This is a genomic window from Rhodospirillum rubrum ATCC 11170, from assembly GCF_000013085.1.
In the GTDB taxonomy this organism is placed as follows: domain Bacteria; phylum Pseudomonadota; class Alphaproteobacteria; order Rhodospirillales; family Rhodospirillaceae; genus Rhodospirillum; species Rhodospirillum rubrum.
In genome coordinates this window covers 2,572,390-2,627,920 of record NC_007643.1, presented here as the reverse complement: position 1 = coordinate 2,627,920, position 55,531 = coordinate 2,572,390, and the positions used below count along the sequence as shown (strand labels likewise).

General features: G+C 65.5%; 55 protein-coding genes (2 of these 55 running past the window's edge). 32 read left to right on the top strand and 23 right to left on the bottom strand.

What is annotated here, in order from left to right; genetic code table 11:
* The 6 genes from RRU_RS11735 to RRU_RS11710 form a co-directional block, all read left to right on the top strand.
* On the top strand, nt 1-257 hold the 3' portion of the coding sequence (locus RRU_RS11735; RefSeq protein WP_011389922.1) for an electron transfer flavoprotein subunit beta/FixA family protein. Its footprint begins 595 nt before the window's first position; 257 of the gene's 852 nt are visible here — the last part of the coding sequence; its start codon lies beyond the left edge, outside the window; the stop codon is at nt 255-257.
* A 16-nt stretch (nt 258-273) separates the two neighbouring features.
* Nucleotides 274-1,371 (top strand): electron transfer flavoprotein subunit alpha/FixB family protein, encoded by a 1,098-nt coding sequence (locus RRU_RS11730; RefSeq protein WP_011389921.1) that lies wholly within the window; start codon nt 274-276, stop codon nt 1,369-1,371.
* Between the two features lie 18 nt (nt 1,372-1,389).
* Complete coding sequence (locus RRU_RS11725) at nt 1,390-2,691, top strand: FAD-dependent oxidoreductase (protein ID WP_011389920.1); 1,302 nt, start codon at nt 1,390-1,392, stop codon at nt 2,689-2,691.
* Nucleotides 2,682-2,972, top strand: a complete 291-nt coding sequence (locus RRU_RS11720; protein WP_011389919.1) for a ferredoxin family protein — start codon at nt 2,682-2,684, stop codon at nt 2,970-2,972. The genes RRU_RS11725 and RRU_RS11720 overlap by 10 nt, the downstream gene beginning before the upstream one ends.
* A gap of 287 nt (nt 2,973-3,259) precedes the next feature.
* Nucleotides 3,260-5,800 (top strand): plasma-membrane proton-efflux P-type ATPase, encoded by a 2,541-nt coding sequence (locus tag RRU_RS11715; RefSeq protein ID WP_237703759.1) that lies wholly within the window; start codon nt 3,260-3,262, stop codon nt 5,798-5,800.
* Nucleotides 5,801-5,840: 40 nt separating this feature from the next.
* Nucleotides 5,841-6,269 (top strand): DUF1489 family protein, encoded by a 429-nt coding sequence (locus RRU_RS11710; RefSeq protein WP_011389917.1) that lies wholly within the window; start codon nt 5,841-5,843, stop codon nt 6,267-6,269.
* Between the two features lie 22 nt (nt 6,270-6,291).
* Here RRU_RS11710 and RRU_RS11705 read toward each other — a convergent pair whose 3' ends face one another.
* The gene (locus tag RRU_RS11705) at nt 6,292-6,486 is read right to left on the bottom strand and encodes a hypothetical protein (protein WP_011389916.1); all 195 of its coding nucleotides are present in this window, start codon (nt 6,484-6,486) and stop codon (nt 6,292-6,294) included.
* A gap of 321 nt (nt 6,487-6,807) precedes the next feature.
* Between RRU_RS11705 and RRU_RS11700 the strand changes: the two genes are divergently transcribed.
* The 3 genes from RRU_RS11700 to RRU_RS11690 all read left to right on the top strand — a co-directional run bounded on the left by RRU_RS11700 (nt 6,808) and on the right by RRU_RS11690 (nt 8,670).
* Entirely contained in the window at nt 6,808-7,227 is a 420-nt protein-coding gene (locus RRU_RS11700) for a hypothetical protein (protein ID WP_014626339.1), read from the top strand.
* Between the two features lie 82 nt (nt 7,228-7,309).
* Nucleotides 7,310-7,789, top strand: a complete 480-nt coding sequence (locus RRU_RS11695) for a phage holin family protein (RefSeq protein WP_011389914.1) — start codon at nt 7,310-7,312, stop codon at nt 7,787-7,789.
* 53 nt (nt 7,790-7,842) lie between these two features.
* Nucleotides 7,843-8,670 (top strand): DUF883 family protein, encoded by an 828-nt coding sequence (locus RRU_RS11690; RefSeq protein WP_011389913.1) that lies wholly within the window; start codon nt 7,843-7,845, stop codon nt 8,668-8,670.
* A 63-nt stretch (nt 8,671-8,733) separates the two neighbouring features.
* Here the strand turns inward: RRU_RS11690 and RRU_RS11685 are convergent, their stop codons facing one another.
* A complete protein-coding gene (locus tag RRU_RS11685) occupies nt 8,734-9,648 on the bottom strand; it encodes a LysR family transcriptional regulator (protein ID WP_011389912.1) in 915 nt (304 codons plus the stop codon).
* Between the two features lie 297 nt (nt 9,649-9,945).
* Nucleotides 9,946-10,389 (bottom strand): cytochrome c, encoded by a 444-nt coding sequence (locus RRU_RS11680; protein WP_011389911.1) that lies wholly within the window; start codon nt 10,387-10,389, stop codon nt 9,946-9,948.
* A 242-nt stretch (nt 10,390-10,631) separates the two neighbouring features.
* Between RRU_RS11680 and upp the strand changes: the two genes are divergently transcribed.
* Nucleotides 10,632-11,288 (top strand): uracil phosphoribosyltransferase, encoded by a 657-nt coding sequence (gene upp, locus RRU_RS11675; protein ID WP_011389910.1) that lies wholly within the window; start codon nt 10,632-10,634, stop codon nt 11,286-11,288.
* 146 nt (nt 11,289-11,434) lie between these two features.
* On the opposite strand, the gene RRU_RS11670 is transcribed toward upp, so the two are convergent.
* The 5 genes from RRU_RS11670 to RRU_RS11650 all read right to left on the bottom strand — a co-directional run bounded on the left by RRU_RS11670 (nt 11,435) and on the right by RRU_RS11650 (nt 15,218).
* Nucleotides 11,435-11,980 (bottom strand): hypothetical protein, encoded by a 546-nt coding sequence (locus tag RRU_RS11670; RefSeq protein WP_011389909.1) that lies wholly within the window; start codon nt 11,978-11,980, stop codon nt 11,435-11,437.
* A 12-nt stretch (nt 11,981-11,992) separates the two neighbouring features.
* Complete coding sequence (locus RRU_RS11665; RefSeq protein WP_011389908.1) at nt 11,993-12,712, bottom strand: ABC transporter permease; 720 nt, start codon at nt 12,710-12,712, stop codon at nt 11,993-11,995.
* Nucleotides 12,713-12,724: 12 nt separating this feature from the next.
* Nucleotides 12,725-13,423: an ABC transporter permease gene (locus RRU_RS11660; RefSeq protein WP_011389907.1), complete on the bottom strand. Its 699-nt coding sequence runs from the start codon at nt 13,421-13,423 to the stop codon at nt 12,725-12,727.
* A 127-nt stretch (nt 13,424-13,550) separates the two neighbouring features.
* Entirely contained in the window at nt 13,551-14,342 is a 792-nt protein-coding gene (locus tag RRU_RS11655) for an ABC transporter substrate-binding protein (RefSeq protein WP_011389906.1), read from the bottom strand.
* A gap of 99 nt (nt 14,343-14,441) precedes the next feature.
* Complete coding sequence (locus RRU_RS11650; RefSeq protein WP_011389905.1) at nt 14,442-15,218, bottom strand: ABC transporter ATP-binding protein; 777 nt, start codon at nt 15,216-15,218, stop codon at nt 14,442-14,444.
* Nucleotides 15,219-15,464: 246 nt separating this feature from the next.
* Here RRU_RS11650 and RRU_RS11645 point away from each other — a divergent pair, with 246 nt between their 5' ends.
* The 3 genes from RRU_RS11645 (at nt 15,465) to RRU_RS11635 (ending at nt 18,323) form a co-directional block, all read left to right on the top strand.
* Nucleotides 15,465-16,514, top strand: coding sequence for a threonine aldolase family protein (locus tag RRU_RS11645; RefSeq protein WP_011389904.1), 1,050 nt, complete (start codon nt 15,465-15,467; stop codon nt 16,512-16,514).
* A 325-nt stretch (nt 16,515-16,839) separates the two neighbouring features.
* Nucleotides 16,840-17,397, top strand: coding sequence for a hypothetical protein (locus RRU_RS11640; RefSeq protein WP_011389903.1), 558 nt, complete (start codon nt 16,840-16,842; stop codon nt 17,395-17,397).
* Between the two features lie 2 nt (nt 17,398-17,399).
* Entirely contained in the window at nt 17,400-18,323 is a 924-nt protein-coding gene (locus tag RRU_RS11635) for a hypothetical protein (RefSeq protein WP_014626336.1), read from the top strand.
* 191 nt (nt 18,324-18,514) lie between these two features.
* Here the strand turns inward: RRU_RS11635 and glgC are convergent, their stop codons facing one another.
* Nucleotides 18,515-19,786 carry a glucose-1-phosphate adenylyltransferase gene (glgC, locus tag RRU_RS11630; protein ID WP_011389901.1) on the bottom strand — a complete coding sequence of 424 codons (1,272 nt, stop codon included), beginning with the start codon at nt 19,784-19,786 and terminating at the stop codon, nt 18,515-18,517.
* 303 nt (nt 19,787-20,089) lie between these two features.
* Between glgC and glgA the strand changes: the two genes are divergently transcribed.
* From glgA to RRU_RS11585, 9 genes are all read left to right on the top strand, one after another.
* Nucleotides 20,090-21,547, top strand: coding sequence for a glycogen synthase GlgA (glgA, locus tag RRU_RS11625; protein ID WP_011389900.1), 1,458 nt, complete (start codon nt 20,090-20,092; stop codon nt 21,545-21,547).
* Nucleotides 21,548-21,723: 176 nt separating this feature from the next.
* Entirely contained in the window at nt 21,724-24,204 is a 2,481-nt protein-coding gene (locus RRU_RS11620) for a glycogen/starch/alpha-glucan phosphorylase (RefSeq protein WP_011389899.1), read from the top strand.
* A 77-nt stretch (nt 24,205-24,281) separates the two neighbouring features.
* Nucleotides 24,282-25,445: an alpha/beta fold hydrolase gene (locus tag RRU_RS11615; protein WP_011389898.1), complete on the top strand. Its 1,164-nt coding sequence runs from the start codon at nt 24,282-24,284 to the stop codon at nt 25,443-25,445.
* 45 nt (nt 25,446-25,490) lie between these two features.
* Nucleotides 25,491-25,976, top strand: coding sequence for a GFA family protein (locus tag RRU_RS11610; protein ID WP_011389897.1), 486 nt, complete (start codon nt 25,491-25,493; stop codon nt 25,974-25,976).
* Nucleotides 25,977-26,045: 69 nt separating this feature from the next.
* Nucleotides 26,046-26,351: a DUF3253 domain-containing protein gene (locus RRU_RS11605; protein ID WP_011389896.1), complete on the top strand. Its 306-nt coding sequence runs from the start codon at nt 26,046-26,048 to the stop codon at nt 26,349-26,351.
* A gap of 91 nt (nt 26,352-26,442) precedes the next feature.
* Nucleotides 26,443-27,261, top strand: a complete 819-nt coding sequence (locus RRU_RS11600) for an oxepin-CoA hydrolase, alternative type (protein WP_011389895.1) — start codon at nt 26,443-26,445, stop codon at nt 27,259-27,261.
* 84 nt (nt 27,262-27,345) lie between these two features.
* Nucleotides 27,346-28,374, top strand: coding sequence for a TRAP transporter substrate-binding protein DctP (gene dctP, locus RRU_RS11595; protein ID WP_011389894.1), 1,029 nt, complete (start codon nt 27,346-27,348; stop codon nt 28,372-28,374).
* A 61-nt stretch (nt 28,375-28,435) separates the two neighbouring features.
* Entirely contained in the window at nt 28,436-28,939 is a 504-nt protein-coding gene (locus tag RRU_RS11590) for a TRAP transporter small permease (protein WP_011389893.1), read from the top strand.
* Nucleotides 28,939-30,222, top strand: coding sequence for a TRAP transporter large permease (locus RRU_RS11585; protein ID WP_011389892.1), 1,284 nt, complete (start codon nt 28,939-28,941; stop codon nt 30,220-30,222). The genes RRU_RS11590 and RRU_RS11585 overlap by 1 nt, the downstream gene beginning before the upstream one ends.
* A gap of 53 nt (nt 30,223-30,275) precedes the next feature.
* On the opposite strand, the gene RRU_RS11580 is transcribed toward RRU_RS11585, so the two are convergent.
* Entirely contained in the window at nt 30,276-31,097 is an 822-nt protein-coding gene (locus tag RRU_RS11580; RefSeq protein ID WP_011389891.1) for a universal stress protein, read from the bottom strand.
* Between the two features lie 403 nt (nt 31,098-31,500).
* Between RRU_RS11580 and RRU_RS11575 the strand changes: the two genes are divergently transcribed.
* Together RRU_RS11575 and RRU_RS11570 are read left to right on the top strand one after the other, a co-directional pair.
* Nucleotides 31,501-34,071, top strand: coding sequence for an ATP-binding protein (locus RRU_RS11575; RefSeq protein ID WP_162470619.1), 2,571 nt, complete (start codon nt 31,501-31,503; stop codon nt 34,069-34,071).
* A gap of 16 nt (nt 34,072-34,087) precedes the next feature.
* A complete protein-coding gene (locus tag RRU_RS11570) occupies nt 34,088-34,480 on the top strand; it encodes a response regulator (protein ID WP_011389889.1) in 393 nt (130 codons plus the stop codon).
* A 226-nt stretch (nt 34,481-34,706) separates the two neighbouring features.
* Here the strand turns inward: RRU_RS11570 and RRU_RS11565 are convergent, their stop codons facing one another.
* Nucleotides 34,707-35,135, bottom strand: coding sequence for a MarR family winged helix-turn-helix transcriptional regulator (locus tag RRU_RS11565; RefSeq protein WP_164922583.1), 429 nt, complete (start codon nt 35,133-35,135; stop codon nt 34,707-34,709).
* A gap of 639 nt (nt 35,136-35,774) precedes the next feature.
* On the opposite strand from RRU_RS11565, the gene RRU_RS11560 reads away from it, so the two are divergent.
* Both RRU_RS11560 and RRU_RS11555 read left to right on the top strand, forming a co-directional pair.
* The gene (locus RRU_RS11560) at nt 35,775-36,413 is read left to right on the top strand and encodes a response regulator (protein WP_011389887.1); all 639 of its coding nucleotides are present in this window, start codon (nt 35,775-35,777) and stop codon (nt 36,411-36,413) included.
* Nucleotides 36,414-36,699: 286 nt separating this feature from the next.
* The gene (locus tag RRU_RS11555; RefSeq protein WP_011389886.1) at nt 36,700-37,467 is read left to right on the top strand and encodes a glycosyltransferase family 25 protein; all 768 of its coding nucleotides are present in this window, start codon (nt 36,700-36,702) and stop codon (nt 37,465-37,467) included.
* Here the strand turns inward: RRU_RS11555 and RRU_RS11550 are convergent.
* Nucleotides 37,458-38,450 carry a glycosyltransferase family 9 protein gene (locus RRU_RS11550; RefSeq protein ID WP_011389885.1) on the bottom strand — a complete coding sequence of 331 codons (993 nt, stop codon included), beginning with the start codon at nt 38,448-38,450 and terminating at the stop codon, nt 37,458-37,460. The genes RRU_RS11555 and RRU_RS11550 overlap by 10 nt on opposite strands.
* A 378-nt stretch (nt 38,451-38,828) precedes the next feature.
* On the opposite strand from RRU_RS11550, the gene RRU_RS11545 reads away from it, so the two are divergent.
* Together RRU_RS11545 and RRU_RS11540 are read left to right on the top strand one after the other, a co-directional pair.
* Entirely contained in the window at nt 38,829-39,218 is a 390-nt protein-coding gene (locus tag RRU_RS11545) for a response regulator (RefSeq protein ID WP_011389884.1), read from the top strand.
* Nucleotides 39,215-40,867 carry a diguanylate cyclase gene (locus RRU_RS11540; protein WP_011389883.1) on the top strand — a complete coding sequence of 551 codons (1,653 nt, stop codon included), beginning with the start codon at nt 39,215-39,217 and terminating at the stop codon, nt 40,865-40,867. The genes RRU_RS11545 and RRU_RS11540 overlap by 4 nt, the downstream gene beginning before the upstream one ends.
* 29 nt (nt 40,868-40,896) lie before the next feature.
* On the opposite strand, the gene RRU_RS11535 is transcribed toward RRU_RS11540, so the two are convergent.
* The 4 genes from RRU_RS11535 to RRU_RS11520 form a co-directional block, all read right to left on the bottom strand.
* The gene (locus RRU_RS11535; protein WP_011389882.1) at nt 40,897-41,427 is read right to left on the bottom strand and encodes a GNAT family N-acetyltransferase; all 531 of its coding nucleotides are present in this window, start codon (nt 41,425-41,427) and stop codon (nt 40,897-40,899) included.
* Between the two features lie 150 nt (nt 41,428-41,577).
* On the bottom strand, nt 41,578-42,984 hold the full coding sequence (locus tag RRU_RS11530; RefSeq protein ID WP_011389881.1) for an ATP-binding protein: 1,407 nt from the start codon (nt 42,982-42,984) through the stop codon (nt 41,578-41,580).
* A gap of 56 nt (nt 42,985-43,040) precedes the next feature.
* The gene (locus RRU_RS11525; RefSeq protein ID WP_011389880.1) at nt 43,041-43,781 is read right to left on the bottom strand and encodes a response regulator; all 741 of its coding nucleotides are present in this window, start codon (nt 43,779-43,781) and stop codon (nt 43,041-43,043) included.
* Nucleotides 43,778-44,317, bottom strand: a complete 540-nt coding sequence (locus RRU_RS11520) for a MarR family winged helix-turn-helix transcriptional regulator (protein WP_011389879.1) — start codon at nt 44,315-44,317, stop codon at nt 43,778-43,780. Before RRU_RS11520 ends, RRU_RS11525 begins: the two co-directional genes overlap by 4 nt.
* 210 nt (nt 44,318-44,527) lie before the next feature.
* Between RRU_RS11520 and RRU_RS11515 the strand changes: the two genes are divergently transcribed.
* Nucleotides 44,528-45,439 carry a branched-chain amino acid aminotransferase gene (locus RRU_RS11515; protein WP_011389878.1) on the top strand — a complete coding sequence of 304 codons (912 nt, stop codon included), beginning with the start codon at nt 44,528-44,530 and terminating at the stop codon, nt 45,437-45,439.
* 47 nt (nt 45,440-45,486) lie between these two features.
* On the opposite strand, the gene glp is transcribed toward RRU_RS11515, so the two are convergent.
* From glp to RRU_RS11480, 7 genes are all read right to left on the bottom strand, one after another.
* Nucleotides 45,487-46,773 carry a molybdopterin molybdotransferase MoeA gene (gene glp / locus RRU_RS11510; protein WP_011389877.1) on the bottom strand — a complete coding sequence of 429 codons (1,287 nt, stop codon included), beginning with the start codon at nt 46,771-46,773 and terminating at the stop codon, nt 45,487-45,489.
* 43 nt (nt 46,774-46,816) lie between these two features.
* A complete protein-coding gene (gene pgsA, locus RRU_RS11505) occupies nt 46,817-47,410 on the bottom strand; it encodes a CDP-diacylglycerol--glycerol-3-phosphate 3-phosphatidyltransferase (protein WP_011389876.1) in 594 nt (197 codons plus the stop codon).
* Nucleotides 47,411-47,481: 71 nt separating this feature from the next.
* Nucleotides 47,482-49,401 (bottom strand): excinuclease ABC subunit UvrC, encoded by a 1,920-nt coding sequence (gene uvrC / locus RRU_RS11500; protein ID WP_011389875.1) that lies wholly within the window; start codon nt 49,399-49,401, stop codon nt 47,482-47,484.
* A 368-nt stretch (nt 49,402-49,769) separates the two neighbouring features.
* The gene (locus RRU_RS11495) at nt 49,770-50,189 is read right to left on the bottom strand and encodes a dihydroneopterin aldolase (protein WP_011389874.1); all 420 of its coding nucleotides are present in this window, start codon (nt 50,187-50,189) and stop codon (nt 49,770-49,772) included.
* 169 nt (nt 50,190-50,358) lie between these two features.
* On the bottom strand, nt 50,359-51,165 hold the full coding sequence (locus RRU_RS11490) for an SDR family oxidoreductase (RefSeq protein WP_011389873.1): 807 nt from the start codon (nt 51,163-51,165) through the stop codon (nt 50,359-50,361).
* Nucleotides 51,166-51,324: 159 nt separating this feature from the next.
* Complete coding sequence (locus RRU_RS11485) at nt 51,325-52,077, bottom strand: hypothetical protein (RefSeq protein WP_011389872.1); 753 nt, start codon at nt 52,075-52,077, stop codon at nt 51,325-51,327.
* 129 nt (nt 52,078-52,206) lie between these two features.
* The gene (locus RRU_RS11480; RefSeq protein WP_011389871.1) at nt 52,207-52,557 is read right to left on the bottom strand and encodes a DUF1127 domain-containing protein; all 351 of its coding nucleotides are present in this window, start codon (nt 52,555-52,557) and stop codon (nt 52,207-52,209) included.
* 145 nt (nt 52,558-52,702) lie between these two features.
* On the opposite strand from RRU_RS11480, the gene gcvA (RRU_RS11475) reads away from it, so the two are divergent.
* From gcvA (RRU_RS11475) to RRU_RS11465, 3 genes are all read left to right on the top strand, one after another.
* Nucleotides 52,703-53,656, top strand: coding sequence for a transcriptional regulator GcvA (gcvA, locus tag RRU_RS11475; protein ID WP_011389870.1), 954 nt, complete (start codon nt 52,703-52,705; stop codon nt 53,654-53,656).
* On the top strand, nt 53,653-54,579 hold the full coding sequence (gene gcvA / locus RRU_RS11470) for a transcriptional regulator GcvA (RefSeq protein WP_011389869.1): 927 nt from the start codon (nt 53,653-53,655) through the stop codon (nt 54,577-54,579). Before gcvA (RRU_RS11475) ends, gcvA (RRU_RS11470) begins: the two co-directional genes overlap by 4 nt.
* 69 nt (nt 54,580-54,648) lie before the next feature.
* Nucleotides 54,649-55,531, top strand: partial view of a tetratricopeptide repeat-containing sulfotransferase family protein gene (locus tag RRU_RS11465; protein ID WP_011389868.1) — the beginning only. Its footprint extends 1,088 nt past the window's final position; the window shows 883 of its 1,971 coding nt (coding positions 1-883); its start codon is at nt 54,649-54,651; its stop codon lies beyond the right edge, outside the window.

Here is a 55,531-nt window from a genome sequence, read left to right as displayed (position 1 = left end):
TCCGCGCCTCGCGCGCCACCATCGCCACCTGGTCGGCCCAACAGGCCGGCGTCGATGATATCGCGCTGTGCGGTTTGCGTGGCTCGCCGACGGTGGTGAAGAAGGTCTTCGCGCCGCAACCGCGCAAGGAAAAGGCCAAGATGGTCGAGACCGCCGGCAAGTCCGATGCCGAGATCGCCCAGGCCACCCTGGATACCCTGTTTTCCGCCAATCCGAAGCTGGAGACCGACCTCCGTAAGCTGGCCGCGGCGTCGTAATACGGAGGAGCGAGAGATGAGCGAAGAGAAGAAGCCCGCCCCGGCGGCGGCCGGCCGTGGCGCCGCCAAAAAAGAGCTGTCCGAGCATTTCAAGACCTATAAGGACGTCTGGGTTTTCATCGAGATGGAGCGTGGCAAGGTCCACACCGTGTCGTGGGAACTGCTGGGCGAGGGCCGCAAGCTGGCCGACAAGCTGGGCGTGCAACTGGCCGCGGTGATCCTGGGCCCGCCCGGCAATGATCTTAAGCAGGCGATCAGCGACGCCTGGAGCTATGGCGCCGATCTCGCCTATGTGGTGTCCGAGCCGCTGCTCAAGGATTATCGCAACGAGCCCTATTCGAAGGCGCTGACCGATCTGGTCAACACCCATAAGCCCGAGATCTTGTTGCTGGGGGCGAGCACGCTCGGCCGCGATCTGGCCGGCTCGGTGGCGACCACCCTCAAGACCGGTCTGACCGCCGATTGCACCGAACTGGCCATCGACGACGACCGTTGTCTGGCGGCGACCCGTCCGACCTTCGGCGGCACCTTGCTTTGTACCATCTTCACCCTGAACTTCCGCCCGCAGATGGCGACCATCCGCCCGCGCGTGATGGCGATGCCCGAACGCAGGGACGCCAAGCCCGGCCGGGTCATCGAGTTCAAGTTGTCGATGGTCGAAGACGACATCGTGACCAAGATCCTTGATTTCGTGCCCGATACCTCGACCGAGGAAGCCCATCTGGCCTATGCCGACATCGTTGTCGCCGGCGGTCTGGGCATGGGCAATCCGGGGAACTTCCGCCTGATCACCGATCTCGCGGCGGTTCTCGGCGCCGAATACGGCGGCTCGCGGCCGACCATTCAAAAGGGCTGGATCTCGGCCGATCGCCAGATCGGCCAGACCGGCAAGACCATCCGGCCCAAGCTGTATATCGCCGCGGGCATTTCGGGGGCCATTCAGCATCGGGTGGGCGTCGAGGGGGCGGATATGATCCTGGCGATCAATACCGACGCCAACGCGCCGATCTTCGAATTCGCCCACTACGGCTTGGTCGGCGACGCGACCCGTATTCTTCCGGCCCTGACCAAGGCGTTCGAAGCGCGCCTCGCGGTCCGGCGGATGGCGAGCTGATCGAAAGGATCAACGATCATGGCAGAGCATTTCGATGTAATCATCGTCGGTGCGGGCATGGCGGGCAACGCCGCCTCCTACACCCTGGCCAAGGCCGGCCTCAACGTCTTGCAGATCGAGCGCGGCGAATATCCCGGGTCGAAGAACGTTCAGGGCGCCATTCTGTACGCCAATGCGGTCGAGCAGATCATTCCCGGCTTCCGCGATGACGCGCCGCTGGAACGCCACGTCATCGAACAGCGCATGTGGATGCTCGATGACCGCTCCTATGTGGGCAGCCATTTCCGCAGCGAGAACTTCAACGAGGAAAAGCCCAACCGCTACACCATCATCCGCGCCCAGTTCGACAAGTGGTTCAACCGTCAGGCCCGCGACGCCGGGGCGATGGTGATCTGCGAGACCACCGTGCTCGATCTGATCCGCAACGATGCCGGCAAGGTGGTGGGCGTGCGCTGCGACCGCGAGGGCGGCGAGGTCTATGCCGAGGTGGTCATCCTCTGCGACGGCGTCAACGCCCTGGTCGGCCAGCGCTCGGGCATCCGCTCCGAGATCAGCCCCGAGCACGCCGCCCTGGCGGTCAAGGAGATGCACTTCCTGCCGCGCGAGGTCATCAACGAGCGCTTCAACGTGCGCGATGACGAAGGCGTGGTCATCGAGGCCCTGGGCACCGTGACCTCGGGCATGTTGGGCACCGGCTTCCTCTATACCAATGGCGAGAGCATCTCGCTGGGCATCGGCTGCATCGTGTCCGATTTCGTCGAGACCAAGATCGGTCCGGCCAAGCTGCTTGAACGCTTCAAGGCCCATCCCTCGATCGCTCCGCTGATCAGGGGCTCCGAGGTCAAGGAATACGCCGCCCATCTGATCCCCGAAGGCGGCTATAACGCGGTGCCCCAGCTTTACGGCGCCGGCTGGCTGATCTGCGGCGATGCCGCCCACTTCCTCAACGCCGCCCACCGCGAGGGCTCCAATCTGGCGCTCACCTCCGGGCGGCTGGCGGCGGAAACGATCATCGCGCTGAAGTCCGAAGGCAAGGCGATGACCGAGGCCAATCTGGCGCTCTATCGCCAGAAGCTTGAGGAAAGCTTCGTGCTGAAGGACCTGAAGAAGTATAAGGACCTTCCCCACACCCTGTGGCGCAACAAGCAGTTCGTGACGACCTATCCCGAATTGATGGCCAAGGCGGCGGAGAATTTCTTCCGCGTCGATGGTGTCGATAAGCTGACCAAGGAAAAAGACATCGTGCGGAGCTTCCGCAAGGCCCGGGGTGTTCTCGGTCTGGTGGGCGACGCCGTCAAGGTGGCGAGGGCATGGCGATGAGCGACAAAATCGAAGAAAAGCTGTATCAGAACCGCTATCGGGTTGACGAGGGCTGTCCCCACGTCCGTATCGATGCGTCCAAGGTCCCCTCCGAGCAGTTGAAGGCGATGGTCGACATCTGCCCCGCCGGCTGCTACGTGGAAGGGGAGAACGGCAAGGTCGAAGTTGTTCCCGATGGTTGCATGGAGTGCGGGACCTGTCGCATTGTGTGTCAGGAAACCGGTGAACTGGAATGGGCCTATCCGCGTGGCGGCTATGGCATTCTGTTCAAGTTTGGCTGAGTATTCGCTTTAAGGAATTGGACGGGGGGCTGGCAGGCTTGTCCCCCGTCCGATACGAGGGGATCGGTTCGGGGGAGCCGGTCCCCTCACAGTCTTCCAGATGAGAAAGAAGGGGCTTTCCGGCCCTTGAAGGCGCTTTCGCGTGACAGCGCGAGGGACGGGGCGGGGGCAGCAAACGATCTTCGTCGCCCCGCCCGCCATCCTGGGGGCGACGGCTTGGGGGAGCCGCCACACCAAAGGGCTTCGTATCCGTTTCCCCGCCTCCGTTCGGGGGCGACGGATCGCCCGTGGAACCGGTCTTGATGGATGCCTTGCCGTTTTCCCCGATCGGGGACCCCGCCGCCCACCGCCCGCCCTCGCCGGAGTATCCCGATGTCGATTGCGACCACGGCCTAAGCTCGGGTCAGGCCGCCGACCTGCTGGCCGAATGGGGCGCCAATCGTCTTGACGACGGCAATCCCGGCCGCTTGCGGCGGCTTGCCAATAGTCTGTCGGGGCCCGTCGCCTGGATGCTGCAGGCCGCGGCCCTGCTGGCCTTGGCGGCCGGACGCTGGGCCGACGGCGCCCTTATCCTGACCTTGCTGCTGGTCAATGCCGGGGTCTCCCTGGTCGAACAGCGTCACGCCGGGCGGGCGCTGAGCCGCCTTGGCCGCCGTTTGGCGCCGATGGCCCGGGTGTTGCGCGATGGCGTCTGGGCCGACCGTCCGGCCGACGAGGTCGTGCCCGGCGATGTGATCTTTCTGAAACTCGGGCGGGTCGTTCCCGCCGATGCGGTGTTGCTGGGCGAGGGGGCTTTGAGCATCGACGCTTCGATGCTGACCGGCGATCGCCGGGTGATCGCCAAGACCGGCGGTGACGAGGTGCACGCCGGATCGATGGTGCGCGGCGGCGAGATGAAGGCGGTGGTCACCGCCACCGGTCCGACCACGCTGTTTGGCCGCAGCCCGCCGGTGACGGCGCGGCGCAAGCCGTCCGCCCTGCGCGCGGCGATGCTTGGCATCGGCAATACCCTGGTCGCCCTGACGCTGGTCATGATGGTGACGGTGATGATCCTGGCGCTTTATCGCCAGGATCCGCCCTTGGAGACCGTGCTGTTCGTGCTGGTTCTGAGTGCTGCGTCGATTCCCCTGGCGCTGCCCGCCGTTTTGTCGATGACGCTGTCGGCGGGGGCGCTGCGGCTGGAGCGGATGAAGGCCGTCGTCGCCCGGATGGCGGCGATCGAGGATCTGGCCGGCCTGGACGTGCTGTGCGCCGACCAAAGCGGCACCTTGAGCGAGCCGCGCCTGGTGATGGGCGAACCGGTGTTGTTGCAGGCTTCGGGACGGGGAGAATTGTTGCGGACCGCCGCCCTGGCCTGTCCGGCCGAAGGGGCCAATGCCGTCGATCTGGCGATCCTGGCCGGCCAGCCGGCCCTGACTCCCGGCGATGGGTACTGCCTGTTTCTGCAGCCGCTAACCGAGGATGCAGGGGAGGGGGGCTGCCTGCGCGCCGAGGTCGAGCGACCGCTTGAAAGCGGCGCCGTCGCCCGCTTTTCGGTGCTCAAGGGCGAGCCGCTGGCCGTCGCCCAAGCGACGGGGCTGGAGCCCGCCCTGGTGCGGCGGATCAGCGAGGCGACCGATGATCTGGCCGAACGCGGCTTTCGCGCCGTCGGCATTGCCCGGGCCGAGGAGGGGGGAGAGGTCGAGCATTGGCGGTATCTGGGGCTGATCGCCCTGGTCGAGCCATCGCGCGGCGATTCCCCGGGCAGCCTGGATGCCGCCCGGGTCCTGGGACTGCGCGTGCTGATGATCACCCCCGAGCGCGCCGCCATCGGCGGCCGGGTGGCGCGCGGCATGGGGCTTGGCGACCGGGTGGTCTGCGCCAGACGGATGGTGGATGGTCTGGGCGAAGACGGCGGCACCGGCCGCGCCGAGTGCGGCGCCGACCGCGACGACGATCTGGAAGACGCCCATGTCATCGCCGAGGTCCACCCCGAGCACCGCCTGCGCTTGGTGCGCGCCCTTCAGCGCGCCGGCCACCGGGTTGGCATAACCGGCGCGGCAGGCGAAGACGCCGCCGCCCTGGACCATGCCGAGGTCGGGATCGCCGTCAAGGGCGCCTCCGACGCCGCCCGTCAGGCGGCCGATGTCGTGCTCGGCGCCTCGGGGCTGGCGATCATCACCCGCGCCGTCAGCGAATCCCGGCGGATCCTCGGGCGGATGAGCGGCTATGCGGCCTATCGCATCGCCGAAACCCTGCGCCTGCCGGTCTTTGTCGCCCTGGCTTACCTGATGCTGGGGTCTTTTCCGATCAGTCTGGCCATGATCGCCCTGCTGAGCATCCTGGCCAGCCTGCCGGCCCTGTTCGTGGCCGGGGATACGGCGCCGCCCCCGCCCCGTCCTGTGCGCTGGGACATGCTGAAGGTGGTGCGGGTGAGCGGGGTGCTCGGCGTCTCGGGGGTGGCGAGTTCGTTCCTGCTGCTCTGGCTGCTCGACCATCGCCTGGATCTGCCCGCCGCCCAGGAGCAGACCATCCTTTTCTTGAAACTGCTGATCGGCGGCAATATGACCATCGCCCTGACCCGCAGGGACGGCTGGGTCTGGCGGCGGCCCTTTCCCGCCCACCGGCTTCTTGTCGCCATCGTCCTGACCCAGGGGCTTGGCACCCTGGCGGCGGTTGGCGGGCTGTTCATGGCGCCGATCGGCTGGCCGATGGCCGGGGCGGTCTGGGCTTTCGCGCTGGTCTGCTTCGCCTTTGACAATCTGGCGCTGGTGGCGACCGAGCGTTTGAACCGCGACGGCTTGCCGGGAATGGGGCTCGGGTTTTCAAAATTGCTGGGAGGGAACTGAGGCGGTCGGCCGGTCCTTCCCCAAACGAAGGACAAGGCACATGACGGACGGGCCCCTGCATCTGATCAAGCTGTCGGTGGGCAGCCAGAGCGTGGAAGGTCTGGCGCGCTGGCAGGCCGGACAATTGGCGGCGCGGGGCGAGGTGATCCATCCCACCCGCCGCGCTCCCCGGCGGGCCAGCGAAATCCTGGCCGGCGGCAGCATCTATTGGGTGTTTGACAAGGCCATCCGCGCCCGCCAGCCGATCCTTGATCTGCGCATCCAGCCCGATGAGGAGGGCCGGGAGTATTGCGCCATCGTTCTCGATCCGGCGCTGGTGGCGACCGAAACATGGCCCCACCGCCCGTTTCAGGGCTGGCGCTATCTTGGCCCCGACAAGGCCCCACCCGATCGCGGCGGTCCCGGCATCGCCGATCCGGAGATGCCGGCCGCCATGGCCAGTGCGCTCAAAGATCTGGGGTTTCTTTAAGCCACCGGCGCCGGAAGGGGGATTATTCGGTGGTCTTCACTTCGGGCAGGCCGCCCTCCGTCTTGGGTTCCAGCACCTTGATGCCGGTGCCATCCCCGGTCTTGGCCTCGAACAGCGTCTTGCGAGTTTCGAGAAGGTCGGGATTGGCGATAACGGCGGCCACCGCGGCGACCACGCAAACGGCGACAATCGCGGCGATGCCTTTCGTGAGAGTCATCTTGCTTTCTCCAGTGACGGGTGGCCGAGCGCCCCCCAGATAGGAACGGATAGGGGCACCGTTCGGATACAGAACGCCCGCCTGCCGCCAAAGGTTCATCGCGCTTTGGCGAAAGGAGCGGGAACCCTGAACGGGTGATGGCGTTTATCGGGTCAAGGCTTCCCAAGGGCGGCTTCCCTGGATTTGACCCCGCACATTTTGCCGAAGTGAGAACCGGAGATGACTGTTCATAGGCCGATAGACGAGACTTTCTCTGCTGATCCGCAAACCGAGCGCCGTGCGGACGCGTTTTCCGAGCGGGTCGGAGCGGGCACCGGGGGCTTGATCGATGAGGCCAAGACCATGGCAATCGGCTTGGCCGAGCGTGAAAAGCGCCGACTGGCCGATAACATCGCCCTGCGGGCCCGGGCTATCCGTCAGGCGGCCCAACCCTTTCGGGTGACCGATCCGGTCCTGGCCGAGGGCATCGAATCCGTGGCCGAAACCCTTGACGCCACCGCCGACCACATCGGTCTGGAGGATATGGACGATCTGGTCGAAGAGGTCAGCGATGTGGTGCGCCGCCAACCGGTTCTGGTGATCGGCGCCGCCGCCTTGCTTGGTCTTGCCGCCGGACGTTTCCTGCGCGCCGCCTTCGATGATCCCGAAACGCCCCGGCGCCCGGCCAAGGCGTCGGCCACCACGCCTCCGCCGCCGCCGGGCGGCTACGCCGATTGGGACGATGAAGGCACCTTGCCATGACCGATGATCCCCACGTTCCCCCGGTTGTCCGGCCCCCGGTTGTCCGGGCGGGCGCCAAGCTCGAGCGCGGGGGGAGACGACGGTGAGAGACGCCTCCTCTTCCGAGGGTGGGACCGCCCGGCAAGGCGCCGAGCCCGGGTCCGCGCCGGCCCGAGGTCTTAGTCGCCTGCTCAACACCCTGGGCGCCCAGGTCGCCGGTGTGGCGACCGAGGCCCTGAAATCGGTGGGCGGTGACGCCCTCGCCGCGGCCCGGCGCTCGGGTCAAGGTGTCGGCTGGATGGCAGCGGCCCTTGGCCTGACGATCCTAACCCTTGGTTTCCTCGGGGCGGGGTTGGCGGTCTGGCTGCGCGAGGTGTTGCCGGCCTGGGCGGGGTTCGTCGCCGTTGGCGGCGGCTTTGGGGTTCTCGCCATGATCTGCGCCCTGATCGGGCGCCATCATTTCGCCGAGGTCCGCCGGGCTCCCCAGCGGACGAAGGACGCGGCGAAGCGATTAATGAAAGACGCAAGCGCTCCGCCGCCGGTCGAGCCGACGAAACCGTCGCGCTTTGATCGCCGGACCTGATCGATCCGTGGGCTGAGACGGTCCCGGACACTCTTTTTTCCATGGAGGACGACATGCGTAGCACGCGAGAGGTTTCCAAAGACCTTGGCAATGCCGCGGGACGGAATTGGGTGCCTTTGACCCTGCTGGGGGCCGGCGTGGCTTGGCTCGTCGCCCGTCAGGTGACATCAAGCCGCAACGACGCCGCCGACGGCGAGGAGGGTCCCTGGGAGGACGCCCTGCAGCCCGGGGCCATGGGCGAGGCCTATTATCCCGATGTCGGCGAAAGCCGGAGCTATAACGCCCATCCCGGCCAGAGCGACGGCCCCTCCGGCAATGGCTCGGGCCACGCCGAGGATTTCGCCAAATCGGCCGCCGAACGCATGGGCGCCGACTCTGACGGTCGCGAGAGCCTGCGCGAGCGGGCCCAGGGCCTGCGTCACGAAGCCGGGGCCCGGGTTGGCGAGGCCAAGCACCGGGTTGACGAGGCGCTTCAGCACACCCGCGAGCGTTTGAGCGAAACCGGCGCCCATCTGCGCGAGGAGGCCGAGGCCCAATACGAGACGGTGCGCCGCCGCACCGGCGAGGTCGCCGAGCGCGCCCGCGTCGAAGCCGGGCGGGCGGTCGAGACCGCCGATCGCTCGTTGCACGAACGGCCGCTGCTGTATGTCGGGCTGGGGGTTCTGGCCGGCGTTCTGCTCGGCGCCATGGTTCCGACTTCGAAAGCCGAGCGCCGGGCTTTCGGCCGCAAGGCCCATCGCGCCAGGGTGGTCGCCGAATCCGAACTGCGTCACGGCGTCGAACGCGCCCGCAACGCCGTGGAAAGCGGTCTGCATGAAGCCGGCGAAGGGGTTCGCCGGGGCATGAAGGCCGCGACCAAGATGGAACGCGACCTGCACTGAGTTTACGCCCATAGCCTTACGCGAAGGCCCCCCGGTTTGCCGACCGGGGGGCCTTCGTGGGTTTTAGCGCTCCCAATAGGGGGGCTTGCCGATGTGGTCGGCCATGAAATCGATGAAGGCGCGGACCTTGGCCGACAGGTGGCGGCTTTCGGGATAGACGACGTGAATGGCGCTTTCCAGGCTGGTCGGCGACATCGTCCAATCACCGAGCAAGGGCACCAGCAGGCCGCTTTTGACATCGCTATAGGCCATCCAGGTCGGCAGCATCGCCAGACCCGAGCCCCCCAAAATCATCTTATGCAGGCTTTCCGAGTTGTTGGCGGTCAAAGGCCCGGTGACGGTGATGTCAAGGCGGATGCCGTCGCGCTCGAACAGCCAGCCCTGGGGACCGGGGCGGTAGCGATAGGCGATGCAGCGGTGGGCGGTCAGATCATGGGGGGTCTCGGGGGTACCCATGCGTCGCAGGTAATCGGGGCTGCCATAAACCATCCGTCGATTATCGGCCAGCCGGCGGGCGACCAGACTGGAATCGCGCAGGGCGCCGATGCGCACGGCGACATCGACGCCTTCCTCGATCAGATCGATGAAGTGGTCGGAAAGCGTCAGATCGACGGTCAGATCCGGGTAGCGGGCGAGAAACAGCGGCAGGGCGGGGGCGACGTGGTAATTGCCAAAGCCCACCGGCACATTGAGCTTCAAGGTACCGCGCGGCGCCGATTCCAGCGAGGAGACCACCCGGGTCGCGTCTTCGACATCGGCCAGGATGCGCAGGGCCCGGTCGTGAAACAGGCCGCCGGCCTCGGTCAGGCTGAGCCGACGGGTGGTGCGGTTGAGCAACTGGGTGCCAAGGGTGTCTTCCAGGGCGCTGACTTGGCGTGACACCGACGAGGGCGCCATGCCCAACAGGCGGCCGGCTTCGGAAAAACTCCCCGCCTCGACCACCCGGCTCAGCAGGCGCATACCGCTCAGGATATCCATGATGTCCGAGACCCTTTTCGTTTTTGCGCAAGACGCAAAAGAGACTGTCCCATCCTGTGGCTTTTCCGCAGGGGCCGAGGGTTATATCCTACTCCGTTAATCTTGTCGGTTAAAAAGGCGAGGTCTTTTCAAGGCGCCCCATGAAAAAAGGGGGAAGATCCTTCCCCCTTATCAACCGATGCGCAGGTGAGCGCTTGGAGCGGCGCGCCTGACATCCGGGTCCGGTGCGCCGCTCCAAGAGGCTGATCGTAAAGCAAATCCCGAGCGATCTGGAGAGGATCGCGACGACGATCAGCTTTAGTCGGCCTTGAATTCCTTATGGCAGGCCTTGCAGGTGCCGCCCAGGGCCTGAAGCTTGGCGCCGATGGCCGCCTTGTCGCCGGTCTCGGCGGCCGAGGCCAGTTCAAGAGCGGCATCCTGAGACTTCTTGGAGGCGACCTTGAAAGCCTCGAAATCCTTCCAGATGGCGGCCTTGGCTTCGGTCTTGGCGATGCCGGCCGTGCCTTCGGGGAAGGCGGCGGGAAGGGTTTCCATGATCGAGGCGATCGCCTTGGCGTGATCGGCGGTCTGATTGGGAACCGCGAGGTCCTCCTTCAGGGTGATGCCGATCGCCTTCATGTAGTTGCTGGTGGCCGACAGAACGCTTTTGCGGTACTCGACGTAGGCGGCGGGGTCGGCGGCCTGGGCCACGGTGGTGGTGGTCAAAGCGGCCAGGGCGGCCACGATCATCATGCGTTTCATTGAAAATGTCCCCATCGAAAAAAGAACTCATACGGTGCAAGACCGCATTCCAAGCATGGGCAAGGCGAGTCGGTATTTCAAGTTACCCTTATGTAATCCAGCCATGCCCTTAGCGGGTGGCGAGGGGCCTCTCGCCCGGATTTCCACCGGCGAAGGGGTTTCTTGCCGATGACACCGGTTTACGGGCCGCGCCGCCTTGCCTATAACCGGCGCCATTCAAACCATAAGGGGGAGCCCACCCGATGTCCGCCACCGCCCATCCCGACTTCCCCAATCTGTTCGTGCTCGATCACCCGCTGATCCAGCACAAGCTGACCCATATGCGCCGCCGCGAGACCTCGACGCGCACCTTCCGCATGTTGCTGCGCGAAATCGCCCTGCTGATGGGCTATGAGGTGACCCGCTCGCTGCCGCTGACCACCGAATCCATCGAGACGCCCCTGGAGGCCATGGAGGCGCCGGTGATCGGCGGCAAGAAGCTGGTGGTGGTGCCGATCCTGCGCGCCGGCCAGGGCATGGCCGATGGCCTGCTTGAACTGGTTCCCAGCGCCCGCGTCGGCCATATCGGCCTCTATCGCGACGAGGTGACCCGCCAGCCGGTCGAATATCTGGTGAAGCTGCCCGAAACCACCGAGCGCACCTTCATTTTGGTCGATCCGATGCTGGCCACCGGCCATTCGGGCGCCCATGCCGCCACCGTTTTGCTGCGCCATGGCGTGCCAGCCGAGCGCATCCGCTTCATGGCCTTGGTCGCCGCCCCCGAGGGCGTGCGCACCTTCCACGCCGCCCATCCCGATGTGCCGGTCTATGTGGCGGCGCTCGATCGCCAGTTGAACGATCAGGCCTTCATCTGCCCGGGCTTGGGCGATGCCGGCGACCGGCTGTTTGGCACGAAGTAACCGCTTCGCATCGGTCGACAGGGCGAAGGGCCGCGCGATCGGCGCTTAGGGTCTGTCCGCTTGATGCTGAAGCGGACAGACCCTGGATCCCTTTGTTTGAGTTTGTCTTTTCGGGAAAAGCGGTGCCCACTTTTCCCTGACAAACTCTAGCGGCCGCCCGGGGCGAAGGGCTCGCCGCTGTCGACCGCGTGGTTCGAGGCGACGGCGACCAGTTCGGCGATATCAAGCATCTGCGCCCCGATCAGCCCCAGCCCCAGGGTGACGCTTTGGCCCTTGGCCCGGACGATCAGCCGGTGAGAGGGGGCGCCCGGGCGGGAGATGGCCTCGTGGCAGGCTCCGCGCGCCCCCTCGATCAGGGTGACGGCCTCGACCTCGCTCCAGGTGAAGCGTAGATCGGACAGCGGCGGCAGCAGCAGGCCGAAGCGCTGGTCGGGAACGCGCAGGCGCATCCCGACCTGACCGACCTCGATGCGCAGCATGCCATGCCCCCAGGCCATCAGCGCCAGCCACGCCACCGGCGCTAGAACCAGCAGGCCGCCCAATCCCGCCCGCCCCAGAAGCAGCGGCGGCAAGACCGCCGTCACACCAAGACCCGTCGCCAAGGTGCCATAGGCCCACATCGCCCGTCGTCGCCCATAGATGACCAGGGGCTCGAGCCGGCCGAGCCGGGCGGGGGGAGGGGGGACGGCCACCGTCAGCGGCCCCTAGCGGTCTTCGGCAAGCTCGGTTTCCGGCGGGCCGAGCAGGTGGCGCGACAGCCGGCGTTCGATCAGCCGCAGGCCGCGGGTCAGCAGGTAAACCAGGATCAGATAGATCACCCCGGCGGTGACGAAGGCCTCAACCGGCGTGTAATAGCGGGCATAGAGAAGGCGGGCGACCCCGGTGATATCGAGCAAGGTGATGCTTGAGGCCAGGGCGCTGCCCTTGAGGATCAGGATGATCTCGTTGCCATAGGCCGGCAGGCCGATCTGGAAGGCGCGCGGCAGGATGATCCGCCGCACGATCAGCAGGCCGCGCATGCCATAGGCCCGCGCCGCCTCGACCTCGCCGCGCGGAATGGCCTGGATGGCGCCGCGCAGGATCTCGGCCGAATAGGCGCCGGTATTCAGGGCGAAAGCGATCAGCGCGCACCAGAACGGCTCGCGCAGGATCGGCCACAGCACCTCGTTCTCACGGATCCACGGCAGGGTGGACAGGCCGTAATAGACCAGGGCGATCTGGATCAGCAGCGGCGTGCCGCGGAAAAAGAAGATGAAGGCGTAAGGGAAGGCGCGGACCAGCGGGCTGGGGTGAACGCGCAGCAACGCCGTTGGGATGGCGATGAAAACGCCGATGGCGACGGCCAGGGTCACCAGCTTGAGGGTGACGGGAAGCCCTTCGAACAGCAGCTTGGGCAGGAAGGTGGCGACCAGATCCAGGTTCATCGATCGCGTTCCTCAGTGCCCGGCCGCGCCGACATGGCCGCGATTGGCCCGGCGTTCAAGAAGGGCGATAACGGCCATGCTGACCATTGTCATCGCCAGATACAAAAAGGCGGCGGCCAGCAGGAAGGTGAAATAATCCCGGGTCGATCGCCCGGCGATATTGGCCGAGCGCATCAGCTCGTTCAAGCCGATCGCCGAGACCAGGGCGGTATCCTTGAGCGAGACCAGGAACAGATTACCCAGGCCGGGCAGGGCGACCCGCCACACCTGGGGCAGGATGATCCGCCGGTAGGTGAGGACCGGGCCCATGCCGAAGGCGCGGGCGGCTTCGACATGGCCGCGCGGGATGGCGAGGATGGCGCCGCGAAACACCTCGCTGGCATAGGCGCCGAAGATCAGCCCGAGCGACAGCACGCCGCCGACATAGGGGCTGATCGAGACGGCGACATCAAGGGCCAGCACGTCGTTGACCAGCCAGCGCACCAGGGCCTCGGCGCCGTAATACATGATCAGCACGACCAGCAGTTCGGGCAGCCCGCGGAACAGGTCGGTATAGGCGTTGCCGACGGCCCGGGCCAGGGCGTTGCGCGACAGCTTGAGCGTGGTTCCGATCAGGCCGAGAACCAGCCCGAAGCTCACCGCGCCCAGTACCAGCTTGATGGTCATCGCGGCGCCCGTGATCAGCAGGTCGCCGTAGCCTTGGAAATCCATCCTATCCCCCGCAAGCTTTGGGGGCGCTCCCCGGGCCGGTTCAGGGCGCGATCCCCAAGCCTTACGCCCGGATCACACCCACCGTCTTCCCGGGGAGCGCCCCCCGAAAGGTCTTCTACCCCTAACCCTAGTTCAGCAGGCTGAAGGGGAAGTACTTCTCGTTGATCTTGGCATAGGTGCCATTGGCGATGATTTCCTTGAGCGCGCCATTGAGCTTGGCGGCCAGGGCGGTGTCGTCCTTGCGCAAGGCGATGCCGACGACGTCGTCCTTGATCACCGATTCGCCCTTGAGTTCATAGGCTTGGCCGGCCGGGCTGTTGAGCCAGTCGTAGGTGGGATAGGTGTCGTTGAGCAGCAAATCGACGCGGCCGGCTTCGAGGTCGAGATAGGCCTCTTCGGCGGTGTCATAAAGGTTGAGGCTGACGGTGTCGCCAAGGGTGTCCTCGATCCACTGCGAGGAGACGGTGGCGCGCTGGGCGCCGATGGCCTTGCCCTTCAGGCCGGCCTTGCTCAGATCGAAATCCTTGCCCTTCGGGCCGACGAAATGGAACTGGTTGTTATAATAGGCGTCGGTGAACAAGACGCTCTGCTGACGCTCGGGGGTGATCGACATCGAGGCGATGATGGCGTCGTACTTCTTGGCCAGCAGTCCGGGAATGATGCCATCCCAATCCTGGGTGACCATGCTGCACTCGGCCTTCAACTGGGCGCACAGCGCATTGGCGATGTCGATATCGAAGCCCTGGGGCTTGCCGGCGGCATCGGTGAAGTTGAACGGCGGGAAGGCGCCTTCGGTGGCGAAGCGGATGGTTTCCGCCCGGGCGTCGGCAACGCCCAGGGCCATGGTGACGGCCTGGCCGCCCAGGAGGATCCCGGCGGCGGCGAACAACGCGGTCGCTGTCTTCTTCATGCTGATCATGGTCGTCGTTTTCCTGTGCCTGTCTGGTGGAGCCCGGGACGGCGGACCCCTTTGGACGGGAGCCGGGGTGTTTCCCCGTCCCCCGACGGGATGCCCGGCCTAGTGGAGGTGGTTCGTCAGGAACTGACGAACCCGGTCCGATCTGGGCTGGGAGAACATCTGGGCGGGCGGACCCTGTTCCTCGATGTGGCCCTGGTGGAGAAACACCACCTCGGAGGATACGTCGCGGGCGAAGGTCATTTCATGGGTGACGATCAGCATGGTCCGCCCTTCTTCGGCCAGGGCGCGGATGACGCCAAGCACCTCGGCCACCAGTTCGGGATCGAGCGCGCTGGTCGGCTCGTCGAACAAGATGACCTCGGGCTCCATGGCCAGGGCGCGGGCGATGGCGGCGCGCTGCTGCTGGCCACCCGACAAATGCGCGGGATAATGGTCGCGCTTTTCGGCGATGCCGACCTTGGCCAGCAGGGCCATCGCCTTCTCGCGGGCCTGGGCCTTGGGCAGTCCCTTGACGTGGACCGGCGCCTCCATGACGTTTTCAAGGATGGTCAGATGGGGCCACAGGTTGAAGCTTTGGAAAACGAAGCCGATGCGGGCGCGGAAGGCGGCCAACTGCCGGGCGTCGCGGGCGGTCAGCCCGCCGCCGCGATCGGGGCGCAGGGCCAGATCCTGCCCGCGCAGGCTGATCTCGCCGCGATCGGGGGCCTCAAGCAGGTTGATGCAGCGCAGGAAGGTGCTTTTCCCTGAGCCCGACGAGCCGAGGATCGAGATCACGTCTCCGTCGCGGGCGGTCAGGGAAATACCCTTCAAGACCTCCAGTCGGCCGAAGGTCTTGTGAATATCCTTGACCTGCAAGGCGATTGTTCCGCCGGCCATCCGGATCGGGCTCCTTTGACTATACACGGTCGCCGGGCGAAAATGCCCGGTCTGTGGGCAGGGCCGCGATGGTTGCACACCCCTTGTCTCTTTGTGAGCCTAACGAGGCTTTCCCGCGTGGCGCAAGGGCTTTTCACCATCGCCTAACAGGTTGTTTCTCCTTTGAGGTCGTGGAAGGATCGGCGAAGGCGGATGGCGTGCCATCCCTTTTGCTCCAGGCCCTCCCCAGAAGGACAGCGTCCCCCGATGGTCAATCTTTGCAGTGACAATGTCGCCGGCGCCCTGCCGGCGGTGCTCGATGCCCTGGTCGAAGCCGGGCGCGGCGCGGCCATGCCCTATGGCGCCGATCCGTGGAGCGCCCGGCTCGATGCCCTGGTGGCCGAGATTTTCGAGCGCCCGGCGATGGTTTTTCCCGTCGCCACCGGCACGGCGGCCAATTCCCTGGCCCTGGCCTGTCTGACCCCGCCCTGGGGCGCGGTCTATTGTCACGACGAAGCCCATGTGATGGTCGATGAATGCGGCGCGCCGGAGTTTTTCACCGGCGGGGCCAAGCTGATCGGGATTGGCGGGCGCGACAGCCGCCTCGATCCCCAGGCCCTGCGCGCGGCGGTCACCCAGGCCGCCGGGTCGGATCATCCCGTCCATGTCGCCCGGCCCAGCGCGGTGACGATCACCACCGTCAGCGAGGGCGGCACCCTGTACGCTCCGGCCGATGTCGCGGCCATCGCCGATGTCTGCCGGACGTTTTCGCTGGGGCTGCATATGGATGGCGCCCGCTTCGCCGGCACCCTGGCCGCCCTCGGCTGCTCGCCGGCCGACCTGACCTGGAAAGCCGGGGTCGATATCCTGTCGTTGGGGGCGACCAAGGGCGGTGCCCTGGCCGCCGAGGCGGTGGTGGTCTTCGATCCCGCCCTGGCCGAAACCCTGGCCTATCGGCGCAAGAAATCCGGCCATCTGGTTTCAAAAATGCGGTTTCTGTCGGCCCAGTTGGTCGCCTGGCTGTCCGAGGGGCGCTGGCTGAGCGCCGCCCGCCACGCCAATGGTCTGGCGCAACGGCTGGGCGCCGGCCTCGATACGGTTCCGGGCGCCAGACTGGTCGCCCCGGTCGAGGCCAATATGGCCTTTGTCGCCTTCGACCAGCCGTTGAGCGACGGCCTGCGCGGACGCGGCCATGCCTTCTATCCGTGGCCGGCCCATGGCCCGCAGGCGGTGCGGCTGGTGACCAGCTTTGAAACCACCGACGAGGATGTCGAAGCCTTCCTCGCCGACGCCCGGGCCATCGCCGCCGGGCGTTGAAAAAGCGGGGGCCGGGGGGCGTCCCCCCGGACTGATATTTTTAAGGCGGCGTGCGGGGCGCTTGGTCCCCGCACGCCGTCCTAAGGTCTTGATAGTCAAGCAGATAATCGTCGCATTCTGATGCGGATTGATCCAGGCGGCATCCGGTAGTTTGGGTGGCGCAGCATTGTTTTGTGTTCATGAGTGCGTCTGGTCTTTCCTATGATCCAGTGACGTGAGGCGAGACTGCGGCTTCCTCCTCGCCGCTGCGCGTCTCTCCCTGTTGCTGTCCGCTATCAGATGGGGCAATTTCGGAGGCAGCAGCCACAACCGAAGGTCGCCATCCATGAGCATCCCCGAAGAGGCCCTGCAACGTCATGTTGACGAACAGGCTGAGTCCGCCAAACTCCATTACCAGGAACGCTGGGCCACCAATTACGCCGCGCTCCAGACTGGCGACGAACGCGAGGCTGAGTTGCTGCTGGCGGGCTATCTACTGACCATCATCGACGGTTACGAGAAGGTCGAATTCCGCGCGGCCTGGGATGTGCACTCAGATCCGGCCTGGGGCACCATCATGGGCTACCGGGTCAAGGTCGGCGGCCACACGGCGGACTTTTTGTTCCGGTGCTGCCAGGGCGATGATCGGCGCCTGCTGGCGGTAACCCTGGACGCCCGGGACGGACGCCAACGTGCTCCCGAGGCGATTGCCCGGGATCGAGGTCTGATGGATGCCACGTGCCGGGTGATGAATTACACCGATGCCCAGGTGCTGGCGCGGCCGACGGATATCGCGGACGAGATCTCCGAGGCGTTGAGCGATCTCGTTGAGGAGATGCTGGCGGCGGCGGGGTACATCCGGGGATCGCGCCCGTCCAACGTCACTCCGATTGGGCAGAGATGAGAATGATCGACTTCAAGGAAATTCCAAACGGAGAGCAATGGGAATTGTTCGCCCAGGCGTTCCTGCGGCAACTGGGCTTCACAATTGAGATCCCGCCCGGACGAGGGGCTGACCGTGGCCGAGATATGGCAGTCAGCCAGCTTATGCCAGATCAGGACGGGAACCAACGCAAATTCGTCTGGCTGGTGAGTTGCAAGCACAACGCAATCAGTGGCGCTTCGGTAACTCCCATGGTCGAAAATGATGTCCCCGCTCGGGTCCGTCAGCATCAGGCGAACGGATTCATGGGGTTTTATTCCACAATCCCGTCTCAAGGCCTGATCGACCGAATCGAGGGATCCAAATCTCCCCAGGATGTGCAGGCTGTGGAATTCTTCGATGGCGCCCGGATCGCGGAACTACTCATCTCGAGGGGAATGACCTTGCTTATGGCGCAATACATGCCGTGGAGCTTGGCTGCCCTGCGTCCGGTCCACCCCACCTTCGGTAATTTGATCCCGCTGCTCTGTGAGGTTTGTAGAAATGATCTCCTGCAAGACAGCATTCTTCGCCCCGGTTGGGGGACGATCCTATTTCGACATGACTACAACATCTCGCAAGTCACGTCCGTCCACCTGTCCTGCAAAGATGGGTGCCTGTCCTGCAAAGATGGGTGCAACTCCGAGATCGAATCTCGTTATGGCGGAGACGGCGTGATTTGGCCTTCGGCCGAACTGCGCGATTATCTAAATCCCGCGATCTTCATGATGAAAATGCAGGAACACATGAACCAGATGCGCTACATCCCGCTGTCGTTCAGCGAGGCCGCACATCACAAATACATGCAGATTTTCTCGGCCCTAAGCCAACGCACACTCCGCCTGACCACCCAGGAGGATCTTGTTGATTACAACAGCTACATGGAAATCCGCGCGGCCTTTTCCTGAACGGCGGACGTTTGCCGGGTGAGCCCGGCGAATCTGGAGCAAGACCAAGTAGGGCTAACTCGTCGCCACGGGAAAGCTTAAAAAAAAGTCGCCGTAACCGCTACCATGCGAAAGATGGTCGTACTCACGGACGCCCTGCTTAAGGCAGGGCGTCCTTGGATGCCAAAACACGCTTGAACATCACGGATATTTTAGAGCAGGGCGAGGCGGTCTGGCGTGACCAGGGTGATGCCCTGTTCGGTGACGTGGAAGCGCTTGGCGTCGAGGATCGGATCCTCGCCGATGACCAGCCCTTCGGGAATGCGACAACCGGTATCGAGGATGCATTTGGTCAGGCGGGCATGGCGGCCGATGTCGCCCATCGGCAAGATCACCGTATCGATGACCGAGCTATAGGAATTCACCCGCACGTCGTTGAACAGCAAGGAGCCGGTCACGGCGCCGCCCGAGACGATGCAGCCCGCCGAAACCAGGCTGTCCTTGGCCATGCCCCGGCGCTCGTCGGTGTCGAAAACGAACTTCGCCGGCGGCCGCTGCATCTGATAGGTCCAGATCGGCCAGTCGGCGTCGTACAGATCCAGGGCCGGGGTGACGCTGACCAGATCGATATTGGCCGACCAGTACGCGTCGACGGTGCCGACGTCGCGCCAATAGGGTTCGCGGCGGCCGACCGAATAGACGCAGGATTGGGAAAAGCGGTGGGCGACGATGCGCGCCTTGCCGACCTGCGAGGGAATGATGTCGCGGCCGAAGTCATGCTGGCTGGCTTCGTTCAGCGCATCGGATTCAAGGATTTCGTAGAGGAAATCGGCATTGAAGATATAGATGCCCATCGAGGCGAAGGCGCGGTCGGGGCGGCCGGGGATGCCCGGCGGATTGGCCGGCTTTTCAAGGAAGTGGACGATGTTGTCGTCGTTGTCGACCTCGACGCAGCCATAGCCGGTGGCCTCTTCGCGCGGAACGTCGACGCAAGCGACCGTGCAATCCGATCCCCGGGCGATGTGGTGGGCGAGAAGCTTCGAGTAATCTTGCTTGTAGATGTGATCGCCCGCCAGGATCAGCACGAAGCGCGGATCATGCATGCGGATCAGATCAAGGTTCTGGTGGACGGCGTCGGCGGTTCCCAGATACCAGCTCTCCTTGTCGGTCTGCTGCTGGGCCGGCCACAGCTCGACGAACTCGCCGATTTCGGCGCGCAGGAAGCCCCAGCCGCGCTGGATGTGATGGATCAGGGTATGGGCCCGGTACTGGGTAATCACGCACATGCGGCGGATCCCGGAATTCATGCAGTTCGAAAGCGGGAAATCGATGATGCGGTATTTGCCGCCAAAGGGAACGGCGGGCTTTGATTCCCGATTGGTCAGATCGCGCAAACGCGAACCGCGGCCTCCCGCCAGGACCAAGGCGAGCGTTTCCTTCAACGCCCGATTGATGTCGAGTTGAAATTCGGTAATCTGGTCCATGGCGGTATCCTGATGATTTTCACTCGAAACGGACTATAGAAGGATCGCCCCAGGCTTGCACCGGACAAATGGAAGACACGGGCATTTCCTTTAAAAACACCGCATAAAGGGTGGGGGGTCGTGGTCGAAAAGCCAGGGGACGCGGTCCCGCCCCACGATAAAGATGCAAGGGGGGGCAACCTCGCCCGACGATAAAGGTGCTTGTGCGCTACGTCTTTTCTTGGCAGTGATGGTCGCCCGGATGTCGGGGTCTGCCGTTGGGGCGGCCAGCGAAAGCCGGGAACGGGGTGATCCGGGACGGCGATGAAGGTTTTGTTCGTGACTTCCGAGGCCTACCCGCTGGTCAAGACCGGCGGATTGGGCGATGTGGCGGGGGCTCTGCCCGCCGCCCTGCGCGACATCGGCGTCGATGCCCGCATTCTTCTGCCCGCCTATCCCGACGCCATGCGCCGGGCCCGCCTGACGGGCAAGACCGTACCGCTTGGTAATCCGCTTGGCGTTGGCGAGACCAGACTGCTTGAAGGGACGATGCCCGATACCGGCTGCCCCTTGTGGTTGCTCGACTGCCCGGCGATGTACGAGCGGACCGGAGGGCCCTACATGATGTATTCGGGCGTCGACTGGCCCGATAACTTCCGAAGATTCGCCTTGTTGTCCAAGGTCGCGGCGATGATCGGCACCGCCGGCGACCTGATGGACTGGCGCCCCGACGTGTTGCACGGCCACGATTGGCAGACCGGACTGGTTCCGGCCTATCTGAATGCCTGGGGGGCGCGCCGTCCGCCCTTTTTGTTCTCGATCCACAACATGGAATACCGCGGGTTGTTCGGTCCCGAGATCCTTGATCTGATCGGGTTGCCGCGCAGCCAGTTCTCGATCAACGGCTTGGAATTCCATGGGCTGGTCTCCACGCTCAAGGCCGGGATAGTCTATGCCCAAGCCGTGGCCACCGTTAGCCCAAGTTATGCCGCCGAGATAAAGACTCCGGTCGGCGGCCAGGGGCTGGAAGGCTTGCTGCAGGCGCGGGCGGGCGATCTTTCGGGAATTCTGAACGGCATCGACTCCAACGCCTGGAACCCGCAAACCGATCCCTATTTGGCCGCGCCCATCGACGGGGCCGATCCGGCGCCGGGGAAGCGGATCAACAAGGACATGCTCAAGCGGCGGATGGGACTCGACGCCGATGGCGATCGCCCGCTGTTTGGTCTGGTCAGCCGTTTCGTCGCCCAGAAGGGAATCGATCTGGTGGTCGCCGCGCTGCCCGGCATGATCGCCGGCGGCGCCCAGGTCGCCATTCTCGGCGCCGGCGACACCGGCCTTGAAGCGGCCTTGAACGACATCGTCGGGCGCTATCCCGGGGCGGCGGCCGTCCATGTCGGCTATGACGAGCATCTGGCCCATCTGATCGAAGGGGCGGCCGATTTCCTGCTGGTGCCTTCGCGCTTCGAGCCCTGCGGGCTGACCCAGCTTTACGCCTTGCGCTATGGCACCATTCCGGTGGTGCGCCGCACCGGTGGGCTGGCCGATTCGGTGAGCCATCTCGATGATGGTCCGAACGGAACGGGCATCGTGTTCGACCATGCGCTTCCCGACGCCCTGGAGTGGGCGATCGGTCGGGCGATGACGCTGTATCGCGACAAGGCGACGCTGAACAAAGTTCGCCAGCGGGGGATGTCCCAGGATTTCAGTTGGAAACGCTCCGCCAAAGAGTACCTTAGAGTCTACGGCTCCATGGTGGGCGGGGATGTTCACCGGCCTTGATCACGGCCAACCCTTGCGCGGGCGGTCTTTCAGGCTCTGCCCCAAGATATGGACGCGTCCATGTCTAACTCTTTGATTTCGTGGTCTTATCCCATCGAGCGCGGGGGCTTGCGGTTTATGTGTCGCGTCCCCGTTTCTCCCTGTCTTTACCTCCACCAACAACGAGGATCCTCATCATGGATACGGTGATCCGCACCGATTTCGAGCTCGACGAGGGGATCGACTTCACCGACGTCGAGCAGATCAAGCACGGGCTTGTCACGTCGATGGTCCGTGGGGTCGGCTTCGATCCGGCTTCGGCGACCGAGCACGATTGGTTTCTCGCCCTGGCCAGCCTGTTGCGCGGCCATCTCAGCGAAAAGGGCATGATGACGTCGCGCGCCCAATACGGCAGCGATACCAAGCGCGTCTATTATCTGTCGCTGGAGTTTCTGACCGGACGGCGGCTGGTCAAGCATCTGCTCGATCTTGGCATCGAGTCGGCGGTGCGCGCCGCCTTGCGCGAACTGGGCCAGGATCTGGACCGGGTGGCCGAGCAGGAAAGCGACGCGGCCTTGGGCAATGGCGGCCTTGGCCGGCTGGCCGCCTGCTTCCTTGATTCCATGGCCACCCATGGCTATCCCGGCTATGGCTACGGCATCCGCTATGAATTCGGCATGTTCTCGCAGACCATCGAAAACGGTCAGCAGGTCGAACATCCCGAAAGCTGGCTGCGCAACGGCAATCCCTGGGAAATCGTTCGCCACAACGTCAGCTATCCGGTGCGCTTTGGCGGCCACATCGTCTGCTTCCGCGACGAAGGCGGCGAGGAGCGCTGCCGCTGGGTCGACGCCAACGAGGTGATCGCCGAGGCCTATGACCTTAAGGAAACCGGCTACGGCGGCGCTTACGGCTGTAATCTGCGCCTGTGGTCGGCCCGCGCCACCCAGGATTTCGACCTGAGCTATTTCAACGAAGGCAACTATATCGAGGCGGTCAAGGACAAGACCACCAGCGAGAACCTGTCCAAGGTGTTGTATCCTATGGACACGACGCTGATGGGGCAGGAACTGCGGCTGAAGCAGGAATATTTCTTCGTTTCCGCCTCGCTGCAAGACATCCTCGCCCGCTTCTTCAAGGTCCATAAGGACCCCAAGCAGATCCCGGCGAAGATCGTCATCCAGCTCAACGACACCCATCCGGCCCTGGCGGTGCCCGAGATGATGCGGCTGTTGATGGATAATCACGCCTTGTCATGGGATGCCGCCTGGGACATCACCCGCGACACCTTCGCCTATACCAATCACACCTTGCTGCCCGAGGCCCTGGAAACTTGGCCGGTGGCGATGCTCGAAGCGATTTTGCCCCGCCATCTCGAGATCATCTACAAGATCAACTACGGCTTCCTTCAGCAGGTCCGCCGCGCCTTCCCCGGCGATGTCGCCATGCTGCGCCGCATGTCGCTGATCGACGAGGATACCCACCGGGTGCGCATGGCCCATCTGGCGGTGGTTGGCAGCCGGCGGGTCAATGGCGTGGCGGCCCTTCACACCAAACTGCTGCGCGAGCGGGTCTTCCCCGATTTCGATGCCTTCTTCCCCGAGAAATTCGTCAATGTCACCAACGGCATCACCCAGCGCCGCTGGCTTTTGCAGTCAAATCCGCCGCTTGCCGCCCTGGTGAGCGAGACGATCGGCGAAGGCTGGTTGACCGATCTCGACCGCCTGCGCGATCTGGAGAAGTTGGCCGACGATCCGGCCTTCCAGGACCGCTTCCTGACGATCAAGGCCGGCGCGAAGGCCCGGGCGGCGGCTTTGATCGCCGAGCGCTGCGGCGTCGTCGTCTCCACCGCCTCGCTGTTTGATATCCAGATCAAGCGCATTCACGAATACAAGCGCCAGCTGCTCAACATCATGCAGGTGATCGCCCGCTATAACGCCATCCGCCGCGATCCCAAGGCGGTCATGACGCCGCGCACGGTGATCTTCGGCGGCAAGGCGGCGCCCGGGTATTACGTCGCCAAGAAGATCATCCGCCTGATCAACGATGTCGCCGAGACCATCAACCACGATCCGGCGGTGCGCGATCTGTTGAAGGTGGTCTTCGTTCCCAATTACAACGTCTCGACCGCCGAGATCCTGATCCCGTCTTGCGATCTGTCCGAACAGATCTCGACCGCCGGCACCGAGGCTTCGGGAACGGGCAACATGAAATTCGCCCTCAACGGCGCTTTGACCATCGGCACCCTGGACGGCGCCAATATCGAAATCCGCGAAGAGGTCGGCGACGACAATATCTTCATCTTCGGCCACACCGCCCAGGAGGTTTCGCAGATCAAGGCGCAGGGCTACGATCCGTGGAGCTGGTATGCGGCCGATGACGAGATGCGCACGGTGATCGATATGATCCGCGACGGCTTCTTCTCGACCGAGGAACCCGACCGCTATCGGCCGATCGCCGATGCCCTGCTGGGGTCCGATACCTATCTGGTGCTGGCCGATTTCCGTTCGTATATGGATGCGCAAAAGGCGGTGGACGGGCTTTACACCAACCAACGCGTCTGGGCGCGTCAGGCCATCCTCAACATCGCCCGGGTTGGCAAGTTCTCGTCCGACCGGGCGATCCATACCTATGCCAAGGATATTTGGGGCGTGCGGCCGATGGACGCCCTCTCCTGATCCTTTAGGCTAAGACTGTGCGAAAAGGGGCGATCCGGCTTTGGGTCGCCCCTCCTTCATTGTTCGGGTAATCCTTCATGCGGTCTGGTTTCATCGCGACGTTTCAACGGTTTTCCGCCTGGTTGGTCGCTGGGGCCATCGTTCTTGGCGCCCTGGCCGGGCTGATCTATCTGATCGCCGATGCCCTGTTCACCCACAATGCGGATTTCCGCCGCTGGTACAACGTGCTGCGCGCCCAGCCTTATCGCTATGAAGGCATTCAGCCGGTCTATCTGGAAACCGATCCGGCCAGCCTGATCGCCTTGCCCGACGCCGAGGCGGTGGCGGCCAAGCGCCGGGCGATCACCAAGGCGGTGTTCGGTCGGCCCGATCTGCCGCGCGAGGCCCGACCCGATGCCATCGAGCGCGCCATCGATCCCCGGGGCGTCGCCGCCCTCGCGCCCTATGGCGATCCGGCCGTGGTCGCCACGGTCGACCGCTTCAGCGTGGTCGTCGACGAGGCCTTCACCGCCAAGGCCTATCTGCTTCACCCGCTCCGCCCCAACGGCCGGCTGTTCGCCTATCAGCAAGGCTATGCGGGGACCATCGACAAGGCGGCGGGATTGCTGCGACCGCTGCTCGAGCGCGGCTATACGGTGCTGGCGCTCAATTACGTCGGCTATGGCGAGAGCGCCGTGCACCGGCGCCTCTATCCCGGCCATGGGGTCTTCGTGCCCGGGCGCGAACACTTCCTGTTCGATCCCTTGCCGCTGCGCCGCTACCTCCTGCCGATGGTCGCCGGCCTCAATCAGGCGATGGAGGATTTGGGGGTCGGGCAGGCCGATCTGGGCGGCATCTCGGCCGGGGGCTGGGTCACCGTGGTGACGGCGGCGATGGACGAGCGCATCCGCCGCAGCTATCCGATGGCCGGCGCCTATCCGCTGTATCTTCAGCAGCTCGACCATCATCCGCCGACCGAAGAACAGTATTATCCGCCCCTGGTCCAGGCGGCCGATTATCTGGAACTGTTCGTGCTGGGCGCGGTGGGGCAGGGCCGGGGACAGGTGCAGTTCTTCGGTCAATACGACCGCTGCTGCCAGAACAACCGGCTGTCCGAGCTTTACGCCCCGGCGGTCCGGGCGGCGGTGGACAGGTTGGGTGGTTTTTTTTACACCCATATCAATGATGAAAGCCCCGACCATCGGATCAACGAGGATTATATCGCCTTGATCCTTGGCGATCTCGACGCTCTTGATAAATAGAAAGAGCCCCGTCCAACCCCCCTGTGTTTTCTGGAGATTCCGGCCATGACAGAGTCTTCCGACCGCGCTCCCCGACTGACGGGCGGGTGTCAATGCGGCAAGGTCCGTTACGCCCTGTTCGCCGATCCCCAAGGGGTTCACCTGTGCCATTGCCGGATGTGCCAGCGCGCCGTCGGCGGTCCCTTCGCCGCCCTGGCCCCCGTGCGGGTCGATGAGTTCGCCTGGACCAGCGGGCGGCCGGCCTTCTATCCCAGTTCCAATCTGGCCGAACGCGGCTTTTGCCGCGATTGCGGCACGCCGCTCAGCTTCCGCTATCTGACCGGGGACTGGATTGATGTGACCCTGGGAAGCCTTGATACCCCCGATCGGGTGGCGCCCGTGGAAAATTTCGGCGTCGAAAGCCGCCTGTCGTGGCTTGACCGGGTGGTCGATCTGCCCGGCCATGAGACCGGCGATTATCCCGGCGGACCCGAAACCCTGGCCGGTCTCGCCTCCAATCAGGCGGTGCCGCGCCCCTCCGACGACGAGTAGGGCTGCGAGCGGACCCCGATCCCCGGTGTTCCGCTCGCGGCTTCCGACCCCTTTCAAACAGGATTTTTCATGCCCCGTCCCCTTCCCGAAGCCCGTCTCGTGCGCGAGACCATTCTTGATCTGTGCCGCGCCAAGGGCGGTGGAAAAACCCTGTGCCCGACCGATATCGCCAAGGCCCTGGTCCGCGAGGGCGAGGATTGGCACCCCTATCTCGCCCCGGTCCGCCGCGAGGCCTTCGCCTTGGCCAAGGCCGGCGAGATCGGCGTGTTCCGCAAGGGCAAGCCGATCGACCCCGGCGCCGCCCATGGGGTGATCCGCCTGGGGCTGCCCGTCGCCGCCCCGGCCGAGGCTGCGGAGGGCGGGGAAGCGCCGTGATCGCGACCCCAGGCTCCCGTCGGGGTTGTTAAAAGGCCTCGCCGGACAAGAACTTTGCGCTACCATGGGGGCTCCATCAACGGAGGACCCCATGGCCGATCCCGCGACTTCCCTTGCCAGTCCGCTTGATACGCGTCGTCACGGCGGCGTGCTGGTTTTGACGATGAACGATCCGGCCACCCGCAACGCCCTCAGTCCGACGGTGTTCGCCGCCGGCACCCGCGCCCTGGCCGAAGCGGCGGACGATGACGGCATCGGCGCCGTGGTGCTGACGGGGGCGAATGGGGCGTTTTGTTCGGGGGGCGATCTGCGGCTGCTGGCCGGGGCGCCCAGCGACATCACCGCCTTGCTCGACTCGTTTCACGGCTTCGTCCGCGCCATCCGCGCCTTGCCGCTGCCGGTGATCGCCGCCGTCGAGGGATCGGCGGCCGGCGCTGGGTTTTCGCTGGCTTTGGGCTGCGACCTGCTGGTCGCCTCACGCGAGGCCAGCTTCCTGATGGCCTATATCAAGGTCGGTCTCACCCCCGATGGCGGGGCGACGGCTTTCCTCGCCCGCGCCCTGCCGCGCGCCCTTCAAACCGAGATCGTCCTGACCGGCGCGCCGGTTTCGGCCGAGCGCCTGCATGGCTTGGGCGTGGTCAACCGCCTTGTCGAGCCCGGAACGGCCTGTGAGGCCGCCTTGGCCTGGGCCGCGGCCTTCGCCGCCGGCCCGCGCGCCGCCCTCGGCCGAGCCAAGCGTTTGGTCGAGGCGGCCGGCTCCAATGACTTGGAAGGTCAGCTTGATCTGGAGGCCGCGCTGTTTAGCCAAGCGATCGCCCATGGCGAAGCCCGCGAGGGGATGACCGCCTTTTTGCACAAGCGCAGCCCCGATTTCGCCGCCGCGCGCGGCCGGATGGGTCAAAAGATTTAAAAATTTCTCAATGACAGGGGTGGACGCAGCTTTGTACCATCCCGCCTTCGGAAAACAGACCAAAAACCACCGAAGGGACAGTCCATGAGAAAGCTATTCACCCTGGTGGCGGCGGCGCTGGCCTTCGCCGGCCTGTCGTCGTCGCCCGACGCCTCGGCGGCCGAGTACAAGGCCGAATACAAGCTGTCCACCGTTCTTGGCAAACCGTTCCCCTGGGGGATCGGTGGCGAACGCTGGGCCGAACTGGTCAAGGAGAAGACCGAGGGCCGGATCGTCATGAAGATGTATCCGGGATCGTCCTTGCTGAACGGCGATCAGACCAAGGAATTCACCGCCCTGCGCCAGGGGGTGATCGATATGGCGGTGGGATCGACGATCAACTGGTCGCCCCAGGTCAAGGAACTCAACCTCTTCTCCATGCCCTTCCTGCTGCCCGATCACGCCGGCCTTGACGCCCTGACCAAGGGCGGCGTCGGCCAGCGGTTGTTCGATCTTTTGGCGACCAAGGACGTGGTGCCGCTGGCCTGGGGCGAGAACGGCTTTCGCGAGCTTTCCAATTCCCGCCATGCCATTCGCACCCCGGCCGATATGAAGGGGCTGAAGATCCGCGTCGTCGGCTCGCCGCTTTTTCTCGATACCTTCAGCGCGCTCGGCGCTAATCCCACCCAGATGAGCTGGGCCGATGCCCAGCCTTCGCTGTCGACGGGGGCGGTGGACGGCCAGGAAAACCCGCTGTCGGTTTTCATGACCGCCAAACTGCCGACCTTGGGCCAGAAGCACCTGACCCTGTGGGGCTATGTCGCCGATCCGCTGATCTTCGTCGTCAACAAGGAGGTTTGGGAGTCGTGGAGCGAGGAGGATCGCGCCGCCGTGCGCGCCGCCGCCCTTCAAGCCGCGGGCGAAGAGGTGGCCCTGGCTCGCAAGGGCATCACCGCCGAGGATGACGCCCTGCTCAAGGACATCACCGCCCAAGGGGTGAGCATCACCGCACTTTCTGCGGCCGAAAAGGCCGCCTTCCGCGATGCGACCCGCGCCGTTTATGACAAATGGAGCAAGCAGATCGGCGCCGATCTGGTGAAAGAGGCCGAAACGGCCATCGCCGCCGGTCGTTGACCCTTCCGGGGGCGCCAGGCGCGCTAGGCGCCCCCCTGTCCTTGCCAGCAAGAAGACCGCCATGTCCTCCCCCTCGACCGAATCCGCCGCCAAAGATGAGGCCTTGAGCGTTCCGATCTCTGTGGAACGCGTGCTGGCCGCCCTGGCGATGGCGGCGATCTGCCTTATCACCTTCGCCAATGTCGTCGTGCGCTATTTCACCGATGTCTCGCTGGCCTTCACCGAGGAATTTTCGATTTTCCTGATGGTGGTGATGACCCTGCTTGGCTCCTCGGCGGCGATCGCCCTGGACCGCCACATCCGCATCACCGTTCTCGTCGATCGTCTGCCCGCGCCGCTGCGGCGGGTGACGGAAACGCTGGTGTGGCTGGCGACCCTGGCGATGCTGGGGGTGCTGGTCTGGTACGGGGGGCGCCTCACCTATGATCAATGGCGCTTCGAGGAAACCTCGCCGGCGCTCGGCTATCCCCAATGGCTTTATACGCTGTGGTTGCCGCTGCTGAGCGCGGTGATGGGGCTGCGGGTTCTTGGTCGGTTGAGCCGTTTGGCCCGGGGGACGCGATAATGGCTACCCTGTCGCTGTTTGCCGTGTTCCTGGGCTTGACGCTTCTTGGCGCGCCGCTGGCCGTCGCCCTGGGCCTTGCCGGATCGGTGGCGATCCTCGAGGCCCAGCTTGGCATTCTTTCAGTGCCGACCACGGTGTATGCGGGCATCGCCAAATATCCGCTGCTGGCGATCCCGGTGTTCATTCTGGCCGGCCTGATCTTCGAGCGCGTCGGGGTGGCCCGCCAGTTGGTCTCCTTCGCCTCGTCGATCGTTGGGGCGCGCAACGGCGGCTTGGCCATCGTCGCCGTTCTGGTCTGCATGGTCATGGGCGGCATTTCGGGATCGGGTCCGGCCGATGCGGCGGCGGTCGCCACGGTGATGATCCCCAGCCTTCACAAGGCCGGCTATCCCAAGGCCTTTTCGGCCAGCGTCATCGCCGCCGGGGCGGCGACGGCCATTCTGATCCCGCCCTCGGTCGCCTTCATCATTTATAGCGTTCTCGTCCCCCAGGCCTCGGTTCCGGCGCTGTTCGCCGGCGGCTTGATCCCCGGCCTGCTCGCCGGGCTGTCGTTGCTGGCACCGATCGTTTATCTGTCGCGCCGTCATGGCTTCGGCATGGCCGACAGCGGCCCGCGACCGGGCTTCTGGGTCAGCCTCAAGGGGGCGATCTGGGGGCTGCTCGCTCCGGTGATCATCCTGGGCGGCCTGCGGCTCGGTCTCTTCACCCCGACCGAAGCGGCGGTGGTCGCCGTTTTCTATGGGCTGTTCGTCGGCGTCTTCATCCTGCGCACGCTGTCGGGACGGATGCTTATCGACATGCTGGCCGATGCCGCCGAGATGTCGGGGGTGGTGCTGCTGATCATCGCCCTGGCCAGCGTTTTCGCCTGGGCCGGCAGTACCTTGGGCGCTTTTGACGCCGTGGCCGGAGCGGCGCTGCAGGCGACGGACAACGAAGTCGTTGTCTTGTTGATGCTCAACCTTTTGCTGCTCGGCCTGGGAATGGTGCTGGACGCGGTTTCGATCTTCCTGATCTTGCTGCCGCTGCTCGTTCCCTTCATGGAAGCCTTCCACTGGGATCCGGTCTGGTTCGGGGTGATGGTGACGATGAACCTCGCCGTCGGCCAGTTCACGCCGCCGATGGCGGTCAATCTGATGGTGACCACCCGCATCGCCGGGGTCCGCATGGAGGCGGCGACCGGCTGGACGCTGTGGTTCGTGGGCGCCATGATCGTGGCGCTGATGGTCGTAACCTTCGTGCCCGAACTCACCCTGTGGCTGCCGCGGGCTTTGGGCTATCTGTGAGTCCGCGCCCGAGGGCGGCCCTTGTCGGTCCCCCTCGGACGAAGGCCTTGGTTTTAATGGCCGAGGAACACCGGCAGGGTCATCTGGCGCAGGATGTCGCGGGTGACGCTGCCGCGCAGCATGCGGGGCAGGCCCAGCTTGCCGTAAGCGCCCATGACCAGAAGCTGGGCGGCGCTGTCGGCGGCCTGGGAAAGCAGGAAATCGGCCACCCCGATCTGGTTCAGCACCGGGGTTTCGACGACGACCCGGCGCAGGCCGTGTTCCTCCAGCCGGCGGGCAAGCTCGCGCCAGCGCCAGCTATCCCCCTCGGTCGGTTCGGGGGAATGGCGGATAACGATGACCCGCGCCTCGGCCCCGTCGAGGAAGGGCAGGGCGTCGCCGACGGCGCGGCTGGATTCCCGGCTGTCGTTATAGGCGATCACCACCCGCTCGAACGTATACTCGAAGGTTCCGGCATAGGGGATGAGCAAGATCGGCCGCCCGCAGTTCAACACCACCTGCTCGGCCAGATCGTTGGGCAGGCGTTCGGGGATGGCGCGGGGATCGACCTGACCCAGCACCGTCAGATCGGCGAATTGGGCGTTGGCGGTGATTTCGCTGACGATGAAGCCCGGGTTCAGGGAATGGATGGTGTGCCATTCGGCCGAAACGTCGGGATAATTTGCCATCAGGCTTTCAAAGCGGTCGCGCTGGGGCTGGGCGTCGCGGTCGATGCCCTCCTTGTCGCCATGAATGGAGTAACTGGGCAGGGCGCTTGCCGTTTGGCCGAACAGGCCGAGCACCCGTCCGCCCCCCCTGGTCGACACGATGCGCGCCGCGGCTTCGGCGCGGCGCGGCCAAGCTTCTCCGCCATCCACATGCACGACGATCTTCATGCCCGTCTCCTCCGATCCCTATCCCGCTCCCCGACCCCGGTTCCTGGCTTCGAGCCGATTTTACCCGAGGGAGAGACTGGTCAGCGTGGCGCAAGCGTGACGCAAGCGCAAGTCCTTGACGGGGCGAGGCGATGGCGGACGGCTTTGCACGACAAGGTTTTAGACGGGGCGCTCCTGGCGGGAAGGCGAAGGCCAGGTATTTGATTCGCGACATTTTTTTCCAAAAACCCGCACAAAGCGAGCCCCCCTTTCGAAAATATGCTTTAAAATACGTTAAGCGATGGGATTCCCCGTGAATCATGGAAATCGGGGAACAAATCGCGAGGCGGGGACGAACCCGGTCAGATCTGCGTGGCGTTTTCAGGCGGGGACGGGGATGTGTCCGTGCGGACTGGGGGCGGCCATGGACACAGTGCATTCCACCTGCGACCAGGAACCTATCCACGTCCCCGGGCTGGTGCAGCCGCACGGGTTTCTTGTCGTGCTCGATTCGAAAAGCGGCCGCATCGCCCAGGTTACGCCGGGCATCGAAGCGGTGGCCGGCGTGGTCGCCCAGCGCCTTATCGGCGAGCCGTTGGAACGGGTGCTTGATCCCCGGTCGGCCCAACGCTGTCGCCACCGTATCGCCCGCCCGGAATATCCCCATCTGATTGATCCCTTCCCGGTCAGGGCCCCGGGCGGACAGTCGTTCTCCGCCGTCGCCCATGCCACCGATCAGGCGGACTTGGTCGAATTGTGGTCCGATGATCAGGAGACCACCGTTGAAGGGGTCTTCGGCCGGCTGCCTTTCGCCATCGGTCACGCCTCGCGGGCGGCGAGCATCGAGGATCTATGCGGGCGCGCCGCCGCGACGGTGGCCGATCTCACCGGATACGAGCGGGTGATGGTCTATCGCTTCGCCGAGAACTGGGAAGGCGAAGTGATCGCCGAAACCCTGAACGGCCCGGTGGAAAGCTATAAGGGCCAGCGCTTTCCCGCCAGCGACATCCCGGCCCAGGCCCGCGCCCTTTACAGCCGCAACCTTCTGCGCTCCATTCCCGATGTTCACTATCGCCCGCTGCCCCTGGTCGGTCGGTCGCCCGATGGCCGCGAGCTTGATATGACGTTTTGTAATTTGCGCAGCGTCAGCCCGGTTCATTTGGAATATCTGCGCAATATGGGCGTGGCCGCCAGTTTCTCGGTGTCCCTGGTGGTGGATGGCCGGCTTTGGGGGCTTGTCGCCTGCCATGACCGGGTGCCGCGACGCCTGTCGTTGGCGACGATGGGCGCCTGTCAGGTTTATGCCGAAACCATCGCCCAGCAGGTTCTGCGCCTGGATAATACCCGGCGTAGCCGCCATCGTTCGCGGACGGGCGATCTGATCGATGACATTTCGGTTTTGCTGGGCAGCGGCCGCAGCTTGGCCGAGGCTTTGGACTACACCCTGGACGATACCCTGGCGCTGTTTGGCGCCAGTCGGGCGGTGATCAGCCTCGACGGGCGGCAATGGACCGCCGAGGGACCGCTGGAAGGGGCGCCGATCCAGGTGCCGCCCCATCAGCGCCTGTTGCTGAGCGAGCGTCTGGGCGGGCGCCTCCGTCTTCCCGCCGAACTGGCCGGGTCTTTCGTCGGCGGCGTTCTTCTGCCGCTGTCCGACCAGCCCGACCGCGATTTCCTGTTGCTTGGTCGCCCGGAAACCCTGCGCAGCATCGAATGGGCCGGCCGGCCGGAAAAGCAGCCCGAGATCACCCCCGAGGGGGGCTTGAAGATCCATCCGCGCACCTCGTTCTCGTTATGGCGCGAAGAGGTCCGGGGGCGGAGCGTCGCCTTCGATCCCCTGGATCGGGAAACCGCCGAAACGCTCAGTCTGTTCCTGGCCGAGCGGTTGGCCAAGCAACGTCGCCAGCAGGCGGTGGTAGCGCTGGAGGAAACCCGCCAGCGCCTGCGCGATCTGGCCGAATGCTCGTCGGATTGGCTTTGGGAAACCACCGGTGACGGCACCTTGGCGCTGGTCTCCGATCGCATCAATGGCCTGGGCGATCTGCGGCCCGAGGAATTGGTGGGCCGCAAGCTCGTCGATCTTGTCGGCGGGGGGGATAGTGGCGGCGCGCCGGGGGTGGATGCCGATGAGATCGCCAGCGCCTTTGACGAGGGGCGGGCCTTTCACGGGCTGACGGTGTCCCTGGCCTTGCTTGGACGTGGCCAGTGGTGGGTTCGGCTGTCGGGCGTGCCGCAATATGACGGCCGGGGCCAGCTTTTGGGCTTTCGCGGCACCGGAACGGATGTCACGCCGTTCAAGCGCCTGCAGGAGGAGCGCGTCCGCACCCAAAGGCTGGAGGCCCTGGGGCGGTTGGCCGGCGGCATCGCCCATGAGATCGGCAATGTTTTGCAGCCGGTGCTGACCATGGCCCATTACGCGTCGAAACGCCTGGACGACCGGGACTTTCTGGAAGCGGCGCTGGCCGATATATGCGAAGGTGGGGCGCGGGCGAAGGATATCGTGCGCTCGGTTCTGACCTTCGCCCGTCAAACGCCCGCCGAACGGCGGCCTCTGGTTCTCGCCCCGGCTTTGGCCCGATCGGTGGCCTTCGCCGCCAAGGGCCATCCCGGGCTGGAGATCATCACCGATATCCCCGATACGGCGGGCGAGATCGCCGCCAATAGCACCGAGCTGTCACAGATCGTGCTTAATCTGGTCGGCAATGCCGCCGACGCCATGGGCGGGCGGGGCCGGGTGTTCGTGTCTTTGGCCGAAGCCCCGGATCTGGGGCGAATGGTGATCACCATCCGCGACGAGGGGCCGGGGATGACGTTGCAAACCCAGGCCCGGGTGTTCGAACCATTTTTTACGACCAAGCCGGAAGGCAGTGGCACCGGAATGGGATTGGCGGTGGTCCATGGTCTGGTCGAGGCCTGGGGGGGTACGATCGGGCTTGAAAGCGCTCCGGGATCGGGTACAAAATTCGTAATATCCTTCCCCATTAACAATCCCTGAAAGCGGAAGAGGAATCATGCCGAACGGGAAGACAGTCCTGATTGTCGACGATGATACGAATGTCAGGAAAGCCATCCGTCTGGGGGTGGAGGAATTGGGTTGGGCCGTCGTGGAAGCTTGCGACGGAGAAGAAGGTCTGCGCCTTCTCGGCGAGAGGATGTTCGATCTGGTTGTTTCGGATGTGTGGATGCCCAAGGTCGACGGCATCAGTTTCCTGAAGCACGCCATGGAAATCCGCCCGGGGCTGAAGGTTCTGTCGGTCTCGGGCGGCGGGACCGCCCCGGCGGCGCTGAGCCTGAAGATGACCGAGATGTATGGCGCCTCGGACATCTTGTTCAAGCCCTTCACCCCCAACGAACTGCTCGGCAAGTTAAGCGCCCTGATGGCCGACGAGCCCGCCCTTGATTAACCGGGCGGTCGCGCCCCGGGGCCTTTGATCGGGGACGGCCGATAAGAACGGGCGGCGAGCGGAAAAACCGGAATTGGCTTTTCCACTCGCCGCTCTAACATCTTGAGAACCAAGAAAATCGTCGCAAATCATCGCCGCAGTCTGCTGCAGACCGCGCGGGATTTGCTTTGTCGGCACGTTGGCCGTTAAGGGATGGCGGAGGAGGGGGCGGTGGCCTAGCGCCAGCCTATTCGGAGGGCTCTATCGCCATGTCGTCGCCATCGCCTTCTTTGAAAAGATGGCGGATGAGGATTTCCAGGGATTCGGCGAAATCGGCGACCTTGGAGGCCGGCAAGCCTTCGATGCCGCGGATCAGGTATTTGATCGGGTCCTGGGACAGCAGGACGCGGCCGGCATCGGTGACTTCCAGAATATGGGAGCTTTTCTTCTCGGGGCTGGGGCGCCGAACCAGATACCCCTTGCGCACCAGGGCCGAGATCGATTGCGAGGCGGTGCCCCGGCTTGACCCGTAGAAATCGGCAAATCGCATCACGGTGCAGACGGAGGGATTGGCCTGCCCGAAATAGCGCAGGGCCATCCATTGGGCGGGGTTCAGCCCCCCCGTGAAGCCGTGGCTGTGCGACAATCTGCCGATCTGAGTGAGCAGTTCTGCCACTGCCTTAGAGGAATTCGTCCGCTTCATTGCCTTCACCTGCGCGGCTTCATGCGAACTACCAAGGACGCTTCCGGCGCATTTCGAGTCCGATTGAAAGTACAAGCTTTGGTCCCCCCCCGCAAGTCCGCTGGTGGCAATTGGGTTGAAACAGCGGTTCCACAGGGGGGATGGCACAAAAAACGCCGGGATCGGTACCCCCCGGAGGGATGGGGGTGTGATATCCCCGCCTGGGAGGTACGGCAACCGGGTTTGGCCTCGAAACCAGGGCCTTTTCAGTCCAATCCCCTCCCTGAAACCCTGAAGCCTGTATAGGCTGTACCAAAAAGGTTGCAGGGGTTGCGGAAAATGGGTAAGGATAGCGGGCTTGCCGAGCAAGACCTTTCCCTGGGGGAAGGTCGTGCGCAGGATGCGCGTTGGCGGTTGCTTCAAAGCGATTTGAAAGCGGTTCTAGTCTCGTTCGGCGGTTCGTTCCGGTTGTTGCCAGCCGGCCCCACTCGGACTCGGGTGTGGCTTTTTTCCAGGCTGGAAGGCCGATAACAGGCGAACTGATCATGGGTCAGCGGCGGGGAACGCGGCGGAAGGCCCTCTGCCCGAGAGAGACGGCAGGTGGGTTGGGAAGCAGAGAAGGGAAAGCGCACCATGCGCGTTATGATTGTAGACGATCACGAATTGTTCCGTAACGGTTTAAGGTTTCAGCTTGCCGCCATCGATTCGACACTGGATGTCGTGGAAGCCGATACCTTCGAGGACTGCATCCGTTTGGCCACGGAAGATGGCCCGGTGAGCAAGGTGTTCCTTGACCTGATGATGCCCGACATGGATTGGCGCGAGGCGCTTTCGGCGCTGCGTCGCCTGCCCGATCCCCCCGATGTGGTGGTGTTGTCGGGTGCCGACGACGTGGCGATGATCCGTTCGGCCATCGACCATGGGGCTTGCGGATATATTCCCAAAAGTCTGAAGGGCGATGTTCTGGAAAGCGCCCTGCGGCTGATTCTCGCCGGGGGGTTCTATATCACTCCCGAGGTGTATCGCGGACCGCGGGTTTATGATGGCGCCGTGCGCATCATGGGTGTCGGCGGCGATGACGTTCCGCTGACCCCGCGTCAGAAGGAGGTTCTCGCCCATATCGACGCCGGCCTGTCCAATCGCCAGATCGCCCAGGCGATGACGCTGTCCGAAGCGACGGTGAAGATGCATATCGGCCGTTTGTTCAAGGCCTTGGGCGCCCAAAGCCGCACCGATGCCCTAGCCGTCGCCCGCCGCAAGGGTATGCTGTAGATCAAGCTGCGCTAAAGGAGCCTTTTAGCGCACAAGCTTTGCTCGACAGTCCCCTGTTCGGTCCGGGGCAACGAAAAAAACCGGCACTCCTCTTTCTCCGCTCGTCTCGCGTGGCGGATCAAGGTGAGTGCCGGTTTTTTCATGAAGAGGCCGCTAGCCGTCCTAACCTGGGGGCTTTCAATCAAAGCGCCTTAAAGGCTTCCCGTTTAACCCGGTTTGATCTCGCCGGGATCGCGGTGATAGGGTGGGGGCCCTTGCTTCCCCCCCTCCGCAGGACGGTCGATCGATGTCCCTTCCCGTATTCGTGCTCAATCTGCCCCGTGACGGCGCGCGGCGGGAGAGGATGACCGCCGAATTGGCCCGGGTCGGGCTGGACGGCCATTTCATCGATGGCGTTGACGCCGGAACGCTGTCCCAGGCCGATTGGGATCGCTATGACCGCTCGCGCTGCCGGGCGATCTATGGCGTCGATATGCTGGCCACCGAACTGGCCTGTTATCTCGCCCATGAACGGATCTTCCGCAAAATCGTTGATGAAAATATCGACGCGGCGCTGATCCTTGAAGACGATTGCCAGATCGCCAACGATCTTCCGTCGGTCCTCGACGCCCTGATGGCGACGCCGCCGGCGGCGCGCCTTTGGCAGGTGGTGCGTCTATCGACCATGCGCGAGGGCAAGATCTCGGCCCAGGCTAGGCGCTTGCGGCCGCTGCGCAGGCTGGGGGACGACCGGGGGCTTTACCGCGTTCATACCCATGTCCTTGGCCTGCAAGGCTATGTGATGACGGCGGCGGGCGCGCGGCGGATGCTCGACTACGGGCGGAAGATCTTCATGCCGATCGACCATACCCTGGATCGTTATTGGGAAAACCGCATCACGCCCTTCATCGTCCACCCCTGTCCGGTGGTCCATCACGACGAGGGACATTCGACGATCGGCGAGCGTGATCCGCGCCGACGCACCGCCCTTGGCCTGGGCGGGCGGTGGGTGCGGCGGGTCAACCGTTGGCGCGATGGCGTCGGCAAGCGTCTTTACAACGCCCTTCATCCCTGATTGGGGGCCTGATCGGGGGTCTGATCGGCGGTGGTTTCCCCCAGCCGGCGCCACAGTTGGCGGGCCGCCTCTTCGACCGCGTCGACCCTCAGCGACACCATGGCCGGCGGCATCGACCGCCAATCGCCACCGGGGGGATTGAGCGTCAGGAACGACTCGGGGGTGCGCACCACGGCGGTTCGCGGGCCCCAGGGGGCGTAAAGGCGATCATCGCTGGGGCCGAACAGCCCCAAGGTCGGGATTCCGGCGGCGGCGGCCATATGCATCAGCCCGGAGTCGTTGCCGATGAACAAGGCGCAGCGTTCCAGGGCGGCCTGGGTGTCCAACAACGGGCCGGCGCCGATCAGATCAAGGCGGCGGGCCGGTGGCAGGGCATCAAGAACCGGTTGGGCGGCCGTCCGCTCATCCGGACCGGCCACCACCGCCACCCGGGCGCCGGCCAGCGGCGCCTTGGCGGCGGTCAGCCGTTCGGCAAGCTCGATGAAACGCTCGGCCGGCCAAGTTTTGGCGTACCAATTGGCGATCGGCGCCAGGGCCAGAACCGGCGGTCCGGCGGGCACCAGCCGCAGGCCGGCGGCGCGGTTGGCCGGCCCCAGCCACAGGCGGGGGGCGGGGGGCGGCGACAGGGACAGCAGGCGGGCCAGTTGAACGACCTTGTGATCGCCGGTGTTGGCCGAACGCAGCCAATGGCGGCGATCGGCGCGAATCAGCCAACTGACCGCCGAGGCCCGCAGGTCGATCACCAGATCCCAGCGGCGACCGACCACTTCGCGCCACAGGGCCCGCCAATGGGCGGCGCGCGGTCCCTTGCGCAGCACGATCAGCTTTTCCAAACCGGGCACGGCTTCGAACAACCCGGCGGCGACCGGGCCGCAGGCGACGGTGACCCGCAGGCCGGGATGGGCGCGGATCGTCGCGTCGAGCAGACCGGTCGACAGCACGGCATCGCCGATGCGGGTGGCGGTGATGAACAGAAGTCTCATGGAGGCGCCCCTTCGATCAAACCGTGTCAAAGGGCGACCCTTTAACGCAAAACCTTGATCTGGATTCAGTAGGATATGGATGGCCTTGGCCCGCCCCCCGCCCGGGGGAACCGGCCGCCAGCCGCCAGCGAAACGGCAGGCGACAGCATAGGCCAAGACGCGGTCGCCGGGAAATGCCCTGGCGAGGATCCGCGACGCGGATTTGCCTTCCTTTCTGAAGGGTATAGGCCTTCTAGCGGCCTAACCCTCTCCCTAAGGATAGTTGTCAGCTTGGGGGGAGCGGTGCACAGTCTAAGGGCAGGGCATTGGAAAAAGCCGGATCCCGTTGGGGGGCGTGGCCGGCTTCCGGTCTTCCAACCCTTTAAGGGACCACGGATAATGGCGATAGGCGACGATCCGCATAGCATTCTGGTGGTCGATGACGATCCCGATATTCGGGCCATCGCCGCGCTCGCCCTGGTTGATTTGGGAGGCTTGCGGGCGGTCTTCGCCGCCAATGGCCCGGAGGCGCGGCGCGAAGCCCGGGCGCAGACCCCCGATCTGGTGCTGATGGACCTGCATCTGGCCGATGGCGAGGATGGTCGCGCCCTCTGGCGGGTTCTGGCCGGCGAGGAGGGCGCCGGCAAGGTGGTGTTCGTCACCGCGGCGCGCGGTGGCGAGGCCGGAGTGCTGATGGCCGAACCCGGTTGCCTTGGCTTGATCACCAAACCTTTCGATCCGCTGACCCTGGCGGACTCCCTGCGCCAGCTATGGATGGCCCGGTCATGAGCATGTTTGACTTGCAAGATCGGTTGCGCGGCGCCGTCAGCGCTTTCGTCGAGGGGGCGATCGTCAGCGCCGAGGCCATCGCCCCCCGGCTTGATCTGTTGCGGGCCAGCGGATGGGCCGATGAGGACGCGGCGGCCGATGTCTCGCATTTCGTTCACCGTCTGGCCGGCACCGCCGGCACCTTGGGATTTGGCGATCTCGGGCGGACCGCCGGCGCCCTGGAAACCCTGATCGCCGATATCGGCGAGGTGCGACTGGCCGAGGGAGCGGCGGCCGTCGCCCCCGATATCCTGGCCCAGGCCGACTTGCTGGCCGATATCATTCTCGCCGGGCTGAAGGGCGTCGCGGTCGGCGGCTCCGATCTGCTGGCGGCGGCGATGACGCCGGCGCCGGGTTTGGCCGGCTCGCCCGACCCGGCGGTGGTGGCGACCATCGGCGCCGGACCGGCGCTGCTCGACATGGTGCGCGCCACTGGCACCACCGCCATCGAAATCGCCTCGCCCGACGCCTTGGAAGCCCTGTCGGTCGTCTGCCCCGGCGGGGTGATCGTCAATCTGGAGGCGATGGACGGCGACGACGCGTGGCGCGGACCGCTTGATGGTCTGCGCGCCCAGGGCGTTCCGGTTCTGGCGGTCGGCGGAACGGGCGATTTTCCCTGGGGGCTGCGAGCCTGCCGCCTTGGCGTCGACGCCTATCTGCCCCTGGATGATCCGGGCGAAGTGCTTGACCGGCTGGCGCGGATGCGCCTCACCCGCCACGCCGAACCGCTGCGCGTGCTGGTGCTTGATGACGACGCGGTGTTGGCGGGGGTTTACGCGACGATCCTGGGGGCGGCCGGTCTGGAGGCCGAGGGGATGACCGATCCCGCCCAGATCCTGGAACGGCTGGAGGCTTTCGAGCCCGATGTGCTGGTGACCGATCTGCACATGCCCGGCTGTTCGGGCGCCGAGGTCGCCGCCCTGGTTCGCCACCGCGCCCAATACGCCACGATGCCGATTATCTTCCTGTCACGGGAACAAGATCTGGGGCTGCAGCTTGGGGCCCTGAGCCCGGGGGCGGATTTCTTCCTGCCCAAGCCGGTGCGGCCCGATTTCCTGGTTTCGGCGGTCCGCTCGCGGGCCCGGCGCGGGCGCGGATTGGCCGAGATGATGCGGCGCGACGGGTTGAGCCGGCTGTTCACCCATTCCACCATTCTTGACGGCCTGGAGCGCGAGGGGGCGCGGGCCGGCCGCACCGGGGCGCCGCTGTCCTTCGCCCTGCTCGATCTCGATCACTTCAAGGCGATCAACCAGACCCATGGCCACGCGACGGGCGATCAGGTGATCGTGACCCTGGCCCGGGTGATGCGGCGCGCCCTGCGTGGGTGCGACCTGCTGGGGCGCTGCGGCGGCGAGGAATTCGCCGTCATCCTGCCCGGAACCCCGGCCGAGCAAGCGGTCGGCGTCATTGAGGATCTGCGGGCCCTGTTTCGCGGCCAAACCCTGCGAGCCCCCACCGGCGAGGTTCGCGCCACCTTCAGCGCCGGCGTCGCCGGCACGCCGGCCGGGGCGCCCCCCCTATCGGCCACGGCGCTGTTCACCGCCGCCGACAAGGCCCTGGCCGAGGCCAAGGCGCGCGGCCGCGACCGCGTGGTGCTGGCGGAAAGCTAGGGGGAGAGGGCTGTTTGCCGCGGTGATCGTCAGGCCACCCATTCTTTTCGCAAGAGGGCGTACTGCATCGTGTTTTCGAAGACCGGCACGCCTTCGTCATCCGTCCTGAAGGATATGAACTCTTTGAACAGCCCCTCTTTCCTCATTCCCAGTCTTTCGCACAAGCGCCGCGAAGGGAGGTTGTCCTCCTCGACAAAGGCATAGAGGCGCCGGGCCTCTTTCACCGTGAACAGGTACTCAAAAAGAGCCCGCGCGGCTTCGGAGGCGAGGCCGGCGCCTTGGAAATCCGCATTAAAATTCCACCCGACGGAATAGGTGTCGGGAGGTTCTGCCATACAGAACATGTCCCCGATCAGCTTGTCGGGGGTGCGCAAACAGACGGCGATATGCTCATCGCTTGTGCTGCGCGTTTTCACTTCCGCTTCCGCCGCGCCAAGATCCTCCAGCTTGAGAGACAAAAAGCAGCTCACCCTGGGTTGGTGTAAATAGGCAAGCAGATCAGCGGCGTCTCCCTGTTTGAAGTTTCTCAGAATCAGTCGGTCGGTTTGGATGGGGTCCATTCGAATCCTCACGCGGGGTGTCTTGGGGAATAAAAGAAGTAAAAGAGTAAAAGGGGTCAAACCCGGCTAAAAGGTGGACGGCGCCGATCCCTTGAGAGATCGCGTGCAAGCCGCCCCTTGCCGGCCCAGGGCTGTGCGGGCCTCCGCCCCTCACATCGGCAGGCGGATGCGGGCGCGCAGGCCGCCGAAGGGGCTGTTTTCCAGGAAGATATCGCCGCCCATGGCGCGGACGACGTCGCGGGCGATGGTCAGCCCCAGGCCGGTGCCGCCGGTGCGCGGGTTGCGCGAGCTTTCGATGCGGAAGAAGGCGCGGAACACGTCTTCGCGCCGTTCGGGCGGGATGCCCGGGCCGTCGTCGTCGACCACCACCTCGACATGGCCGTCGCGCACGCCGACGCGCACGGCGATATGCTGGCCGAAACGGTGGGCGTTGCCGATGATATTGGCTAGGCAGCGTTCCATGGCATTGGGCTTGAGCGGAACGGTCAGCGGCTGTTCGGTGTGCAGATCGATGCGCGCGCCGTTGCGGCGCATGCGGCCGACCACCTCGTCGACCAGATCGGTGATGCAGGTCGCCACCGTCTCCTCGGTGCCTTCGCCGCGGGCGAAGGCCAGATAGCCCTCGACCATCCGTTCCATCTCGGCGATATCCTCGGTCAATTCGACCGTTCCCTCCTCGCCCTCCATCAGCGCGAGCTGCAGGCGCATGCGGGTTAGCGGCGTGCGCAGATCATGGCTGACGCCGGCCAGCATCTCGGTGCGCTGGGCGATCTGGCGGTTGATGCGGTCGCGCATGCGGGTGAAGGCGAGGGCGGCGCGGCGCACCTCAAGGGCGCCTTCGCTGCGGAAATTCGGCACGTCGCGGCCCTTGCCCAGGGCGTCGGCGGCGCTGGCCAGCCGGCCGATCGGCCGGACCTGATTGCGCATGAAAACGGTCGCCACGGCGAAGAGGATCACCGAAGACACCGTCATCCAGCCGATGAAGATATAGGTGGTGACGCTGAACAGCCGCTTGCGCGGCACCTCGACGGTCAGCAGGCCATCGGGCGCGGCGATGCGGATCTCCAGGGTTTTATCGTCGATCACATCGACCTGATAGGGCAGGTCGGTATGCTCGGCCAGCGAGGAATAAAGGGTGCGGGCGACGAAATCATCGTCCTGGGCCAGCGGCGAGGTGCCGGGCAGCGTCGCCTCCGGCTCGAAGCGCATGGCCAGTTGCTGGCGGCCATAGGCGAGGGCGAACATCCATTCCCGTTCCTCGGGATCGGGATAGGCCGCCATGAAATCAAGCACCATGCCGATTTCCGAGCCGACGGCGGCATTGAGCCGGCGGCTCATGGTGTCCCAATGGCGATCGAAAAAGATGGTGGCGGTGATCACCTGAAGCAGGATCAGCGGAATGACGATGATCAGCAGCGAGCGCCCGAGCAGGCTTTTGGGCAAGATCATCTTGATCGCCCGGGCGAAGGGCCGCAGCAGCGGATGGTCCAGGCGCAGGATGCGGCGGATCCGGCCCAGGACTGGCTGGGCGGGGTCAAGCCCCCAAAGACCGATCATGGCGGCGTCCTTGTTTTGCCGAGGCGCGAAAGGCGCCCTTCACCGCGAGGGGCGTGTCAGCCCGGACGAAGCATGTAGCCGCGTCCGCGCACCGTCTGCAAGTGGCGGGGCACGCGGGGGTCGGCTTCGATTTTCTTGCGCAGGCGGGTCACCTGCACATCGATGGCCCGGGGGTTGCCGGCCACCCCGGTCAGTTCAGCCAGATCCTCGCGGCTGATCGCCTCGCCGGCCCGGGCGGCGAGCGTGCTGAGCAGGGCGGTTTCGGCGGTGGTCAGTCGCACCACCTCGTCGCCGCGCAGCAGTTCCTGGCGGTGCGGATCGAAAACGCAGGCTCCCAGCGGCAAGGGGCCCTCGGGCGGGGCGGCGGGCGGCAGATCGGGGGCTTGGCGCAGGCGCCGCAGGATGCCATTGACCCGCAAGACCAATTCGCGCGGATCGAAGGGCTTGGCCAGATAATCATCGGCGCCGCTTTCGAGGCCGCTGACCCGGTCGTCGGGCTGGTCCATCGCCGTCAGGATGAGGATGGGAACGTCGGAGTCCTCGCGGATCGAGCGTGTCAGCTCCAGTCCGCTTTCGCCGGGCATCATCACATCGACCACCAGCAGATCGAAGCGCAGGGCGGCAAGCTGGCGCCGCGCCTCGGCCGCATCGGCGGCGGCGGTGACGATGAAGCCGCGTTCGGACAAAAAGCGTTTGAGCAGGGCGAGGATGCGGGTGTCGTCATCGACCACCAGGATATGGGGCGGTTCCTCGGTCACGGGGGCGACGGGGGCCACAGGCAGGGCGGGGTCGCTCATCGGCGTGCTCCGGCCCGGCTGACGCGCGGCGGCGAGGGCGGGGTCTCGCGCTTGGCGGCGGCGGCGAAGCGCTCGCGGGCCGGGCCATCGATCATGCCAAGCATGACCTTGCGGAACCCCTCGACCGCCTCGGCCCCGGCTTCGCGATAGGCGCGGGCGAAGCGCCGGCGCTGGGCCTCGGTCAGGCGGCGTTCCATGTCGATGCCCTTTTCGGTCAGTTCCAGAAGGCGTTGGCGACCGTCGCGTGGGCCGCGATGCTGAACGATCAGGCCTTCCTCGACCAGTTGCGACAGCACGCGCGACAGGCTTTGCTTGGTGATGCCGAGGATCCCCAGCAGGGCGCTGACGCCGATCTTCGGCTCGCGGCCGACGAAATAGATCACCCGGTGGTGGGCCCGCCCGAAATTGTGCTTGGCCAGCATGGCGTCGGCCTCGCTGGTGAAATCGCGGTAGGCGAAAAACAGCAGCTCGATGCCCTGGCGCAGTTCCTCCTCGCGCAGAAAAAGGGGGTTCACGCCCGATTTGACCTCGCTCATCCCTCGATCCCCGCCTTCGGTGTTGAGAGTGATTTTATAGGGCTTAGATCCTGCATGAAAAAATCTCGTGCGGCATTTGGGTCAGGTATGTTGACATAGTTGGCGGAAGGATGTTACGCAAGATCGGCTTTGTCGGACATAAAACTACCCATGCCCGCCAAGTTTTCTCCTTCGACGACCAAACCTCCTTTTTCGACGAAAGGTGTCGTGATGGCTCTCGTTCCGTTCGATGACCGTGACGGTTTCATCTGGTTCAACGGTCAAATGGTGCCCTGGCGCGAGGCCAAGGTTCATGTGCTGACGCATGGCCTGCATTATGCGAGCTGCGTGTTTGAAGGCGAGCGCGTCTATAACGGCAAGGTGTTCAAGCTGACCGAGCATTCGCGCCGACTGACCGAATCGGCGTCGATTCTGGGGTTTTCCCTGCCCTATTCGGTGGCCGAAATCGATGCGGCGACCCGCCGGGTGCTTGACGCCAACGGCATCGTCGACGGCTATGTCCGCCCGCTGGCCTGGCGTGGCAGCGAGATGATGGGGGTGGCGGCCCAGAAGAACCGCATCAATGTCGCCATCGCCGCCTGGCAGTGGCCCAGCTATTTTTCGCCCGAAGCCCGGCTGGCCGGCATCCGCCTGAAGATCTCGCCGTGGCGGCGTCCGGCCCCCGACACGGCGCCGACCCATTCCAAGGCCGCCGGTCTTTATATGATCTGCACCCTGTCCAAGCATCAGGCCGAGAACGATGGCTTCGACGACGCCCTGATGCTCGATTACCGGGGCCGCATCGCCGAGGCGACGGGAGCCAATGTCTTTCTGGTGATCGACGGCAAGCTGCATACGCCCATTCCCGACTGCTTCCTGAACGGCATCACCCGCCAGACCGTGATCGATCTGGCCCGACGCCGCGGCTATGACGTGAGCGAGCGGGCGATCATGCCCGAGGAACTGGCCGACGCCCAGGAAGTGTTCCTGACCGGGACCGCGGCCGAGGTGACGCCGGTCCGCCAGATCGGAGAATACACCTATACTCCGGGCGAAATCACCCACCGGTTGGTCGAGGATTACGATAAGGAAGTCGGGCGGACCCACGACAAGGCGGCCTCCGCCTCCGCTTCGGCGGCCTGACGGGCCCAGCCCCCGGCCGCGAGAAGAAGCGGCCGGGGGTTTGGCTTTTAAAACAGCTCGCTAAAGGGAATGAAGCGCACCCGGTCGCCGCGCGAGACGACGGTCACCCCTTGGCCGATATCGATCAGCCCGTCGGATTGGACGATCGAGCTGACGACATTGGACGATTGCACGGGGAAGGGGGCGACGACCATGGCGCCGCTGGAATCGCTGCGCAATTGTCCGCGCAGGAATTCGCGGCGGCCGGGTTTGCGGGTCAGCGAGAAATCGGCGATCACCGGGAAGCCGCGCGGCTGTAATTGCTCCCCCGTCACCCCGGCCAGACGCAACACCACCGGCCGGCCGACCAGACAGAAGGTGACGAAGGTCGAAACCGGATTGCCGGGCAGCCCGAGAAACGGCTTGCCAGCGACGGTGCCGAAGGCCAGCGGCTTGCCGGGCTTGAGTGCCAGGCGCCAGAAGGCCAGCGAGCCCAAAGCCGTCACCGCGTCCTTGACGTGATCCTCGCCGCCCACCGACACCCCGCCCGAGGTGACGACCAGATCGGCGGCGCGCGCCGCCTCGGCCAGGGCGCCTTGGATTAGCGCCGGGCGGTCGGGCAGGTTGCCGAGATCAAGGCACTCGGCGCCCAGGGTGCTCAGCAGCCCGAGCAGGGCGCGGCGATTGGAATTATAGATGCCGCCCGGCGGCAGCGGCTGGCCGGGTTCGACCACCTCGTCGCCGGTGGTGAAGACCGCGACCTTCAGGCGGGCGCGCACCGCCAGCTCGGCCACGCCGATCTGGGCGGCCATCGCCACATCGATCGGACCCAGGCGCCGACCGCTGGCCAGCACGGTTTGGCCGATGGCGACATCGGCGCCGGCCGGCCGCACGTTGGCGCCGCGCTTTTCGCCACTGGGCAGGGTGACGTAGCCGTCCTCCTCGTGGCAGACCTCCTGCATGATCACCGTGTCGACGCCCTCGGGGATCGGCGCGCCGGTGAAGATGCGCGCGGCCTCGCCCGGGCCCAGGGGGCGGTCGGCGGGATGGCCGGCGGGCACGCGCAAGGTGAGGGGCAGGCGGGTGGGAGCCTGCGGCGAGAGGTCGGCGAAGCGCACCCCATAGCCGTCCATGGCCGAATTATCGTCGGGGGGGATGACCAGGGCGCTGGTCAGATCCTCGGCCAGCACCCGGCCCAGCGCCCGGTCGAGCGGCAGGCGTTCGATCGCCGTCACCGCGCCAAGCAGGTCAAGCAGGCGATCGACGGCGTCATCAAGCGCCAACAGGCGATCGGCGGTGTCGAAGCAATCGGCCGAAAGCGGGGGAAGGGAAGAGGGTGGGGGAGAAGCGGGCATGGGGGATCCCTTGATGGGGCGGCCCTTGCGGGCAAGGGGCCGCTTAGCGGGGGGTATTATGGGCCTGGGACGGGGGCGCGTCGTGTTCGGGGCCCATGTGGCGCAGGCCGACGCGCAGGTAATCATAGCCGGTGATGATGGTCATGACGGCCGCCACCCACAGCAATCCCTCGCCGATCAGGGTGATCGGCAGCGGAATCAGCGGGGTATCGCCAACGATCAGCACCGGCAGGGCGATCAGCTGAACGGTGGTCTTCCATTTGGCCAGCTTGGTCACCGGCATGCCGACCCGGATCTCGGCCAGGAATTCGCGCAGGCCCGAGACCAGGATCTCGCGCATCAGGATGACGACGGCGGCCGGGTAGCTCCACGGGCTCATCCGGCCAAAGCCGACCAGCAGCATCAGCACCGCCGCGACCAGCAGCTTATCGGCGATCGGATCGAGGAAACGGCCAAGCCGCGAGACCTGATTGCTGCGCCGGGCCAGCCAGCCATCAAAGAAATCGGTGATGGCGGCGACGGCGAACAGGGCGCAATTGGCCCAGCGATAGCCCTCGCCATCGACATAAAACAGCACGACGACCAGGGGAATGATCAGAATGCGCAGCAGGGTCAGGATGTTGGGCAGAGTGAGCAAGGGCTGGTCCCCGCGGCGGTGTGATAGGGTGCGGGGGCAAGGCGCACCCCTTCGGATCATTGAGGGCGACTTTATCCCTCGCTGTGGAAGTGGTCATAGAGTTTTTTGGCCAGGGCGGCGCTGATCCCCTCCACCGCCTCCAGATCGGTCAATCCGGCCTGGGAAACCGCCTTGGCCGAGCCGAAATGGTGGAGAAGGGCTTTCTTGCGGCTGGCGCCGATGCCCGGAACGCTATCAAGGGGCGAGACTCCGATCGCTTTTGAACGCCGGGTGCGATGGCTGCCGATGGCGAAGCGGTGGGCCTCGTCGCGCAGGCGCTGGATGAAATACAAAACCGGATCGTTGTGGCGCAGCATGAAGGGTGGCCGCCCCGGAACGAAGAACCGCTCGCGTCCGGCATCGCGGTCGGGGCCCTTGGCGACGCCGACCAGCGGCACGTCCTCGACGCCGATCTCGGCCAGGGCCTCGCGGACGGCGTTGAGCTGGCCGAGGCCGCCGTCGATCAGCACCAGATCGGGCCACTGGCCACGGTCGCGGTCGGGGTCTTCCTTACGGGCGCGGGCGAAGCGCCGGATCATCACCTCGCGCATCATGGCGTAGTCGTCGCCCGGGGTGATATCGGGCGAGCGGATGTTGAATTTGCGATAGGCGGCCTTCATGAAGCCTTCCGGTCCGGCCACCACCATGCCGCCCACCGCGTGGGTTCCCGAGATATGGCTGTTGTCGTAGATCTCGACCCGCTGGAGCGGCCCGTCGAGACCGAAGGCCACGGCCGTCCCCTCCAGCAAGGTGCGCTGGGCCGAGCTTTCGGCCAGCCGTCGGCCCAAAGCTTCGCGGGCATTGGCCAACGCGTGGTCGATCAGCTTGCGCCGCGACCCGCGGCGCGGCACCACCAGACGCACCCGGTGGCCGGCGCGCAGGCAAAGCGCCTGTTCGACCAGATCGTGGTGGGGAATGTCGGTCAGCAGCAAGATCTCGCGCGGCGGCGGGAAGCCGGCGTAGAACTGGCCGAGGAAGGCTTCGAGCACCTCGGGCAGGCCCTCGTCGCCGGCATGGGCGGGAAAGAACGAGCGGTTGCCGTTGTTGCGGCCGCCACGGAAAAAGAAGACCTGGACGCAGGTCTGGCCGCCGGCCTGATGGCAGGCGATGACATCGGCCTCGCCCAGGGTCGGCAGATTGATATCCTGATGGGACTGGACATTGGTCAGCGCCTTGATGCGGTCGCGGAAGATCGCCGCCTGTTCGTAATCCAGGGCCTGGGCCGCCTCGTCCATGCGCTTGGCCAGATCGTGCTGGAGCGCCTTGCTTGAGCCGCTGAGGAAGGCGCGGGCCTCTTCGACCAGGGCCTTGTAATCCGCCTCCGCCACCCGATCGACGCAGGGCGCGGCGCAGCGCTTGATTTGGAACAGCAGGCAAGGCCGGCTGCGACTGGCAAAAACGTTATCGGCGCAGGTGCGCAGCAAAAAGGTTTTCTGCAAGGCGGTGAGCGTACTGGTGACGGCGCCGGCCGAGGCGAAGGGGCCGAAATATTCCCCCCCTTTGCGCAGGGTGCCGCGGAATTTGACGATGCGAGGAAAGGCGTGATCGGAGGTGATCTCGATATAAGGGAAGGATTTGTCGTCGCGCAAAAGGATGTTGTAGCGCGGCTTCAGCTTCTTGATCAGGTTGGATTCAAGAAGCAGCGCCTCGGCTTCGGTATGGGTGGTCAGCACCTCCATCGTCAGGGTGGCGGCGATCATCCGTTGGATGCGCACCGGCAGGCGATGGGGCTGGGTGTAGTTGATCACCCGGCGCTTCAGATTGCGCGCCTTGCCCACATAGAGAACATCGCCCTTGCCATCGATCATGCGATAGACGCCGGGGCTTGATGGCATCGTCCGCAAGGCGGCGCGGATCGCCTCGACCCCGCGTGGGGTGGCGGGGTCGGCGCCGGCGTCGGGCTGATCGGCGCCGTCGTCCCGGTCGGGCTCGTCGACGGGCAGGTCAGTCATTGGCCAAGGGCCCTTTCGGCCGTTTTCGCGGCACGATCCGAATCGGGAGGGTGCCTGTGTGGCCTGTCAAGGCGGAAGCTATCCACGATTTCTGTGGGCAACCCTGTGGAAAACTCCCGGCGGTCCGTCCCAAACCCGCAGAAACCCGGAGGTCTACAGGGGCTGCCTGTTTTTTAGGCAGACATTCTAACATACTGAATTTACTCAATAAGATTGTTTTCGTTTTGCGACAACCCGAGGGGGAAGGGAGGGAGAGGGGGGTATGTCTCCCCTTTACCCCGGCACCGGGCCGTGTGCACAACTCCGGCCCTAGCCCTAGTCCTTCGAGCAGGTTTTGGCTTTCCCCTACAGACTTTAAGGGAACAGGCCTAGGGCAGCGGATTGAACCGCTCGATCTCTACACCAACAGAGTGGGTATCTTCGAAAACGTCGAGTTTTTCGATCCGCACCCGGGCCGACACCACGCGGGGGTCTTGCAGGCACAGGCTGGCGACCCGCTCGGCCAGGGTCTCGACCAGATTGACGTGACCATCGCGGGCGATCGAGCGCACGCGGACGACGATGGTCTCGTAGCACACGACGTTATCAAGCTGGTCGCCAAGCGGTCGGCCATCCTCGCGCACGGCGAGGTCAAGGTTGATGCAGACGCGCTGCGGCGCCCGGTGTTCGTGGGGATGGACGCCGATATTGGCGGCGAGCACCAGATCGCGCACGAAAACGTGGCGCAAGGCGGCGCGGGCATCGGCGATACGCAAGGGTTCGATGACGGATGTCTTGCGGTTGCTCAAGGGCGGACTCTCCTGCGTGCGGCGGCCGGCGAGCCGCCGGGCGTCGGAAGGGCTTGCGGGCCCGGGCCCTCGTCTTGCGGCGAGGACTCCAGCCTTAATCGGGTGGGCGGGCCTTCCCGGGGTTGCCCCTTGGGGCCGATATCGCGGGACGGCGGCCGGTCTTTATCGTCTATTCGCCCAGGCTGACGGTCTGTCCGGGCTGCGACCATCCCAGATGCTGACCGCCGTCAAGGGCGATCATCTGGCCGGTCAGGGCCGGGGCATCCAGAATGAAGCCAAGGGCGCGGGCGATCTCATCGGGGGTGGTGCCATGGCCAAGCGGCGTCGCCGCCGCCTGGCGGGCGAAGTCCTCTTCGCTTTGGCGCGGGCTGGGCAGGGCGGGGCCGGGGCCGATGGCATTGACCCGGATGCGCGGGGCAAGGGCCATGGCCAGGGTTCGCGTCAGCGTCCACAAGCCGGCCTTGCTCAGGGTATAGGTCATGAAATAAGGCGTGAGATTCCACACCCGCTGATCGATCAGATTGACGATCACCCCGGTTGCCGCCTCGGGCAGGGCCGCCGCCATCCCCTGACTCAGCAGAAAGGGCGCACGCAGGTTGACGTCCATGTGGCTGTCCCAGGACTGGCGCGTGACGCTGTGCCACAGGTCCAATTCGAACAGCGAGGCGTTGTTGACCAGCACGCCAAGCGGGCCGAGGGCGGCGCCGGTGGCGGCGATCAGGGCCGTGGTTTCCTCGACATCGGCGAGATCGGCGCTCAGCACCACCGCCCTTTGGCCCAAGGCCCGCACGTCGCGGGCGGTTTCCTCGGCATCGGCTTGCGAGTCGCGGTGATGGACGGCCACGTCGAAGCCGCGCCCCGCCAGTTCAAGGGCCATCGCCCGGCCAAGCCGACGGGCGGCGCCGGTGACCAGGGCCACGCGCGGCAGGGTTTGCGGGGCGGGCGGCTGGGGAAGGGCGGACGAAGGCTCGGTCATGGGGCTCGCGACGGATGGACGATCATCCCCTAACACATAGGCGAGGTCAGGCCCTCAGGCCAGCGGGAAACGCCACAAGGATGCGTTTGGCCCAAAACGAACCGATGCCTTTTCGCAACGATCGGACTACCTATGTAGGCATGGCGGATTTCGGCCGGTTTAGCCGGACGACGCCGGGTGGCGGAGCTGAGGCTCGCGCGGGCGCGGGGCGGGGGCAAGGGCGATGCGGCCGCGGGTCGGGCGCGCCGGATCGCGCGCCGGCTGTACGGCGACGGCGGGAGAAAACGCCAGCCGGGGCAGGGCGCGCAGGGCTTGGGCGCGATCGACCAGACCGGCGGCCTCGGCCAATTGGGCCAGGGTGCGGGCAGCGCCGGCGCGATCGACCAGGAAGCTGTCAAGGCTGTCAGCGATCTCGGCGCGCAGCTTGTCGAGGGTCGCGGTCAGCCGGCGGCAGCTTTCCTCAAGTCTTTCGCGTTCTTTCTCAACCGCATAGCCGGCATCGAACAGAACGTCGATCTGGCCGCGCAGATGCTCGCCCTGGCGGCGCAGGGCGTCGATGCGGGCGGGAAAGGCGCTCGGCGCGCTCTCGCCCGACAGATCGCGGGCGTGATCGGCAAGGCGCCGGGCATGGGAGGCGACCTGGGCGGCCAGGGCCTGGAAGAACAGCGGCCGGCTGCCCTGTTTGGGCAGCAGGCCGCATCGGCTTAGTCTGTCCACCTGCCCGCCGTCTCGGGATAGACGGCCGAGCAAGACGGGCAGGTCGCAGAGGATCGTCGAATCCGGGAGGTCACCGCAAATGACCATCCATTCGGCAAGAACGGCGCCATCGCGGCCGTCCCCCAGGAAGAGTCCTTGGTCCAGGCTGTGGAGCAGGCGATTTTCCATGGTCCGCATTGGATCGGGAGCGGTCATCGGGCGGGTCTCTCCAAGAAAAGAAAGAAGTACGATCCGGAAGCGCTCTCGGTTTAGCCTCAGGGTGGTTGCGGTTTCCTTAACGGCCCCGGAATGGTTTTTACCTTCCGGGGCCCGGTTGGGGAGGGGTTAGCGGAAAAAATTGGACTGGCGAAGGGGATCGAGGTCGCCGCCGCCCTGGCTCGGGTAATCGAAGAACGGATCGGCCTCCGCGCGCGAAAGCCCGATATCGGCCAGCGCCCGATCATCGAGGGCGGCAAGCTGGCGCTTTTGGCGCTTGTATTCGGCGCGATCCCAGGCGCGATCGATCAGCCCGATCAGCAGACGGGTGATCCCGCTTCTCAGCCAGCCCCTTGGCATCTTGTCCCGGGCGTGGCTGGGGGCGGAGAGGGGGGCTTCGTACCCCGGAGAGAGGGGGCTGCCCGTCGACGCGACGGATGGGGCGCAGGGGGTGGCGATACAGCCCATCGGCGGTGTCATGGTCGGCTTCCTTCTTCGGCGTCCGGTGGGGGCCATTCCCCCGTCCGGCGTCTGTTAAGAAGATGAGGATCTTGACGAAGGGCCGCAAACGAGGCTTTCTCGGCACGAGGTTTAGGAAAAATAAGCCATCCGCAAAGGGACTGCCGTGGTCCGCCGCCTGCCGCCGCTCAACGCGTTGCGCGCCTTCGAGGCCGCCGCCCGCCACGGCGGGTTTACCGGCGCCGCCCGCGAGTTGCATGTCACTCCGGCGGCGGTCAGCCATCAGGTGAAGGGGTTGGAGGACGCCTTGGGCGTCAGCCTCTTTCATCGCCTTGCCAAGGGGTTGGAGCTGACGGCGGCCGGGCGGGCCTATCTGCCCGAACTCACCGCCGGCTTTGATCAATTGGCCCGCGCCAGCGAGCGGCTCAAGCGCGGCGCCCTGGTCGGCCGGCTGACGGTCAGCGTCCTGCCGTCCTTCGCCGCCGGCTGGCTGGCGCCGCGGCTGGCTTCGTTCCTGCGCCGCTATCCCGATATCCTGCTTGATCTGCGCTCGACGCCGCGCACGGTCGACTTTATCCGCGAACGCGTTGATCTGGGGATCCGCTATGGCGGCGGCATCTATCCGGGTCTGGCGAGCTACCGCATCCTCGAGGAAGAGGTTTTCCCGATCTGCGCCCCGGCCCTGCTCAACGGTCCGGTGCCGCTGCGCGGCTTCGCCGATCTGCGCCATCACGTTTTGCTCCACGACCCGGGGATCCTGCCCGGCGAGCCGTGGACGGGGTGGGAGCCCTGGCTGGCCGAGGCCGGGGTGACGGATATCGATCTCGAGGCCGGTCACGGCTTTACCGAATCGATCGCCATGATCCATGCCTGCGTCGCCGGCCTGGGGGTTGGCATCGGACGGTCGGGACTGGTCACCGAACTCCTGCGCTCGGGACGGCTGGTCCGCCCCTTTCCGGTGTCCCGCCCAGCCGACTTCAGTTACTGGGTGGTGGTGCCGCCGCCGTCGCAGACCAACCCCAAGGCGGCGGCCTTCATCGGCTGGCTGCTGGAAACCGCCGGTCGCGGTGGCGCCGGCGCCGGGGCGCAGCCCGATCTTCTTGGCGAGGATCCGTCATGAGCCGCCGTCTGCCGCCGCTTAACGCCCTGCGCGCCTTCGAGGCCGCCGCCCGCCATGGCGGGTTCACCCGGGCGGCCGAGGAACTGGGGGTGACTCCGGCCGCCGTCAGTCATCAGGTCAAGGGCCTGGAAGACGTGCTGGGCCTGTGCCTGTTCCGCCGCCTGCCGCGCGGTCTGGAATTGACCGAGGAGGGGCAGGCCTATCTGCCAGACCTCAGCCGGGGCTTTGATCGCCTGGCCCGCGCCGGCGAACGCCTGCGCGAGGGCGGACTGGCCGGCCGGTTGACGGTGTCGGTGCTGCCGAGCTTTTGCGCCAATTGGCTGGCGCCGCGCCTGCCCGACTTCCAGGCGGCCTGCCCGGAGGTTCATCTGCGCATGCTGTCGGAAAACCGCTTCGCCGACTTCAACCGCGATGGCATCGACATGGCCATCCGCTATGGCCGGGGCATCTATCCCGGCCTGCGCGCCATTCCGTTTCTGGCCGAGGAGGTCTTCCCGGTCTGCGCGCCCTCGTTGCTCAATGGGGCCTTGCCGCTGCGCGGCTTGGCCGATCTGCGCCACCACACGCTTCTGCGCAGCATCGACGAGACCGCCGGCGAGCCCTGGCTTTATTGGCGGCTGTGGTTGGCCGCCGAAGGCATTGAAGGGGTAGCCCCCGATGGCGGGATCGGCTTCACCGATGGCTCGGCCCTGGTCCAGGCCTGTCTGGCCGGCGTCGGTGTCGCCCTGGGACGCACCGCCCTGGTCGAGGACCACCTGCGCACCGGGCGTTTGGTCCGGCCCTTCGCCGGTCTCAGCCGCCCGGCCGATTTCTCCTATTTCGCCGTCGCCCCGGCGGCCAATTTGGAAAACCCCCGGGTCGCCTGCTTCATCGACTGGCTGCGCGCCGCCGGCGTGCCCGCTTGCCTAGCCGACGGGGGGTGACGCTTCCCCGTTCCTCCCGTTCCCTCACGCCGCTCCGCTGCCGCTTCTCCTTGATAAGGACTCACCGCGATGCCCCGCCTGCCCAGACCGCCCGGCTCTTCGACCCTTCGCCCCGGCGCCGTCGCCCTGGGACGGCCCGATCCTGGCCCCGATCTTAACAGCCCCGAAGGGTTGATCCGGGCGGCGCGGGATTGGCTGGGGGCGGGGGATGACCAGCGCGCCCGGCTGGCTTTGGACCGGGCCCTGGCCCTGCGGCCGCGTGCCGCCGAGGCGCTTTTGTTGCGTGGGTTGGTCGATCAGCGGCGGGGCGATCTGGCGGCGGCGGCCGAATGGTTCCGCCGGGCGATCCGGGCGCGCAAGGATTTCGCCGACGCCCATCTCAATCTGGGAAGCTGTCTGATCGGCCTGGGGCAGACCGAGGAGGCGCTGCGCCAGTTCGGTCGGGCGGTGGCCCTGGCGCCGGGCATGGCGCTCGCCCATCTCAATCTCGCCCAGGCCCTGCTTGACCAGGGGGATTTGGGGCGGGCGCGAAGCGCCATCGACCGGGCGCGGGCCCTGGCCCCCGACGCGCTGCCGATCCTGCTGGCCCGGGCGCGCATCCTGGCCGCCCAGGAGGATTACGAAGCGGCCGGCGCTGCCTGGGAAGACTGCGTGGCCCGCGCCCCGGGCGATGTTTTGGTTCTGAACGATGCCGCCAATTTCCTGCTCGAGGACAACCGGGTCGAGGACTCGCTGGCGCTTTATCGGCGGGCGGTGGCCCTGGCGCCGACAAGCCAGGAGGTGCGCAAGAATCTGATCCGCGCCCTGATGACCACCGGCGCCCTTGACGAGGCCGAGGCCGAGGCCGTCGGCTGGCTGGGCACGCAAGGCGAGGATCCGCGCTTCCGTCGGCTGCTTGGCGATGTCCTGGTGCGCGCCGGCCGCTTTCCGGAGGCGCGGAGCGCCTATGTCG

Excerpts from the sequence above, each read along its gene's own strand:
- RRU_RS11730 (WP_011389921.1), top strand. The coding sequence starts at position 274 with ATGAGCGAAGAGAAGAAGCCCGCCCCGGCGGCGGCCGGCCGTGGCGCC.
- RRU_RS11725 (WP_011389920.1), top strand. The coding sequence starts at position 1,390 with ATGGCAGAGCATTTCGATGTAATCATCGTCGGTGCGGGCATGGCGGGC.
- RRU_RS11720 (WP_011389919.1), top strand. The coding sequence starts at position 2,682 with ATGGCGATGAGCGACAAAATCGAAGAAAAGCTGTATCAGAACCGCTAT.
- RRU_RS11710 (WP_011389917.1), top strand. The coding sequence starts at position 5,841 with ATGACGGACGGGCCCCTGCATCTGATCAAGCTGTCGGTGGGCAGCCAG.
- RRU_RS11705 (WP_011389916.1), bottom strand. The coding sequence starts at position 6,486 with ATGACTCTCACGAAAGGCATCGCCGCGATTGTCGCCGTTTGCGTGGTC.
- RRU_RS11690 (WP_011389913.1), top strand. The coding sequence starts at position 7,843 with ATGCGTAGCACGCGAGAGGTTTCCAAAGACCTTGGCAATGCCGCGGGA.
- RRU_RS11685 (WP_011389912.1), bottom strand. The coding sequence starts at position 9,648 with ATGGATATCCTGAGCGGTATGCGCCTGCTGAGCCGGGTGGTCGAGGCG.
- RRU_RS11680 (WP_011389911.1), bottom strand. The coding sequence starts at position 10,389 with ATGAAACGCATGATGATCGTGGCCGCCCTGGCCGCTTTGACCACCACC.
- upp (WP_011389910.1), top strand. The coding sequence starts at position 10,632 with ATGTCCGCCACCGCCCATCCCGACTTCCCCAATCTGTTCGTGCTCGAT.
- RRU_RS11665 (WP_011389908.1), bottom strand. The coding sequence starts at position 12,712 with ATGAACCTGGATCTGGTCGCCACCTTCCTGCCCAAGCTGCTGTTCGAA.
- RRU_RS11660 (WP_011389907.1), bottom strand. The coding sequence starts at position 13,423 with ATGGATTTCCAAGGCTACGGCGACCTGCTGATCACGGGCGCCGCGATG.
- RRU_RS11655 (WP_011389906.1), bottom strand. The coding sequence starts at position 14,342 with ATGATCAGCATGAAGAAGACAGCGACCGCGTTGTTCGCCGCCGCCGGG.
- RRU_RS11650 (WP_011389905.1), bottom strand. The coding sequence starts at position 15,218 with ATGGCCGGCGGAACAATCGCCTTGCAGGTCAAGGATATTCACAAGACC.
- RRU_RS11645 (WP_011389904.1), top strand. The coding sequence starts at position 15,465 with ATGGTCAATCTTTGCAGTGACAATGTCGCCGGCGCCCTGCCGGCGGTG.
- RRU_RS11640 (WP_011389903.1), top strand. The coding sequence starts at position 16,840 with ATGAGCATCCCCGAAGAGGCCCTGCAACGTCATGTTGACGAACAGGCT.
- RRU_RS11635 (WP_014626336.1), top strand. The coding sequence starts at position 17,400 with ATGATCGACTTCAAGGAAATTCCAAACGGAGAGCAATGGGAATTGTTC.
- glgC (WP_011389901.1), bottom strand. The coding sequence starts at position 19,786 with ATGGACCAGATTACCGAATTTCAACTCGACATCAATCGGGCGTTGAAG.
- glgA (WP_011389900.1), top strand. The coding sequence starts at position 20,090 with ATGAAGGTTTTGTTCGTGACTTCCGAGGCCTACCCGCTGGTCAAGACC.
- RRU_RS11620 (WP_011389899.1), top strand. The coding sequence starts at position 21,724 with ATGGATACGGTGATCCGCACCGATTTCGAGCTCGACGAGGGGATCGAC.
- RRU_RS11615 (WP_011389898.1), top strand. The coding sequence starts at position 24,282 with ATGCGGTCTGGTTTCATCGCGACGTTTCAACGGTTTTCCGCCTGGTTG.
- RRU_RS11610 (WP_011389897.1), top strand. The coding sequence starts at position 25,491 with ATGACAGAGTCTTCCGACCGCGCTCCCCGACTGACGGGCGGGTGTCAA.
- RRU_RS11605 (WP_011389896.1), top strand. The coding sequence starts at position 26,046 with ATGCCCCGTCCCCTTCCCGAAGCCCGTCTCGTGCGCGAGACCATTCTT.
- RRU_RS11600 (WP_011389895.1), top strand. The coding sequence starts at position 26,443 with ATGGCCGATCCCGCGACTTCCCTTGCCAGTCCGCTTGATACGCGTCGT.
- dctP (WP_011389894.1), top strand. The coding sequence starts at position 27,346 with ATGAGAAAGCTATTCACCCTGGTGGCGGCGGCGCTGGCCTTCGCCGGC.
- RRU_RS11590 (WP_011389893.1), top strand. The coding sequence starts at position 28,436 with ATGTCCTCCCCCTCGACCGAATCCGCCGCCAAAGATGAGGCCTTGAGC.
- RRU_RS11585 (WP_011389892.1), top strand. The coding sequence starts at position 28,939 with ATGGCTACCCTGTCGCTGTTTGCCGTGTTCCTGGGCTTGACGCTTCTT.
- RRU_RS11580 (WP_011389891.1), bottom strand. The coding sequence starts at position 31,097 with ATGAAGATCGTCGTGCATGTGGATGGCGGAGAAGCTTGGCCGCGCCGC.
- RRU_RS11575 (WP_162470619.1), top strand. The coding sequence starts at position 31,501 with ATGGACACAGTGCATTCCACCTGCGACCAGGAACCTATCCACGTCCCC.
- RRU_RS11570 (WP_011389889.1), top strand. The coding sequence starts at position 34,088 with ATGCCGAACGGGAAGACAGTCCTGATTGTCGACGATGATACGAATGTC.
- RRU_RS11560 (WP_011389887.1), top strand. The coding sequence starts at position 35,775 with ATGCGCGTTATGATTGTAGACGATCACGAATTGTTCCGTAACGGTTTA.
- RRU_RS11555 (WP_011389886.1), top strand. The coding sequence starts at position 36,700 with ATGTCCCTTCCCGTATTCGTGCTCAATCTGCCCCGTGACGGCGCGCGG.
- RRU_RS11550 (WP_011389885.1), bottom strand. The coding sequence starts at position 38,450 with ATGAGACTTCTGTTCATCACCGCCACCCGCATCGGCGATGCCGTGCTG.
- RRU_RS11545 (WP_011389884.1), top strand. The coding sequence starts at position 38,829 with ATGGCGATAGGCGACGATCCGCATAGCATTCTGGTGGTCGATGACGAT.
- RRU_RS11540 (WP_011389883.1), top strand. The coding sequence starts at position 39,215 with ATGAGCATGTTTGACTTGCAAGATCGGTTGCGCGGCGCCGTCAGCGCT.
- RRU_RS11535 (WP_011389882.1), bottom strand. The coding sequence starts at position 41,427 with ATGGACCCCATCCAAACCGACCGACTGATTCTGAGAAACTTCAAACAG.
- RRU_RS11530 (WP_011389881.1), bottom strand. The coding sequence starts at position 42,984 with ATGATCGGTCTTTGGGGGCTTGACCCCGCCCAGCCAGTCCTGGGCCGG.
- RRU_RS11525 (WP_011389880.1), bottom strand. The coding sequence starts at position 43,781 with ATGAGCGACCCCGCCCTGCCTGTGGCCCCCGTCGCCCCCGTGACCGAG.
- RRU_RS11520 (WP_011389879.1), bottom strand. The coding sequence starts at position 44,317 with ATGAGCGAGGTCAAATCGGGCGTGAACCCCCTTTTTCTGCGCGAGGAG.
- RRU_RS11515 (WP_011389878.1), top strand. The coding sequence starts at position 44,528 with ATGGCTCTCGTTCCGTTCGATGACCGTGACGGTTTCATCTGGTTCAAC.
- glp (WP_011389877.1), bottom strand. The coding sequence starts at position 46,773 with ATGCCCGCTTCTCCCCCACCCTCTTCCCTTCCCCCGCTTTCGGCCGAT.
- uvrC (WP_011389875.1), bottom strand. The coding sequence starts at position 49,401 with ATGACTGACCTGCCCGTCGACGAGCCCGACCGGGACGACGGCGCCGAT.
- RRU_RS11490 (WP_011389873.1), bottom strand. The coding sequence starts at position 51,165 with ATGACCGAGCCTTCGTCCGCCCTTCCCCAGCCGCCCGCCCCGCAAACC.
- RRU_RS11485 (WP_011389872.1), bottom strand. The coding sequence starts at position 52,077 with ATGACCGCTCCCGATCCAATGCGGACCATGGAAAATCGCCTGCTCCAC.
- RRU_RS11480 (WP_011389871.1), bottom strand. The coding sequence starts at position 52,557 with ATGACACCGCCGATGGGCTGTATCGCCACCCCCTGCGCCCCATCCGTC.
- gcvA (WP_011389869.1), top strand. The coding sequence starts at position 53,653 with ATGAGCCGCCGTCTGCCGCCGCTTAACGCCCTGCGCGCCTTCGAGGCC.